Raw genomic sequence first — 56,761 nt, 5'->3', positions numbered from 1 at the left:
TCCAGCAGCGCGCGCAGGACGTCGACGTCCGTGTCGGGCGTGGTCGCGTCGATGTATCCGCGCAGGGCAGCGTCGTACTCGCTCATCTGGCGGGCCGCCAGCGGCATGTCGTTGCCGTCGACCGCGAAGCCGAGTGCATCCAGCTGGTCGTGCAGGTCCTGGGGCATCTCACGGATCACGCAAACGCACCCGCGGCGACCGGCGCGGTGTCGGCGGCGGGGCGTATCGCGGCCCAGGCCGAGTCGATCTCGCCGAGCAGCTCGAGGCACTCGCGCAGCGCGGACGCGTCGTTGTGCAGGTTGGCTTCGGTCAGCCGGCGCAGCACGTAGTCGTACAGCGACGACAGGTTGCCCGCGACCTCGCCGCCGGCCTCGTGGTCGAGCGAGCCGTTGAGGTGGCCGATGATGGCGCAGGCCTCGCCGAGCGCCTTGCCCTTGCGGGCGGGATCGCCGCGTTCCAGGAAGGCTTCGGCCAGGCGCAGGCGTTCGCACGCGCCGGCCAGTAGCAGGGCGACGAGCTTGTGGGGGTCGGCATCCATGACGGCGCCTTCGAGCTGGCTCTGGCGGTACTGCTGGGCGTAATGGCGGGGTGTCATCTCGTGGCTCCTTGCACTTATGTCGTCTGCGCCGACAGCGTCGCCAGCTGCTGGGACAGCGCGCTGCTGGTGCTGGTCATCTGGGCCATCAGCGAATCGAGGGCGACGAACTGGGTCTGGTACCGCTTCGCCGCGGCTTCCATGCGCACGTCCAGCGCTTCGCGCTGGCGGGCGACGTCCTTCAACTGGTCGTTGAGCCCCTTGTCGCGCAGCGTGAACGCGCCATCGGTGCCGACATAGCCCTTGACGACCGTGTTGAGCTTGGCGGCCAGGCCGTTCTCGCCGGTGAACGCCGCGATGACCTTCGAGGAATTGGCCGCCATCGCCTCGTTGAACTTGGTCGCATCGAGCACGAGGGTGCCGTCGGGGTTCGGGAAGCCCTGTGTCTGCAGCCCCAGCGTCTTCGCGTCCAGGCCCTGTTCGGCGAGGCCGCCGAGCAGGTCGTTCATGACGTTGCGCAGCTGCGACGCCGCGCCGCGCATCTGCGCGTCGCCGGTCAGCGACGACGGCGTCTGGGTTTCGGCGTTGTAGGTGGTCGCGGTGCCGATCGCTTTGAGCGCGGCGTTGTAGGCCTTGACGAAACCGTCGACCGCCGCGCGGCTGCCGGCGGGATCCGTGCCGACGTCGACGCGACTCGTGCCCGCCTGCTTCAGCACCAGGCTCAGCCCGGGCACCGCATCGGTGATCGTGTTGCTGGCGGACGTGGTGACCAGACCGTCGATCGTCACCCGCGCATCGGACGCCGGCGACTGTTCGCTCAACCCGGCGACCAGCGTCTGCAGGCCTGCGCCGCCGTCGACGACCTCGATCGAGATCGCATTGGCCGCGCCGGTCTTGGCACTGCCCAGCGACAGGTGCTGGCCTTGATCGGAGGTCAGCAACGCGGCCTGCACGCCGAACTTGCCGGCGGCATCGTTGATCGCGCTGCGCACGTCGGCCAGCGTCGCATCGGCCTTGATCGCGACGTCGACGGTGTCCTCGCCGATCGCGACCCGCAGGGTGCCGGCGGCGAACTTGGTGCCGACCTCGGTGCCGGCGCCGAGCAGCTTGTGCGCGGTGGCCAGCGACTCGACCTCGACCTGGTAGCTGCCGACGGGCGTGTTGCGACCGGCGGTCGGCGTGAGCACCGCGTCGGTGGTTCCGGTGCCCGTCGCGCCCGATGCCAACGACAGCATCGTCGAGCTGACCGTGCGCGCGCCCAGCGCATCGACCTTCTGCAGACTGTCGAGCGACGTCTTCAGCGCGTCGAACGCGGACTTCACTGTGCCGATGCCCGAGAGCTTGAACTTGGTCGCCGACTCCAGCGTGTTGAGTCGCGCGTTCTGCGGCGCGCGGTCGGCCGCGACCAGCTGGTTGACGATCGAGCTGATGTCGAGCCCGGAGCCGATGCCGCCGTAGCCGAACGAATAATCCGCCATGTCTGTCTCCTGACCGGGACTGCCCCGGACGCGCCGCACGTGGCGGCCTACTGCTGTAACGGCCCGATGCCGTGCTTCTTGAGGGCTGCAAGATGCGTGCCCGGCGCGGATCTCCCGTGCCGGGAAGGCCGCATTTTTCTATGTGCACGCTCGCGCGGGCACATGGCCTGGTCGCACTGGCCCATAGGCCGGTCGCGCGCGGGCGCGCCGCGACAGATGGAACGTCACCCGTCGACCGGCAAAAAAAAACCCCCGGCGAACGCCGGAGGTCTTCGAAGGCGGGCGAGGCCGGGATCGACCTCGCCGCCGTCTCGCCAGGACTCAGCGCAGCAGGCTGAGCACGTTCTGCGGCAGCTGGTTGGCCTGGGCCAGCATCGCCGTACCGGCCTGCTGCAGCACCTGGGTGCGCGACAGCTCGGCGGTTTCCTTGGCGAAGTCGGTGTCCATGATGCGGCTGCGCGAGGCCGACAGGTTCTCCGAACCGGTCTGCAGGTTCGCGACGACCGAGCTGAAGCGGTTCTGCACCGCACCCAGGTCGGCGCGCGAGGAGTTGACTGCCTTCAGCGCGGCGTCCATCGCGAGGATCGCGTTGTCGGCGCCTTCGGCGGACGAGATGTCCAGGTCGGCGAAGCCGGTCTGCGCCGCGCCTTCGACACCGTTGTCCTGCGTGCCGACGAACGATGCGGTGGCGAAACCGGCCGCCGCGTCGTCGCTGGTCAGCTCGATGTCGAACGCGCTGCCGTCGGCCTTGCTGAAGGCCAGCGTGCCGGCCGCCGCGGTGCCGCTGACGGTGATGCCGGCCGCGGTCAGGTCGTCACGGACGGCCGTGGACGCCAGCGCGGTGTCGATGTCGGCCGCGGTGACCGCGGTGTCGTCCGCCGCTGCGGTCACGTTCAGGACTTCGACGCCATCGACCGCGAACGTGAATTCTTCGGTATCAGCCAGCGTGGCCGCGGTGAACGCGCCGGACGCGCCGGACGTCGACGGGGTGTCGACCGAGGTCCAGGTGCCGAGCTGCGCGATGTTGGCGTTGGCGATCGACGAGATCTCGATGGTCTGGCCCTGGTTGGCGCCGACCTGGAAGGCCTGGGCGGTGAACGAACCGTCGAGCAGCTTCTTGTCGTTGAACGAGGTCTGGTCCGACACGCGCTGGATTTCCGACTTCAGCTGCGTGACTTCGGCGTTCAGCGCCTGACGGTCGGACTCGGAGTTGGTGGCGTTGCGCGACTGCACGGCCAGCTCACGGATGCGCTGCAGGTTGTTGCCGATCTCGCCCAGCGCGCCTTCGGCGGTCTGCGCCAGCGAGATGCCGTCGTTCGCGTTGCGGGCGGCCTGGTTCATGCCGCGGATCTGGGTGGTGAAACGCTCGGAGATCGCGAGGCCGGCGGCGTCGTCCTTGGCGCTGTTGATGCGCAGGCCCGACGACAGGCGCTGGATCGAGGTCGACAGGCTGGCCGAGTTGGTGGCCAGGTTGCGCTGGGCGTTCAGCGAGATGGTGTTGGTGTTGATGACGGACATGATGCAGGTCTCCTGGGTTGGGAATCCGGCACGGGAACAGGGCCTGGCCGGTGGCGCTGCAGGGAGTTGCCGTTGTGGCCCTGTCCTCTGCTGTAGCCAATAACGGCACCCTGTCGCCGGGCTTTAGGGCCTGTGTCGTTTTTCTGCAGAGCGACCGCCGGGCGCGCGGCGTTTCCCGTGTACGCGGTGATGGCGGACGCTCGGGTCGCTGCGGAAACAGCATGGAAAGCGGGTGTCGCGGATCGGCCGCGCCGCGACGATGGCTCGCCGTGGCGTCTGCGCACGCGCCCAATCGCACGCGGCGCGAATGGTCACGGGCCCATCGCGTCGCAATGATCGGACTGTGTGCGCGCAATGCGCTGGTCGGCTGCGTCATCGGGACGCGAGCGGGCGTCGTCCGCATCCCGACGCGCAAGGCGGCGTCGATGTCCCGGGCACACGTTGCATTGCGAGGGCTTGCGTCGATACGCGTGCACGCTGACGCGACACGCAACGAGCGACAGGGAACGTCATCGGCGCGCTGTCGCATCGCGTGCGACGTCGCATGCGACAGGGAAGAAGACGAAAGCGCAATGCAGGGTGGCGCGCATGGCGCGCATCGATCCCAACAGTGGCGCACGCAGTCGACTGCGTGCGCGATCGAACGATCAGCGCAACAGGTCGAACAGCGACAGGCGCTGGATCTGCATGAAACTCAGCTGCGCGGCTTCGAGTGCGACCTTCTCGAGATTGAAGCGCGAGATGGCTTCCACGTAATCCAGATCGCGCAGTCCCGACAGCGTGGTCTCGATCGTCAGGCCCTGCGCATCGCGCAGGCCGTCGGCGTTGTCGAGCGCGGCGAGCTGGGACCCGCCGCTGGCGCGGGCGTCGATCAGGTGTTCCTGGGCCGTGGCGATGTCGCGCATCGCGCCCTGCAGTGCGTTCTGCTGCGCGGTGCGCTGCGCGTCGGTGGGCGGTTCCTGCGACAGCGCGCCGAGCAGGTTGTCGATCGTGGCGAACATGTCGCGCGTGCCCGCGGGACCGATCTCGAAGCTGTCGCCGTCGGCCGGCGTGCCGTCGAGCACCAGTCGCACCCCGTTGACGACGATCGCATCGCCGGCGGCATGCACGCCGCTGGCGACGACGTCGCCGGCCGCGTCGGTGACCTCGTAGGCGCCGTCCGCGGCGAAGCCGATGCGGTAGCTGCCGCCGTCCCAGGCCGTCGAATCGGCGACGTTGAAGCTGCCGATCCGGCCGGTGCCGGTATTGCCCGCATCGGCGCCTGCATCGATGCGGCCGTCGCCGGTGCGCACGCGCAGGAACACTTCGCTGCCGGGCAGCGTCTCGGTCACGAACAGCTGCGGCGCGACCTCGACCTGGCGCTGGGTCTGGTCGCCGACATAACTGACGCCGCCATTGGCGCGCGCGAACGGTGGGCTGCCGTCCTGGGTGCCGCCGAACAGATAGCGCCCGCTGCCGTCGGGGCTGTTGGCGATATCGAACAGGCTGTCGCGCAGGCTGGTGACCTCGATCGCGATCGCCTGGCGGTCGGCGTCCGACAGCGAGGCGCTGTTGGCGCGCACCGTGAGTTCGGTGATCCGGCCCATGACGTCGCCGGCCTGCGCCAGCGCGTTCTCCTGCATGCCGAGGCGGTGACGGATGGTGTCGCCGTTCTTGCCGAAGCGTTCGAGCTCGGCGAGCGCGCGGTCCAGGCCGACGGCCGAGCCGGCGCCGACCGGATCGTCCTTGGCGGTGATCAGTTTCTGGCCGGTATTGAGCTGCTGCTGGATGCGCGCCAGCGATGTCTGCTTGGTCTGCATCGACGCCAGCGACTGCTGGTAGAGCATCGTGGTGGAGATGCGGTTGCTCATCGGCGCACCGCGCCCAGCACGGACTGGAAGAGGGTGTCGGCGGTGGAGATGATCTGCGCCGCCGCCTGGTAGGCCTGCTGCAGCTGGAGCATGTTCGCGGCTTCCTCGTCGAGATTGACGCCCGAGATGCTGTCGCGCGCCGCCTGGGCGTTGCCGTGCAGCACGGTCTGTGCTTCGACCGCGTAGCTGGCGTGGCGCGCGGCCGAACCGACCGATGTGGTCAGGCCGGCGATCGCGTTGTTGAGGCTGAGGCTGCCGCCATCGAGCGTGGCGAGATCATCGAAGCCGGCCAGGCGCGCGGCATTGCCGTTGTCGCTGGAGCCGGCGCCGGTCGGCCGCACCTCGAAGCGGTCGCCCGCGGCCGGAATGCCGTCGAGCGCGAACGACCAGCCATTGGCTTCGATGCGCTGGCCGGCGGTGTAGGGGAAGGGGCCTTCGCCGTCGAGCATGTACTGGTCGCCGTCGAGGAACTCCAGCGAGGCCGGCGCCAGCAGGTCGGGATTGCCGGCCTGGTCGACGCGCACGCCCGACGGCTTGCCCGTGCCGAGGTTGTCCAGCGCGGCTTCCACCCGCACCGGGGTCGCGGCGGCGATCCGGGACGGGTCCGTGATCGCGACCGACAGGTTGCCTGCGACCTGCGAGGTCGGCTGCAGCAGGAACCGGTCCTGCGCCTGCGGCGTGCCCGACATCACAACGGCCATGCCGCCGACCCGCAGCGGATCGGCCGCGGTGCCGGTGCCCTGCATCGCCACCGCACTGCCGGTCGCCGCGTCGGTCGCCGACCACGCGCCGTCGCGCCACTGCAGGATCACGTTGCGGCCGTCGACCGCGCCGACATCGGCCACGCTGGCCGACAGCTGCGCGTTGCCGCCGTTGCCCGCATGCGGCGAGGCGATCGGCGGGGAGATGCTGAAGAAATCGCCGCCCAGCGCGCCGTACTGGTCGACACCGGCGGCATGGCCGGCGTTGAAGCCGGTTGCCAGGCCGAGCGCGATGCGGCCGAGTTCGGCGCGGGTCGGGTCCAGGACCTGGCTGCGGAATTCCAGCAGGCCGCCGATGCGGCCGCCCATCGCGCGTTCGTCGATGCGGATGGTCTGGCCCGGCGTCTCCAGCGCCATCTGCCGGCGCTCGGGCTGGAAGGGGTCGGCCACCGTGGTCAGCTTCGAGGCCTGGCCACCGACGACCAGCGGCTGGCCGCCCGCCGAATACACGTTGATCGCGCCGCCGTCCTGCTGCACCGCGCTGCCGCCGGTCCAGCCGACCAGTTCGGTGATCAGCTGGTCGCGGCGGTCGAGCATGTCGGGGGACGCGGACGCCGCGCTGCCGATCTGGCCGTTGAGCTTGGCGATTTCCTGGGTCAGCCGGTTGACCTCGCCCGCGCCGGCGATGAGGCCGCTGTCGACCTCGGTGCCGAGCTGATCGAACTGGCCCTGCATCTGGTGGAAACGCGTGGTCAGCGCCTGCGCGTCGCCGAGCATGCTCTGGCGCTGCGCGGCGCCGCTGGCGTTCGACGACAGCGCGCTGACCGAATCGAAGAAGTTGGACCACAGACCGGCGACGCCGGTCGCCTTGTCGGACATCAACCCGTCGACGCGGTCCGACAGCGAGGACAGCTGCTGCAACCGCGCGAGCTCGCCGCCGCTGTCGATCAGCCGCGCATTCGCCAGGTCGTCGGTGACCCGGCGGATGTCGCTGATCTGGGTGCCGGTGCCGATGTAGCCGACGCCGGTGTACATCGGCGTGCGCGTCTCGAAGTCGGCCTGCTGGCGGCTGTAGCCCGGCGTCTTGAGGTTGGCGACGTTGTGGCTGACGGTCGCCAGGGCGCGCTGGAACGCGATCAGGGCGCTGCTGCCGGTGGAGAGGATGCTGGCCATGGGGCGGACCTATCGGAGACGCGCGTGGCCGGCGCCGTCGACGGCATCGGCGAAGCGGTGGGGGGGCGTCGGCGCGCTGTCGGCCGGCACGTTCGCGAAGCGGGAGATCGTCGACAGCGCGCGGCCCATCGTCGGCCCGTTGGCGATCGCGCTGATCTTGTCGGCGTATTTCGGGTCGGTCGCATAACCGGCGCGCTGCAGGGCGCCGGCGAAATGGCGCACGTCGGTGCCGGCATCGAGCGCTTCGCGGTAGCGCGGGCTGCGCTTGAGCAGCTGCACGTAGTCGGCGAAGCTCTCGGCCGGCGACGCGTAGGCGCGGAAGTCGGCGCGCTCGGAATGGCGCACGCCGTTGGTGTATTCGTGGGTGTTGGCGGCGGCGCGCTCGCCTTTCCAGCCGGTCGCCTTGATGCCGAACAGGTTGTGCGCGGTCGCGCCGTCGCCGCGCTGGATCATGCGCCGGCCCCAGCCGGTCTCGAGCGCCGCCTGGGCGACCAGCGCCCGCGCGTCGACGCCGAGTTCGCGCGCGGCGTCCTGCGCGTGCGACCAGATCGAGGCGACGAAACCTTCCGGCGTGCGTGCCCCGAGATGTTCGACGGCGGCGCGCGACGCGGCTTCGACGGCCTCGGGAATCCGGCCGACGGCGGTGCCGATCGACGACGCCGCGCGGCCGACCGTCTCGGCGGTCGCCTGGCCGCGGGCCATCAGCTGTTCGATGAAGCCGTCCATCGGCGACTGCATGGCGGCGTCCGGCGCATCCGAAGGCGCGCGACCCGATCCGCGCGTGTCGATGCCGGCGATCAGGTCGAGCGTGCGCGCGGTCGCGCTGTCGGGCAGCAGGTGGCCAATGCGGCTCGCGCCGGCGGCGGGCGCCAGGGTGGTGTCGAGCACCGGCGCCGGACCTGCGTCGCCACCGAGCTGGCGCGCGATCGATTTCGCCAGGCCCAGGCCGTCGCCCTCGGTCAGCGACTTGGCCAGTTTCTGGTCGTAGAGATCGCGGTAGAGCTGGTTCTCGCCCGGGAACAGCGCGTCGCCGAAGCTCGCGTCGCGCATGCTCTTGATCAGCATCTGCGCGAACACGCCTTCGAACTCGCGCGCCGCCTGGTCGATGCGCGTGGCATCGGGGCGGGTCGCGGGGGCGAGTTCGAGGGGCGCGGGCGCGATGCGCATGTCAGATGACCTCGAGCTCCGCGCGCAGCGCGCCGGCCTGCTTCAGCGCTTCGAGGATCGCGATCAGGTCGCCCGGCGCGGCGCCGACGGCGTTGACCGCGCGCACGATCTCGTCGAGCGAGGTGCCGCCGGCGAACTTGAACATGCGACTGCCGTCGGCGGCGATGTCGATGTCGGACTGTGGCGTCACGACGGTCTCGCCGCGGCCGAACGCCTCGGGCTGGCTGACGTTGAGGCTTTCGGTGATTGTCACGCTGAGCGAGCCGTGGGCGATCGCGGCCGGCAGCACCGAGACGTTCGAACCGATGACGACGGTGCCGGTGCGCGAATTGACGATGACCTTGGCCGGCGCCGTGCCCGGGCGGATCTGCACGTTCTCGACCTGGGCGAGGAAGTTGATCCGCGCGCCCGGATCGTCCGGCGCGCGCACGGCCACAGTGACGCCATCGACCGCACGCGCGGTGCCGGGGCCGAAGCGCGCGTCGAGCGCCGAGACCATGCTGGCCATCGTGCTGAAGTCGGCGCGGTTGAGATTCAGGGTCAGCTCGCCGTAGTCGCCGACGACGCCGGCGAGCGCACGCTCGACCATCGCACCGTTCGGAATCCGACCGACGCTGGGGATATTCACCGACACGCGCGAGCCGTCCCGGCCTTCGGCGCCGAAACCGCCGACCACCAGGCTGCCCTGGGCGATCGCGTAGATCTGCCCATCGGCGCCCTTCAGCGGCGCCATCAGCAGCGTGCCGCCGCGCAGCGACACCGCATTGGCGATCGAGGACACGGTGATGTCGATGGTCTGGCCCGGCTTGGCGAAGGCGGGCAGTTCGGCGTGGATCGCGACCGCGGCGACGTTCTTCAGCTGCGGGTTGACGTTCGTCGGCACCGTGACGCCCAGCTCGTTGAGCATGTTGCGCAGGCTCTGCACGGTGAAGGGCGCCTGGCTCGTGCGGTCGCCGCTGCCGTCGAGGCCGACGACGAGGCCGTAGCCGACCAGCGCATTGCCGCGCACGCCGCCCACGGAGGCGAGGTCCTTGATGCGTTCCTGGGCGGATGCGGGCGCGAGCAGCGTGGCCGCCAGGGCGAGCGCGACGAACAGGCGGAGCAGGGAGGCGGTGCGCATGGCGGGGCTCAGTAGGGGGCCAGACGGGAATTGAAGAACCGGCCGAGCCAGCCCATCGAATTGGACTGCGCGATCGCGCCGCGTCCGCCGTAGGCGATACGGGCGTCGGCGACGCGGCTCGACGGGATGGTGTTGTCGGGGCCGATGTCCGCGGGTCGCACGATGCCCTGCACCTGGACCAGTTCGTTGCCCTGGTTGAGGCGCATCTGCTTGCTGCCCTCGACGACGAGGTTGCCGTTGGGCAGGCGCTGGATGACGGTCACCGTGACGCTGCCCTGCAGGCGGTTGCTCTGGGTGCTGCGGCCGTTGCCGTCGAAATCGCGCGCGCCGGCGGCCGACGCGCTGAGGATGTCGCGCCCATTGAGCGTGACCGGCGCACCGAAGACGTTCGGCGCGCCGATGTCGAGGCTGCTTTCCTTGCCGATCTGGGTCCCGGCTGCGGTCTGCGCGGTGGTGGATTCCACCAGCTGGATCGTCAGCAGGTCGCCGACATCGCGCGCACGCCGGTCGCCGAACAGCGACAGCCCGCCGCCGCCCTGGTAGATGGCGCCCTGGTAGATCGCGCCCTGGGTCGCCTGCCCATATGGCACCACCGCCGGCGGCGTCGCCACCATGGCCGGGAACGGGCGTACGTCGCCGGCCGCCACGCAGGCGGTCAGCAGAACGGGCAGGACCAGCGCCAGCGGGGCGATGGGGAGATGGCGGAACGGGAGACGGGTCATGACGGCACTCAGACGTTGTTGTTGAGGTAGCCCAGCATCGAGTCGGTCGCCGAGATCGCCTTGGCGTTCATCTCGTAGGCGCGCTGGGTCTCGATCATGCTGACCAGCTCCTCGACGACGTTGACGTTGCTGCCTTCCAGCGCGCCCTGTTCGATCAGGCCCAGGCCGTTGAGGCCGGGCGTGCCGTTCTGGGCCGGGCCGGAGGCCGTGGTTTCCAGATACAGGTTCTCGCCGCGGGCCTGCAGGCCCGCGGGATTGATGAAGTCGGTGATGGTGAGCGCGCCGATCTCGATGCCCTGCGCTTCGCCCGCGATCTGCGCGGTGATCGTGCCGTCCTGGCCGATGGTCATCGACTGCGCGCCTTCCGGGATCTGGATGCCGGGCTGGACCGCGAACCCGCTCGAGGTCACCAGCTCGCCCTGCGGGCTGATCTGGAAGCTGCCGTCGCGGGTGTAGGCCGAGGTGCCGTCGGGCAGCATGACCTCGAAGAAGCCGCGGCCGTTGACCATGACGTCGAGCGCGCGGCCGGTCTGCTGCGGGTTGCCCTGGGCGAAGTCCTTGGCGGTCGAGACCACGCGCACGCCGGTGCCGAGCTGCAGGCCCGACGGAAGCTGGGTCTGCGCCGACGTCGCGCCGCCGGGCTGGCGCACCTGCTGGTACAGCAGGTCCTCGAAATTGGCGCGGTCGCGCTTGAAGCCGGTGGTGTTGGTGTTGGCGAGGTTGTTGGACACGACCGACATGCGCGTCTGCTGCGCGTCCAGTCCGGTCTTCGCCACCCACAGAGCCTGGTTCATCGGTCGTTCCTCGGTGCGGGCGCATCGGCGCCGTCGAAAGGACTGTTGCAATCGCCGTGCCAGGACGCGCGGAATCCGGGAATCGAGGCAACGGAGCGACGACGCCTCGCCCTTCGTTCGCAGGCGTGCGCCCGCGCGTGAGGGGCATGAGCTGCCGGACCTCGCCGCGCGCGAAAAGGGGGGCGCGTTCGCGCTCCGGTGAACGCTGGCGCGCCCGGCTCAGCCGCCGAGGCGCAGCAGGCTGTTCGCGGCCTGGGCGTTGTCGTCGCCGCGCTGGATCAGCTTCACCTGCATCTCGAACTGCCGCTGCAGCTGGATCATCTGCACCAGCGCGCCGGTGGTGTCGACGTTGCTGCCTTCCAGCGTGCCCGTCGCCATGACGTCGCCGGGGGCCTGCGCCAACGGCAGCTGCGGGTCGACGTTGCGCATCAGGCCGTCGAGGCCGCGCGCCAGGCGCTCCGGGGTCGCGTCGACCACGCGCAGGCGGCCGAGCACGGCCAGCGTCTGCGGGCCTTCGCCCAGCGGCACGATCGACACGGTGCCGTCCTGGCCGATCTCCATCGCCTGGTGCGGCGGCACGGTGAACGGCATGCCGTTCTCGTCGATCAGCGGATGGCCGCCGGCGGTGACCAGCTGGCCGTTCGGGGTCAGCGACAGATTTCCGGCGCGGGTATAGGCCTCGCCGCCGTCGGGCGACTGCACCGCGAGCCAGCGATCAGGACGCAGCGACACGTCGAGCGCGTTGCCGGTCACGCGCTGGGTGCCCAGGCGGCTGTTGAAACCCTGGTCGATGTGCATCGCGTCGATGCGCGACGCATGCTCGCCGCCCGGGATCCGGTAGGCCTGGGTGTTCGACAGCGCCGCCTTGAAGCCGGCGGTGTCGGCGTTGGCGAGGTTGTGCGCGACCGTGCCCTGCGCCTGCAGGGTCGAGCGGGCACCGCTCATCGCGACGTAGAGGGCTTTGTCCATGGCGGCCGGCGTCCGGGTTCGAAGGAAGAAAAGCCGGTCGCGCGGGCCGGGCGCCTAGGGGACGCCCGACGCCGCGCGCCGGAGACCCGCGGTCATCAGCGGATGTTGATGACCGTCTGGGTGACCTGGTCCTGCGTCGAGATCATCTGGGCGTTGGCCTGGAAGTTGCGCTGGGACACGATCATGCTGACCAGCTGCTCGGTCAGGTCGACCGTCGACGATTCCAGCGCGCCGGACTGGATCTGGCCGAAGTCCGAGCTGTCGGGCACGCCGGTGCGCGGCGCGCCGGATGCGTAGCTCTCGCCCCAGGCGTTGTTGCCTTCTTTCTGCAGGCCCTGCGGGTTGACGAACGTCGTCAACGCGACCTGGCCCAGCGCGGTGTCGGCACCGTTGGAATACCGCGCGAACACCACGCCATCGGCGGAGATGCTGATCTCGTTGAGCTTGCCGGACGCGTAGCCGTCCTGGTTGTTGTTGCGCAGCTGGAAGCCGCTGCCGTACTGGGTGGAGCCGGTGACGTCGAGGGTGAGATCCATCGAGCCGGCGCCGGTCGGCGGCGCGAACGCGCCGAGCGCGATGCGGCCGTCGGCGGGCGTGACCAGCGAGCCGGTGTCGGAGAACTGCAGCGTCGCCGGCGTGCCGACCGGCGCACCGTCGACATAGCTGTGGACGGCCCACTCGTTGGGATTCGCGGTCTTGACGAAGTACGAGGTCTGCACGTGGGCCACGCCCAGCGAATCGAACACGGTCACGCCGCCGCTCGAGGCGTTGTAGCTGTTGGGCTCGGACGGATCGAAGGCGGCGATGGTCGGCGGCTGTGCATTGCCGGGCAGGGTGAACGACAGGTCCACGCCGGTCGTCGCGCGCGGCGGGCTGTCGGTCGTCAGCAGCTGCAGGTCGGTCAGGCGGCCGATGTCGAAGCCGCCCTGGTCGTTCGGCGGATAGACCTGCAGGCGCGCGCCTTCCGGCGTGCCGATGAAGCCCTGGTTGTCGGTCTGGAAGTTGCCGGCGCGGCTGTAGAGGCGGGCGCCGTTCTGGTTGAGGGTGAAGAAGCCCTCGCCGTCGACGGCCATGTCGAGGTTGCGGCCGGTCGGGTTGATGTTGCCCTGCGAGAACTGCTGCGCGACGTTGCTGAGCTTCACGCCCGAACCGATCGCGTTGCGCGACAGGCCGTAGGCGGTGCTGGAGAACAGGTCGGCGAATTCCGCGCGCGACTCCTTGAAGCCGGTCGTGTTGACGTTGGCGATGTTGTTGGCGGTGACGTTGAGATCGGCACTGGCGGCGTTGATCCCGGACAACGAGGTATTGAAGCTCATGACAGACTCCGTGGAAGGCGTGCGCGGTACAGGAAGGAAGGCGTCAGTTGACGCGCAGGACGTAGCCGATCGGCGCCGTGCCGAGGCCGTGCAGATCGAGGTAGAGGCCGTCGGATCCGACCGACACGCTGTCGACCTTGGCCTTGACGTAGGTGCTCAGCGTGGTGGTCTCGCCGGCGCTGCTGGCGTGCTTGGCGGTGATGCCGTAGGTGCCCGCGGGCAGGCGCTCGCCGGCGGTGTTGGTGCCGTCCCAGGCGAAGGCGACTTCGCCCGCGGCGGTCGCCGGCACGCTGAACTGGCGCACCGGCGTGCCGTTGGCGTCGGTGACCTCGAAGGTCACGTTGCCCGGCCCGTTCACCGCGACCAGACCCGTGGTCTCGCCTTCGGCCGGCAGCGCCAGCTTCGCCGACGGCAGCACGACCTCGCGGCCGACCATCGTCGCGCCGCGCAGCAGCTGGTCGCTGGCCATCGCGCCCGAGAAGCCGTTGACGCTGCTGTTGAGGTCCTGGATGCCCTGGACCGTCGAGAACTGCGCCAGCTGGCCGAGGAACGCGCTGTTCTCCATGGGCTTGAGCGGATCCTGGTGCTTGAGCTGCTCGGTCATCAGGCGCAGGAAATCCGCCTGGCCGAGGGACTCGTCCTTCTTCGCGTCGGGCGTGCCGGCGTTGCCGGTCAGGCCGAGGCTGCTGTAGATGTCGCTGCCGATCGTGCTCATGCGTGCTCCGGGCCTCAGCGGCCCATGCTCAGGGTGGCGACCGCCAGTTCCTTGGCGGTGTTCAGCATCTCGACGCCGGCCTGGTAGCTGCGCGAGGCGGAAATCATGTTGACCATCTGCGAGACCGGGTCGACGTCGGGCGAGTAGACGTAGCCCTGTTCGTCGGCCAGCGGATGGCCGGGTTCGTAGCGCTGGATCGGTGGGTTGTCGCGCTCGACGATGCCGGCGACCTGCACGCCGGTCAGGGCGGGGTCGCTGCCGTGCGCGGTCGCGCGGAACACCGGTTCGAGCGGCTTGTAGACCTGGTCGGGCGATCCGGCGACGGAATCGGCGTTGGCGAGGTTGCTGGCCAGCGTGCTCAGGCGCACGGACTGCGCCTGCAGCGCGGAGCCGGCGACGTCGAAGATCGGCAGGTTGCTCATGGCTTACTGTCCCGTGATGGCGGTCAGGAGGGTGCGGACCTTCGACTCGAGGAAGCTCAGCGAGGCGCGGTATTCGAGCGCCGCACGGCCGTAGGCGGCGCGCTCGGCATCGGGGTCGACGCTGTTGCCGTCGAGACTGGCCTGGGCGGCGACGCGGGCGATCGCGAAAGGCTCCATGGCGTCGCTGCCGGGCAAGGGGATGTGGTTGCCGCGCAGGCCGTCCAGCGGCTGCGGGCCGGCTTCGCGGGTGCGGGCGGCATTGGCGAGGGCGGCATTGAAGTCGAGGTCGCGCGCCTGGTAGCCGGGCGTGTCGGCGTTCGCCAGGTTGCTGGCGATCAGCTTCATGCGCTGCTCGCGCAACGGCAGCGCATCGGCCTGGAGCCCGAGGTAGGACGAGATCGGATTGGACATGGACGGACTCCCTGCAACGCCTGCCCGATGCGCTGCAAGCGGCGTGCCACGACGGCGTACGGTAGGGGCGGGAGCGGGTCCGGGCCGCGGGCGATCCCCCGGCGCGGTGGTGTCCGGCGCGTGCCGTGGCGCGGGCCGCCAGGCCTCAGCTGCGCGGGACGTGGGTCCCGCCGGCGGCCTCGGCGACCTCGTGCAGCCGGCGCAGGACCTCGTCGGCGAGATCGTGCGGGCTGTACTTGGCGACGAAGGCGTCGGCGCCGACGCTCTGCACCATCGAGGTGTTGAACACGCCCGACAGCGAGGTGTGCAGCAGCACGTACAGGTCCGCCAGGCCGGGATGGCGACGGATTTCGGTCGTCAGGGTGTAGCCGTCCATCGCCGGCATCTCGATGTCGGACACGATCATCGCGTAGCGCTGAGACGGCGGCTCGCCCGAGGCGTGCAGCTGCAAGAGGTGGTCCAGCGCCTGGCGGCCGTCCGACAGCAGGCTGACGCCGACGCCGAGCTGGTCGAGCACGCTGCGGATCTGCTGGCGCGCGACGCGGGAATCGTCGACCACCAGCACCTGCATCGGCGGGGCGTCGGCGGGCAGGGCGTAGTCGGCCGACAGGTCGGCGTCCATGCGCGCCTGGGAAATGTCGGCCAGCACGCTTTCCACGTCGATGACCTGGATCAGCTCGTTCTGGTAGCGCGTCACCGCGGTCAGGTAACTGCCTTCGCTGCCGAGGTCGGGCGGCGGCAGGATGTCCTCGACGGCGATGTTGACGATCCGCTCGACGCCGCTGACCAGGAAGCCCTGCACCGAGCGGTTGAACTCGGTGACCACCAGATAGGGCGGCAGCTCGTCGCCGTCGCGCTCGGGATGGCCGATCACCCGGCCCAGGTCCAGCACCGGCACGCTGCGGCCGCGCACGTCGGCGACGCCGGCGAACTGCATCGGCAGGCCGGGCACGCGGAACAGCAAGGGCCGGCGCAGCACTTCCTGCACCTTGAAGACGTTGACGCCAAAAATTTGGCGGCCGCCGAGACGGAACAGCAGCAGCGCCAACCGGTTGTGGCCGGCGAGGCGGGTGCGTTGGTCGATGCGGTCGAGAAGATCCTGCGGCATGGTCCCCGTATCGGCCCGATGGACGGGGACTTGAGACGCGGATCCGGCACGCCGCTTGCAACGGGACGGCTGTCCAGTTCCCGGGAAATCGCGGCATGTCGTCCACTCCGAACAGCTCCTTCCACGCCCGCCTCGTCCAGCGTGTCGCCCTGGTGCTGGGCCTGTCCCTGGCCGGCGCGGCGGTGGCGTCGCCGTTCCAGTCGGTCGAGTCGATCCAGGCCGCGGCCGTGGCCGCGGTCGGCGCGGGCGATGCGGAGGCCACGCTCGACGCGGCGCTGCGCATGCCGGCCTGCCCGCAGGCGCTGGAGGCGCGGCGCGCCAGCGCCGGCACCGTCGAGGTCGGCTGCCCGGATGCGTGGCGTCTCTATGTGCCGGTGCGCGTGCGCCGCAGCCAGACCGTGCTGGTGCTCGCGCGGGGCGTGGCCCCCGGTGAGACGATCACCGCCGACCTCTTCATCGCCGAGCAGCGGGACACCAGCCGCATCGCCGGCGCCGCGGTCGCGGATCCGGCCGATGCGGTCGGCCGCGCCGCGCGGCGTATGCTGGCCGCCGGCAGCGTGCTGACCGCGAACGACCTCGTCGCCCCGCGTCTGGTGCGCCGCGGCGACACCATCGCGCTCGTCTCGCGCAATGCCGGCGTCGAAGTCCGCATGGCGGGCCGTGCGCTCGGCGATGCCGGCGCCAGCGAGCGGGTCAGCGTCGAGAACCTGTCGTCGCGCCGCGTGGTGCAGGGCGTCGTCGGCCCGTCGGGCGACGTGGTGGTCGGCCTGTGACCGCCGCGACATCGGCACTAAAGCTTCCCGGGGACCGGCCGATACCGGCAACGTACCCAATCATGGCCCGCGTGCCAGGATGTTTCCCATGACCCAGAAGATCGATGGATTCCAGGCGCCGGCCGTCCGCGGCACCTCGCCGCTGTCGCCCGCGCAGACGCCCCGCGCCGGCGAAGCCCGCGACAAGCCCGTCGAGGCCGCCGCCGCCGGCGACAGCCTGCGCCTGACCGGCGAAGCCGCGAGCCTGCAGGCGCTGCAGCGCGACATGTCGACCGGCCCGGCCGTCGACGAAGCCCGCGTCCAGGCCGTCCGCGACGCGCTGGCCGCCGGCACGTACCGCATCGACCCCGGCGCGATCGCCGCGGGCATGCTCGACCTCGACGCCCAGCTGGGCGGCTGATGTCCGACGCGCAGGCCAGCATCGAGCGGCTTGCCCGTGCCCTCGCGGACGAACGCGAGGCACTGCTCGGCCACGACGTCGAGGCCCTGCTGCGCTCGACCCAGGACAAGATCGTCGCGTTGCGCGCGCTCGAGTTCTGCACGGCCAGCGAACTCGCCGGCCCGCTCGAGGAACTGGCCGAGCTCAACCGCGCCAACGGCGCGCTGCTGGCGCGGCGCCGGCGCGAGGTCAACTGGGCGCTGCGGCACCTGGGCCGGGTCGAAAGCGCGCCCGGCTACGACGCGCTGGGCCGCACCGATGTGGCCTGCCGCAGCCGCGCCCTCGCGGTGGCCTGAGCGCCCCGGCGGCGCGCGGTCTAGAATCGGAGCGCCCCGCGTTCCGGAATCCGCCGCGCCGTGTCCCAGTCCCCAACGGCTTCGACGCCACACGCCGACCCCATGATCACCTCGGTCCTGTCCCGCATCGAGGAAGGCGTTCTCGTCTACGGCGATGACGGCTGCCTGCTGTACGCCAACCCGGTCGGCGAGGCGCTGCAACGGCTGCATCCCGCGTGGTCGGGCGCCGACGCGCTGGGCGACCTGCTGCCGGCCGAGGCGCTGGCGCAGGCCCGCGAGGGCGGCAGCTGGAGCGACCGCATCGCCTTCGGTGACATCGGCCTGGTCACGGTCGGGCTGTACAAGCTCGCCGCGCCGGACGGCCGCTACCTGCTGCTGCTGCAGGACCCGCGCCGCGGCCGCAAGGACGACGACGAACTGCTGCAGCGCCACGAAGAACTCAACCTGCGCTTCAACACCGCGCAGGAGCAGCTGCTGCAGGCCGAGAAGCTCGCGTCGATCGGCCAGCTCGCCGCCGGCGTCGCGCACGAGATCAACAATCCCATCGGCTACGTGCATTCCAACCTCGGCAGCCTGCAGGAATACATCGGCAACCTGTTCGCCCTGGTCGACGTCTACGAGCGGGCGCTGTGCACCGACGATCCGCACGCGATGCGCGAGGAGATCGACGCCACGCGCGAGCGGCTGGACATCGATTTCATCAGCCGCGACCTGCCGCAGCTGCTCAGCGAGTCGCGGCAGGGCATCGAGCGGGTGACGCGGATCGTGCGCGACCTGCGCGATTTCTCGCGGTCCGATCGCGAACACGCCTGGCGCCTGGCGGACCTGCACGCCGGCCTCGATTCGACGATCAACATCGTCTGGAACGAGCTGCGCTACAAGGCCACGCTGGAGAAGGAATACGGCACGCTGCCGATGATCGAATGCCTGCATTCGGAGTTGAACCAGGTCTTCATGAACCTGCTGCTCAACGCCGGCCAGGCGATCCAGGAGCAGGGCACGATCACCGTGCGCACCGGCCACGAAGGCGGCCAGGTGTGGGTGGAGTTCGCCGACACCGGCGGCGGCATTCCGCCCGAGGCGCTGCAGCGCGTGTTCGATCCGTTCTTCACCACCAAGCCGGTCGGCAAGGGCACGGGGCTGGGCCTGTCGATCTCCTACGGCATCGTCGCCAAGCACCACGGCCGCATCGAGGTCGACAGCACGCCGGGCGTCGGCAGCCGCTTCCGCGTGGTGCTGCCGGTGCGCCAGCCGCAGGTCGAAGCCTGAGCCGACGCGCGCCTCAGGCGCGCTGGCTTTCGTAGGTGCGGAACGCCTGCAGGATGTGCTCGCGCAGTGCGTTGTCGTCCCAGGGCTTGGTCAGGAACCGGTAGATCGCGCCGCGGTTGATCGCATCGGTCACCGTCGCGAGGTCGGTATAGCCCGACAGCACCAGGCGGATCGTGTCGGGATAGAGCACCTTCACCCGGCCCAGGAATTCGGTGCCGTCCATCTCCGACATCCGCTGGTCCGACAGGATCACCTGCACGTCGTTGGTCGCCAGCAGGCCGAAGGCGTCGCGGACGTTGCCGGTGGCGAGCACGCGGTAGCCGTCGCGGCGGAACAGGCGCACCAGCGCACGCAGCACGTTCTCCTCGTCGTCGACCAGCAGCAGGGTGCGGTCGGACTGGGTCGCGGTGAACAGCTCGGGCCGCAGGTAGCGTCGCCGCAGCGCCTGGCCCGCGGCATCGGCGCTCATCGGTTCGCCAAACAGATAGCCCTGGAAGTAGTCGCAGTCGGCGCGCCGTAAAAAGCCCAGCTGCGCCTCGGTCTCCACGCCGTTGGCGATGACCTTCATGCCCAGCTGGTGGCCCATCGCGATCAGGGCGCGCACGATCGCGGTCTCGCGGCTGCCGGCCGGCGCCGCATTGATGAAACTGCGGTCGATCTTGAGGATGTCGGCCGGATAGCGGACCAGCGCGCCGAGACTGGCGTCGCCGGTGCCGAAGTTGTCGAGCGTCACGCCGATGCCTTCGTGGCGCAGCACCGACACCGCCCGGTACACGCCTTCGATGTTGGTCGTGAGCGCGCGTTCGTTGAGCTCGAGCACCAGCGACGAGGTCGGCAGGCCGGCCTGCTGCATGCGCGCCAGCAGCCGGTCGACGAACTCGGGATGCAGCAGCTGCTGGGTGGTCACGTTGATGCCGACGAAGAAATCGTCGAAACCCTGTTCGCGCCACGCGCGGATCTGCGCGACCACGCGTTCGCACATCCAGTCGCCGATCTGCAGCATCGCGCCGATGCGCTCGGCGGTCGGCAGGAAACGTTCCGGCAACAGCAGGCCGAGCGTCGGCGACTGCCAGCGCAGCAGCGCCTCCATGCCGATCACGCGGCCGTCGCGCGCACTGATCTTGGGCTGGTAGCGCAGGCGGAACTCGCCGTTGGGCAGCGCGTCGAGGATCTTGCGGGCGATGCCGCTTTCGCCCTGGTGCGGACTGCGCTCCATCGGCGCGCTGGTGTGCATCTGCACGTGCGCGTTCGAGGAATGCGACGCCTGGCGCACGGCGGTCTCGGCCAGATGCAGCAGCCGCGACGCCTCGGTCGCGTGCGCGGGGCAAAGGCTGATGCCGACCTTGGCATCGAGGAACAGCGCGTAGGGCAGCAGTTCCAGCGGCCGCTCGATCTCCTCGACCAGCTCGCGGCCCAGCGCCTCGGCCTCGGCTTCCGCCGCGGCCGCATCGCGGGCGGCCAGCATCGCCGCGGCGATGAACTCGTCGCTGCCGTGCCGCCAGACGGTGCCGCGATCGCCGAGCCGCGCCTGCAGGCGTGCGCCGACGGCATCCAGCGCGGCGTCGCCGATGTCGAAGCCCATGTTCTGGTTCACCGACGCGAAGTGGTCGATGTCCAGATGCAGCAGCACCAGCGACGTGCCCTGCGCCACGGTGTCGTCGAGCATCGCCGTCAGGACGGGGTGCGCGGCGCCCAGGCGGGCGAGGGGAACGGGGCGGTCTGGCATCGCGTGATTCTAGTGGTGTCGCGCGCGGCTGGCGTGGCGCGTCGACGCGGCGACGCGCGAGGGATACGGCAGCCAGGCCTCGATGCGCGTGCCCTGGCGCGGCGCGGACGAGACCGTGAGGTGGCCGCCGACGCCCTGGGCGCGTTCGCGCATGATCACCACGCCCAGGCCGCGCGCGGCATCGGGCTGGAAACCGGCGCCGTCGTCGTCGACGTGCAGGCGCAGGCCGCCGCCGCCATCGACCAGGCGCAGCGCGACGCGCCGCGCGCGCGCATGCCGGACGATGTTGGTCAGCGCTTCCTGGGCGATCCGGAAGCAGGCCTGTTCGACCTCGCGCGCGGGACGCTCGGCCAGTTCGGCGATGTCGAGTTCGACGGCGAGGTCGGCGCCGCGCAGCATCCGTGCCGCATGCCAGCGCAGCGCCGCTTCGAGGCCGAGCGCATCGAGCTGCGGTGGCCGCAGCAGCACCGAGATGTCGCGCAGCTTCTCCAGCGTCGCATCGGCGACCAGCAGGATGTCCTCGAGATCGTCGCGCCGCCGCTCGGGATCGGGTTCGTCGAGCACGTTGCCGGCGGAGAGCTTGATCGCCGTGACCGACTGGCCGATGTCGTCGTGCAACTCGCGCGAGAGGGCGCGGCGCTCGTCCTCCTGCACGGTGAAGATGCGCGCGGCCAGCGCCTGCAGTTCGTCGTTGCGCGCGGCGAGGTCGTCGCGCATGCGTTCCACGTCGCTGAGGTCGCGCACGGCCAGCAACAGGTAGGCTTCGCCGGCATCGCGCATGTGGCTGGCGGTCAGCGCCGCGTGGAACCCGCTGCCGTCCTCGCGGCGCATGCGCCGTGGCGGCGCATCCGGGCCCGGGTGGTCCTGGTCCAGCCAGTCGCGGAAAGCCGCGGCATCGTCGGCGAAGACGAGCGCGTCCAGCGCCAGCCCGACCATCGCCGCATCGCGGTGTCCGAAGGCCGCGACGGCCGCCGGATTCGCATACAGAACCCGCCCGTCGGCGAGCAGCAAGACGCCATCGGGCAGCACGCGCATCAGGTCGCGACGCGCGGCATCGCGCACATCGCCGTCGCGCGGCATCGGCCCGCGGGGCGACGCCTCCGGTCGCGGGCGCGCGTCATCCGCGCCAGACGGCGCCGCAGTGGCTGCAGGCAGCGCCGGCGTGTCGGCAGGCACGGCCAGCAGCCGCTGCGTCGCCCGCCGCCACCACAGGGCCACGCCGAGCGCAGCCAGCGCCATCCAGGCGACCGCGATGAGAGTCTGCCAGCGCGCATCGTCGGCGACGGCGACGATCGCCACGAGCGCCGGCGCCCACAGCACCGGCATCACCAGGAGTCCGCGCCGGTGGAGGCGGTCGATCCGATGCTGCAGCGCACGCGCCTGCTGGCGTGTGGCGGCTGTGGCGTTGTCTCCGCAGCGCATGCGCGCGGTTACTCCTGTCGTCTCCTGCCGATCGAGTCTAACCGCGATGCACGGCGGCGACTCAACTTCCTCCCGGGGGCGCCGTTAACGACCGAGGAACCACGCCGCGGTCGTGGCGGGGCCGCAACGGAGCGCAGCGACAAGATGGATGCCGGCGTCATCTCGAGTCTCTTCGATCATCCGGTGTCGGACGGTCTGCTGCTGCTCGATCACGACGGCCGCTGCCTGCAGGCCAATCCGGCGGCGGCCCGGCGTGGGCTGGACCGGCTGGTCGAGCGCCATTCGCCGTCGCTGGAACTGCTCTACGACCGCCTGCGCAACGGCGAGCGCACCGTCGCCTGCGAACTGCCCGACGCGGCCAGGCCGCTGCGCGGGAGACTGCGTGCGATCTCGCTCGACGGGGACGCGCCGGTCGCGTTCTCGCTGAGCATCCAGCTGACCGACGATGTCGACGACTGGCTGCAGGCGGCCGAGTCCGGCGGCCACGCGCTGTGGGCCTGGGATGTCCGCACCGACGCCTTCGTCGGCACCGGCACCTGGTATGCGCTGATCGGCCAGCCCGAGGGCACGCCGGCGACCTTCGAGGACATGGAGCGCCAGGTCCATCCCGACGACCGGCCGCGCCTGCGCGAGACCATCCGTGCCTATCTCGCCGGGCACACGTCCAGCTACGCCTGCGACTACCGCTGCCGGCACGGTGAGGCCTGGCGCTGGGTGCGTGCCAGCGGACGCATCACCGCCCGCGACGCGCAGCACGCGCCGCTGAAAATGACCGGCTCGCTGACGGTCGTCGACGACCAGAAGCTGCTGGAACAGCGCCTGCGCGAGCAGCGTCGCCTGGTCGAGGACACCCAGCGGCTCGCCGGCATGTCGAGCTGGAGCTGGGACGCCGCCGCCGATCGCGTGCAGTGCGCGCCCGAATTGCGGGCGCGGATCGGACTGGGCGATGCATTGCCCATCCGCGCGTGGCTGCGCAGTTGCCATCGCGACCAGTTCGCGCTGCTGCGGCGCCTGTGGCGCAGCCGGTCGCCGGCGCCTCCGGTGCGCTGCACCTGCAGCTGTGGGCCTCGCCGCAGGGCGGGTCACCGGGCCGTCCGGCACGCATCCTCGCGCAGCTGCAGGACATCACCGTCCAGCGTCAGGCCGATGCCGATGCACGCCGGCGCGCCGAGCTGCTGCGCCGGGTCGCCGAACTGGGGCGCATCGGCGGCTGCGAGATCGATGCCGAAACGCGCGAGCTGCAGTGGACCGGCGAATGCGCGGGCCTGCACGGGCGCGAGGGCCAGTCGCTGTCGCTCGAGGAACTGCTCGGCCACTACACGACCGAATCCTGCGACAGCCTGCAGGAGGCGATGCACCGGGTGGCGAGCGGGGCGCCGGCGGAGACCCTGGAGCTGTGCTTCTACCGCCCCGACGGCCAGCAGGTCTGGACCCAGGCCGTCGTCGATTTCCAGCGCGATGCCGGCACGCGACCACGCTACCTCGTGCTGTTCCGCGACATCTCGCGCGAACGCGCGGCCAGCGCCCGCATCGAACGCCTGGCGCACTACGACACCCTGACCGGCCTGCCCAACCGCACCCGCCTGCGCGAGGACATCGAAACCGTGCTCGCCTGCGAGCCGGCGCGCTACCAGGCGCTGCTGCTGCTCGACATCGCCGGCTTCGGCGGCATCAACGAAGCGCACGGGCATGCAGCCGGCGACGCGCTGCTCAAAAGCGTCGCCGCACGATTGCACATGCTGCTCGACGCCGGCGACCTGTTCGGCCGGGTCGGCGCGGACGAGTTCGCGGTGCTGCTGCGGCAGGGCGACCGCCGCCACGACACCGCGGCTGCGGCGCAGCGGATCGTCGACGACCTGTCGGTGCCGGTGCCGCTGGGCGACGAGCTGCTGCGCTTCGGCATCAATGCCGGCATCGCGCCCATCCCGCAGGACATCGGCTTCGACGAACTGCTGCGCGCCGCCGGCGTCGCCCTGCACGGCGCGCGACACGGCGGCCGCAACCGCATCGAGCTCTACAGTCCCGACGCCTGGCAGCGCACGCGCCGGCGACTGGACGTCGAACACGCGCTGCGCGGCGCGCTGGAGCACGAGGAATTCACGCTCGCCTACCAGCCGCTCATCGACATCACCCGGCGCCGCGTCTCGGGCGTCGAAGCACTGCTGCGCTGGCACCCCGCGGGCCTGGGCCCGTGCGGGCCGGAGGAGTTCATCCCGATCGCGGAAGCGTCGGGCGACATCGGCGCGATCGGCGACTGGGTGCTGCGCGAGGCCTGTCGCCAGGCGTCGGCCTGGGACGCGCTGGGCATCGAGTTCGGCCGCATGTCGGTCAACGTGTCGGTCGTGCAGCTGCGCGATCCCGGCTTCGCCGCGCGCGTACTGGCGATCTGCGCCGATACCGGCCTGGCGCCGGCGCGGTTGGAACTGGAACTCACCGAATCGACCCTGCTGCGCGACAGCGAGGCGATGCGCGACTGCTTCGAGATCCTGGTCGCGGCCGGTGTGGCGTTGGCGATCGACGACTTCGGCACCGGGTTCTCCAGCCTCAGCTATCTGAGCCGCTTCCCGATCAACCGGCTGAAGATCGACCGCAGCTTCATCGCCGATCTCGGCGGGTCGCGCGGCGCGATCGAGGTGACGCGCGCGATCATCCAACTCGGCAAGGCGCTGCGCATGCAGGTGCTGGCCGAGGGCGTGGAATCGATGGACGACGAGCGCACGCTGCTCGATTACGGCTGCGACGAGGTGCAGGGTTTCCTGTACTCGCGGCCGCTGCCCCCGCGCGACATGGCGCGCTGGCTCAAGGCGCAGCCCGACCTGGTCGGCAACCGGCTCTGATCGGCGCAGGACACACCGTGCCGGTAGGCACGGCGTGCGGATCAGAAAGGCATGTCGTCGACGTCAACGCGATCCAGGCGACGCCCGACACGCGACAGGCCGCTTGCGCGGCCTGTCGGTCGATCGGGACCACCGGGCGTCAGTGTGCGCCGCGCAGGTCCCGCAGTTCGCTCGGCTGCGCCGCGAAATAGGCGGCGAGGTCGGCGATCTGCTGGTCGGTCAGGTTCGCGGCCTGCTGCGACATCAGCGCGTGATCGCGCGTGCCGTCGCGGTACTGCTGCAGCGCGTGCGCGAGGTAGTCGCGGAACTGGCCGCCGATCTTGGGATAGGTCGGGTCCAGCGGCACGTTGCCGGCGGCGCCGTGGCAGTCGATGCAGGTCTGGCCGGTCGCTTCGCTCTTGATCAGCGAGGCCTGCTGGCCGGCGTCGACGTTGCCGCGCGGCAGGCCGGCGGACGAGCCCGAGGTCGCGGCGTGTTCGGCCTGTGCTTCGGGATCCGGGCTGCCACCGCAGGCGGCGAGCAGCGCGGCCGCCAGGGCGACGGACAGGGTCTGGGCGATCAGGCGCAGGGGACGGCTCACGGCTTCAGCTCCGACAGGAAGGCGGCGATATCGGCGATGTCCTGGTCCGAGAAACTCTGGGCCTGGGCCTCCATCGTCGGGTGACGGCGGGTGCCGCGCTGGTACTCGTGCAGCGCGTTGACCAGGTATTCGGCGGACTGGCCGCCGATCTTGGGCACGTGGTAGTGCGGATACACGTTGCGGTAGCCGTCGATGCCGTGGCAGCCCTGGCAGGTGTAGGCAAGCGACTTGCCGGTGGCGGCATCGCCCACCGGACGGGCCGCGGTGGCCGTCGTCGCAGCCGGCGCGGTGGCGGTGGAGGGCGATGAATCCTGGGCCGACGCCTGGGCCGAACACACGGCGAGGGCGGCGAAACAGGCGATCGTCAGCGGTCGCGTCATAATGGGTATCCGCAATCCTGAATGGCTGGAACGTGGCTGTCTTGAATGCGTGGCAGGCGGCGGATTCGCGTCGCAGATGAACCGGCGGGCCGTCGCCGGAGTATAGCCTGCGCGTCCCGGTGCAGCCCAACCCCCGGCCGCTCCCACTGTCATCCACGTTCGACACCATGACCAATGGCGGATGAACCCGCTTGTTCTGGTGATGTACCTTGCTACAACACCGTAGGGGTCAGCTCAGTCCATGTCCACACAGCGTTCCATCGCGTCCACCGGACGCCTCGTCACCAGCGCCGTCCTGCTGGGGATCCTCATGACCACGGCCGCCTGCGGCGGCGACAAGGGCGGCGACGCCAAGGCCGCCGACGAGGCCCCGGCCGCGATCCCGGTCGAGACCGTCGCGGTGGCCCGCAGCAGTGTGGCCGCCAGCTACGTCGGCACCGCCGCGCTGGAAGTGCCGCGCGGCGCCGACGTCATCGCCAAGACCTCGGGCATCGCGCTGGAGGTGCTGGTCGAGGAGGGCGATGCGGTCCGCGCCGGGCAACCGCTGCTGCGACTCGATCCCGACCGGCCGCGCCTGACCGTCGAGCAGAGCCGCGCGACGATGGGCAAGCTGGAGAACAGCTACCGCCGCGCGCAGCAGCTGGTCGGCCAGCAGATGATCAGCGAGAACGATCTCGACCAGATCAAGTTCGACCTCGACACCGCCCGTGCCCAGCACCGCATGGCGACGCTGGAACTGTCGTACACCACGGTGACCGCGCCGATCTCCGGCGTGATCTCGCAACGGATGATCCGCACCGGCAACTTCGCCCAGATCAACACGCCGCTCTTCAGCATCGTCGACAACGCGCGCATCGAAGCCACGCTCAACGTGCCCGAGCGCGAACTGCGCGTGCTCAAGCGCGGCCAGCCGGTGCGCCTGCAGGTCGATGCGCTGCCCAACGAGAGCTTCGACGGCGTCGTCGAGCGCATCTCGCCGGTCGTCGATTCGCGCAGCGGCACCTTCCGGGTGATCTGCGCATTCGAAGGCAACGACATGCTGCGCGCCGGCATGTTCGGCCGCATCCGCATCGACTACGACGAACGCGCCGATGCGCTGGTGATTCCGCGCAGCGCGCTGCTCGACGACGACGAGACCACCGCGGTCTACACCGTCCGCGAGGGCAAGGCGGTGCGCGTGCCGGTGACGCTGGGCTATGTCGACGGCACCACGATCGAGGTCCGCGAGGGACTCGCGCTGGGCGACCCCGTGGTCACCGCCGGCAAGGTCGCGCTGCGTGAAGGCAGCCTGGTCCAGGTCATCGGCGAACCCGCCGCGGACACCCCGCCTGCTGCCGACGCGCCCGCGCCTGCCGCGGACGCGGCGGCCGACGCCGGCACGCCGTAATGGCCGGCGCCCCGCAGGACGGCGCCGGCGTGGATCCCCACGCCGCGCCCGCCGGACGCTTCGACCTCGTCGAGTTCTCCACCCGCCGCCGCGTGACCGTCGCGATGGTCGCGATCAGCGTGATGCTGTTCGGCCTGATCGCGCTCGGCAACCTCAAGGTCAACCTGCTGCCGGACCTCAGCTATCCGACGCTGACCGTGCGCACCGAATACACCGGCGCCGCGCCGGCCGAGATCGAGACCCTGGTCAGCGAGCCGGTCGAGGAAGCGGTCGGCGTCGTCAAGGGCGTGCGCAAGCTGCGCTCGATCTCGCGCACCGGCCAGAGCGACGTGGTGCTGGAATTCGCCTGGGGCACCGACATGGACCAGGCCAGCCTGGAGGTGCGCGACAAGCTCGAGGCGCTGCAGTTGCCGCTCGAGGTCACGCCGCCGGTGCTGCTGCGCTTCAATCCCTCGACCGAGCCGATCCTGCGCCTCGCGCTGACAGCGACCGCGGACACGGATGGCGATGCCGTCGGTGCGCTGACGCGCCTGCGCCGGTATTCCGACGACGACCTGAAGAAGAAGATCGAGCCCGTGATCGGCGTCGCCGCGGTCAAGGTCGGCGGCGGTTTCGAAGACGAGGTCCAGGTCGATCTCGACCTGCAGCAGCTCGCCCGCATCGGCCTGCCGATCGAGAACGTCATCCAGCGTCTGCAGCAGGAGAACATCAACCTGTCGGGCGGCCGGCTCGACCAGGGCACGCAGCGCTATCTCGTCCGCACGGTCAACCAGTTCGCCAGCATCGAGCAGATCGGCGACATGCTGGTGTCCGTCCAGTCCGGCGGCGACAGTGCCGCCAGCAGCGCCGCGCAGCAGATGGCGGCGATCGCGGCGGCCAGCGGGTCGGCGGCGACGATGGCCGCCGCGGCCTCGGTGCAGAGCGCGTCGTCGAGCGACAGCGCCAGCGTCGCCGGTGGCCGCGCGATCCGCCTGCGCGACGTCGCCACCGTGCGCCAGGGCTACAAGGAGCGCGAGAGCATCATCCGCCTGGGCGGCAAGGAAGCGGTCGAGCTGGCGATCTACAAGGAAGGCGACGCGAACACCGTGTCGACCGCCGATGCCGTGCAGGCGCAGCTCGAGGCGATCCGCGAGGACCTGCCGCCGGACATGACCCTGACCGTCGTCGACGACCAGTCGAAGTTCATCCGCGCCGCGATCTCGGACGTCAAGTTCGACGCCGTGCTCGGCGGCACGCTGGCGATCCTGATCATCTTCCTGTTCCTGCGCAGCGGCTGGAGCACCTTCGTCGTCAGCCTGTCGCTGCCGATCTCGATCATCACCACGTTCTTCTTCATGGACCGGCTCGGCCTGAGCCTCAACGTGATGTCGCTCAGCGGCCTCGCGCTGGCGACGGGTCTGGTCATCGACGATTCCATCGTCGTGCTGGAAAGCATCGCCAAGGCCCGCGAGCGCGGCCTGGGTATTCTCGAAGCGGCGATCAGCGGCACCCGCGAGGTCGGCATGGCCGTCGTCGCGTCGACGCTGACGATCATCGCGGTGTTCCTGCCGCTGGTGTTCGTCGAAGGCATCGCCGGCCAGCTGTTCCGCGACCAGGCGCTGACGGTCGCGATCGCGGTCGCGGTGTCGATGATCGTCGCGGTCACGCTGATCCCGATGCTGGCCGCACTGAAGGGCCGGCCGCCGATGGCGTTCCCGGAAGAGCCGCCGCATCCGCAGTGGCGTTCCGAGCGCCGCTGGCAGAAGCCGATGGCCGCGACCGGTCGCGGCATCGGCGGCGGCTTCCGCGGCGCCGCCTACGGCGTGACCTGGGTGTTCGTGCGGATCTGGCGCGGCATCTCGCGTGTGGTCGGCGCCGTCATGGGCCGGGCGAGCGATGCGGCGATGGCGCCCTACGACCGCGCCGAGCGCGGCTACCTGCGGATCCTGCCGAACGCGCTCGCGCGTCCCGGCCTGGTGCTGGGCACGGCGACGGCGGTGTTCGTCGCCAGCCTGTTCCTGGTGCCGCTGCTCGGCACGGACCTGATCCCGCAGCTGGCCCAGGACCGCTTCGAGATGACCGCGCGCCTGCCGCCCGGCACGCCGCTGCGCGAGACCGACCGCATCATGCGCGAGGTCCAGCTGGCGCACGACGCGGACGAAGGCGTCGACCTGCTGTTCGGCGTCAGCGGCGCCGGTACCCGGCTCGATGCCAACCCGACCGAGAGCGGTGAGAACATCGGCAAGCTCAGCATCGTCATGACCGGCGGCGGCAGCCGCGAGTTCGAGGCCGAGCAGACCGAACGCCTGCGCACGACGATGGCGCGCTATCCCGGCGTCGCGGTCGATTTCAGCCGCCCGGCGCTCTTCAGCTTCTCCACGCCGCTGGAGATCGAGCTGCGTGGCAACGACCTCGACAGCCTGGCGCAGGCCGGCCAGCGCATGGCCGAACTGCTGCGCGCGAATCCCAACTACGCCGACGTCAAATCGACGGTGGAGCAGGGCTTCCCGGAGATCCAGATCGTGTTCGACCAGGAACGCGCCGGGGCGCTGGGCCTGACCACGCGCGCGATCGCCGATGCAGTGGTGCGCTCGGTCCGCGGCGAAGTGGCCACGCGCTACAACTTCCGCGACCGCAAGATCGACGTGCTGGTGCGCGCGCGGGAGAGCGAACGCGATTCGGTCGACCGCATCCGCAACCTCATCATCAATCCCGGCAGCGGCACCGCGGTGCGCCTGGATTCGGTCGCCGAGGTCATCGCGACGACCGGCCCCAGCGAGATCCACCGCGCCGACCAGGTGCGCGTGGCGGTGGTGTCGGCGAACCTGCGCGGCATCGACCTGGGCACCGCGGTCGACGAGGTGCGCACGATGGTCGCGGAAAATCCGCTCGGCACCGATGTCGGCCTGCACATCGGCGGGCAGGGCGAGGAACTCGGCGAATCGATGCGCTCGCTGCTGCTGGCGTTCACCCTGGCGATCTTCCTCGTCTACCTGGTGATGGCGTCGCAGTTCGAGTCGCTGCTGCACCCCTTCGTGATCCTGTTCACCGTGCCGCTGGTGGTGGCCTTCATCGGCTTGATCCTGATGGTGGGGCTCGTGGTCAAGAACGCGATCATCCTCATCGACAAGGTCAACCAGCTGCGCGAGGCCGGCGTCGCCAAGCACCAGGCGCTGATCGAGGGCGCGCGCTCGCGCCTGCGGCCGATCATCATGACCACGCTGTCGACGCTGTTCGGCTTCCTGCCGCTGGCGCTGGCCTTCGGTGAGGGCGCCGAAGTGCGCTCGCCGATGGCGATCACGGTCATGGGCGGCCTCGCGGTGTCGACGCTGCTGACGCTGCTGGTGATCCCGGTGGTCTACGACCTGCTGGACCGCAAGCCCGACGCGTTCTACACCGAACGCGGCCGGCGCGCGCGCCTGCGCACCGGCGATGCCGACACCACCACGGAGGTCGCCGCGCGATGAGCGTCGCCGAACTCAGCCTGCGGCGCCCGGTCACGACGATCATGCTGTTCGTGTCGATGTTCGTCATCGGCCTGATCGCCGCGGTCCGCCTGCCGCTCGAGGCCCTGCCGGACATCTCCGCGCCGTTCCTGTTCGTGCAGTTGCCCTATGCCGGCTCGACGCCGGCCGAAGCCGAGCAGAACCTGCTGCGGCCGGCAGAGGAAACGCTGGCCACGATGAGCGGGATCAAGCGCATGCGCGGGCAGGCGGGTCCCGACGGCGCCGGCGTGTTCCTGGAGTTCTCCGACTGGGACAAGGACATCTCGATCAGCGCGTCCGAGGCGCGCGAGAAGATCGACGCGATCCGCGGCGACCTGCCCGACGATTTCCGTCGCTACTCGGTGTTCAAGTGGTCGAGCAGCGACGAGCCCGTGCTGCGGATCCGCCTCGCCGGCGACATCGATCTGACCGGCAGTTACGAGCTCATCGATCGCCAGCTCAAGCGCAGGCTCGAACGCGTGCCCGGCGTCGCCCGGGTCGAGATCAACGGCGCGCCGCCGAACGAGGTGGAGGTCGCCGTCGATCCCGATCGCCTGAGCGCGCACGGCATCGAACTCAACGAACTGGCCACGCGCCTGCGTGCGGTCAATTTCTCGGTCTCGGCGGGGCAGATCCTCGACGGCAGCCAGCGCCTGCGGGTGCAGCCGATCGGCGAGATCGACGATCTGCAGCAGCTGCGCGACCTGGTCATCAACCAGACCGGCCTGCGCCTCGGCGACATCGCCGACGTGCGCCTGAAACCGCAACGCATGGACTACGGACGCCGGCTCGACGGCCGCGCCGCCGTCGGCCTGGACATCTTCAAGGAGCGCGACGCGAATCTCGTCGAGGTTTCGCGCACCGCGCTGGCCGAGGTCGAGGCCGCGCGCACCGAGCCCGGGCTCGAGGGCATCGACGTCAAGATCATCCAGAACATGGGCGACGAGGTCACGTCGTCGCTGCTGGAACTGGTCGAGGCCGGCGCGATCGGCCTGCTGCTGTCGATCATCGTGCTGTACTTCTTCCTGCGCCACTGGCCGTCGACGCTGATGGTGACGCTGGCGATCCCGATCTGCTTCGTCATCACGCTCGGCTTCATGTACTTCTTCGGCGTCACGCTCAACGTGCTGTCGCTGATGGGCCTGCTGCTGGCGGTGGGCATGCTGGTCGACAACGCCGTCGTCGTCGTCGAGAGCATCTACCAGGAACGCGAGCGCATGCCCGACCAGCCGTGGCTGGCGTCGATCGTCGGCACCCGCAGCGTCGCGATCGCGCTGTCGGCCGGCACGCTGTGCCATTGCATCGTGTTCCTGCCCAACCTGCTGGGCGAGACCAATCAGATCAGCATCTTCATGTCGCAGCTGGCGATCACCATCTCGGTGTCGCTGCTGGCCTCGTGGCTGGTCGCCGTGAGCCTGACCCCGATGATGTCGGCGCGGATGAAGACGCCGCCGGTGGTCGCGCACGACCGCGGCCTGATCCCGCGGATGCAGCGCCACTATGCGCGCGTGCTGCGCTGGACCCTGGAGCACCGTGGCTGGAGCGTGTTCGGCATCGTGCTGATCGTCGCCCTGAGCCTCGTGCCGGCGACCCAGGTCAAGTTCGACATGTTCGGCGATGGCGGCGGCGGCAAGGAGATCCAGGTCTTCTACCAGTGGAAGGGCAGCTACAACCTGCAGCAGCGCTCGGACGAGGTGCTGCGCATCGAGCAGTTCCTCGACGGGAACCGCGACCGCTTCCGCATCAAGCAGCTCTATTCGTGGTTCGGCGAGGGCAACGACTCGGGCACGATCGTCACCTTCGACGACGACGTCGGCGACACCAAGCCGCTCAGCGAGGCGATCAGCGAAGCCCTGCCGAAGTCGGCGCGTGCCGAGATCGGCGTGCGCGGCAGCAGCGGGCAGGGCGGTGGCGGACAGGCGAGCCCCGGCGTGCAGGTGCAGCTGGTCGGCGATTCGGTGCAGGTGCTGCGCGAGCTGGCCGATGGCGTGGTGCCGGTGCTCGCCGCGAATCCCGCGCTGCGCGACGTGCGCGTGGACGCCGGCGATCTCAACCAGGAGCTGACCATCAGCGTCGACCGCGAACGCGCGGCCGCGTTCGGCTTCAGCGCCGAGCAGGTGTCGAGCTTCCTCGGCCTCGCCCTGCGCGGCAGCCAGCTGCGCGAGTTCCGCCGCGGCGATACCGAGGTCGATGTCTGGGTGCGGTTCGCCGGCGCCGAGCAGTTCAGCGAGGCCGACATCGCCAGCTTCATGGTGCGCTCGCCCGATGGCCGCAGCGTGCCGTTGACGAGTCTCGTCGACATGCGCGTGGAGCCGTCGGCGAGCACCATCACCCGCTTCAACCGCCAGACCTCGGTGACGCTGCAGGCCAACCTGGCCGGCGAGACCACGATGCCGCAGGCGCGCGAGGCGATCGAGGCCACGCTCGACGCGGTCGCGTTCCCGGCGGGCTACGGCTACAGCTTCGCCGGCAGCGGCTTCGAAGAGGACGCCGAGGCGAGCCGGCAGATGCTGTTCAACCTGCTGATCGCGCTGGTGATGATCTACGTGGTGATGGCCGCGGTGTTCGAGTCGCTGCTGTTCCCGGCCGCGATCATGAGCTGCGTGGTGTTCTCGATCTTCGGCGTGTTCTGGCTGTTCTGGATCACGGGCACGTCGTTCACGGTGATGGCCTTCATCGGCATCCTGGTGCTGATGGGCGTCGTGGTGAACAACGGCATCATCATGGTCGAGCACATCAACAATCTCAGGCGCCGCGGCATGGCGCGACTGGAAGCGCTGGTCGAGGGCAGCCGCGAGCGTCTGCGTCCGATCCTCATGACGATGGGCACCGCGATCCTCGCGATGATCCCGATCTCGCTCAGCGACACCGTGGTGCTCGGCGGCCTGGCCTATTCGCCGATGGCACGCGCGGTCGCCGGTGGCCTGGCGTTCTCGACCGTGGTCAGCCTGCTGTTCCTGCCGACGATCTACGCGATCCTCGACGACCTGCGGCATGGCACGGTGCGCATGATCCGGCGCGCACGCGGCACGCGCGGCGATGCACCGGTACCGGTGGCGACGCCCTGAGGCGCAATGCGACGCCCGCCGGGACGCGGTTCCGCGCGGGCGTGACGGCAGACCTCGGGGGCAGCGGACCGCGATGCGCCGAGCGGCGTCGGTGCGGCGCGGCCGTGCGGATCGACGGTGTCAGTGCGCTTCCGCTGGCGTGCGCTCGGCCGCATAGGCCGCCCACAGGGCATCGGCGTCCTGCCCGGTCAGGCGCACCCAGTCGGCCGGCGTGTAACGCTGCGCACGCAGGGCGGCATCGAGACCTCGCACCAGCCCCGGATGCCTCGCCTCGGCCCAGGCCAGGAACGCGGCGGTGACGCGGTAACCGCTGTCGAGTCGGTGCGTGGGGGCGCGCGTCGTCGGCAGCGCCCAGCCGGTCGCCGCGTTGTCGCGGCCGTAGACCGCCCGCGCGTAATCCGCGATGCCTTCGACGAGCCAGCCCGGCGCCTCCCCGGGGCCGTAGGCCTGCACGATGTGCATGGCCTCGTGCGTCACCAGGTCGAGGTCGTGCGGATGGGCGTCGAAGCGGGCCGGATTGATCGTCATCGCAGCACCGTCGACGAAGGCGATGCCGTCATAGCCGGCGTCGATGGTGATGCGGACCGCATCGGGTGCCTGCGGGTTGAAGTCCGCGCGTTGCCGCGGATACGCGTCGAAGAAGGTCTCGATGACCGCGTCCTGCACGGCGGGCGTCAGCGCGTCGCCGGCATCGATGAACCGCAGCGTGACCCCGTCGCGGACGATCGTGCTGTCGCGTGCGACGGCGGGGAGCGCGGTCGCCAGTGCGAGCGCCGCGGCGAGCAGGGGAAATGCGGAACGACGGGTCATCGGGCGGAACTCTGGATGGCAGGAGACGGACGACCGGGTGCGCCGAGCAGTTCGACCTCGGCGAGCTGCAGGCGGCCGCTGCCGGCGAAACGGAGCCGGTAGCGCGCGTGCGGGGCATGCGCGGCGATGCGGAAGGGCCGGGTCTGGCGTGGCCAGCGGAAGAGTTCGCCCTCGCGACGGTCGAGTGCGATCCAGCGGCCGGACGCGTCCAGGCCTTCGAGCACCCAGCCCACGGCGGCGATCGGCGCACTGCCCGAGGTCAGCGTGTAGGCCTGCGGCGCGATCGGGTTCCCGGCGTCGATCAGGATGGCGCGCGCGTCGCCGCTCAATTGCAGCGTGGTCGCTGCATCGTCGTCGAGCAGCGCGGCGGCGGGCGCATTCGTCGCCTCGACCCGGGCCTGCGCGGCACCGGCGGGCACGAGGTCCGTCCATGGCGTCGGCGGCGCATCGCCCGTGGTCAGCGACGCCGGCAACGCGTCCGCCTCGCTGCCCCAGCGCGACGGCGTCTCGCCGAACACGAAGTCGAGCACGGCGCCGTCGGCGATGTCCGCGTGGCGGATCCACGGCCGGCTCCACGGCCGGCCGTCCACCCGCAGCGACTGCACGTAGACGGTGTCCTGTGTGTTGCCCGGCGCGTTGATGACCAGCTGCCTGCCGTTCTCCAGCCGCACCGTCGCGCGTTCGAACAGGGGCGCGCCGATGACGTATTCCGGTGCGCCCATCCGCAGCGGATACAGGCCCAGGGCGGCGAACAGGTGCCAGGCCGACATCTCGCCGTTGTCCTCGTCGCCCGGATATCCCTGGCCGATCTCGCTGCCGAGATAGAGCCGCTGCACGACCTCGCGGGTGATGCGCTGGGTCTTCCACGGCTGCCCCGCGTGCACGTACAGCCACGGGATGTGGTGCGCGGGCTGGTTGCTGTGCGCGTACATGCCCATGCGCACGTCGCGCGCCTCGGTCATTTCATGGATGACGCCGCCGTAGGAGCCGACGAACGCGGGGTCGGCGGTCTCGGGTGTGGCGAAAAAGGTGTCGAGCTTCGCTGCCAGGCCGTCGCGCCCGCCGTAGAGATTCGCCAGGCCCTGGCCGTCGTGCGGCGCGGTGAACGCGAAGGTCCACGCATTGGCCTCGGTGTAGTCGTGGCCCCAGACGCGCGGGTCGAAGCGTGCGGCGTCGAGCCGCCACGCGCCCTCGGGCGTGCGTCCCTGGAAGAACCCGGTCGCAGGATCGAAGACGTGCACGTAGGCACCGGCGCGCTGGCGGAAGTACGCGGCCTCGTCGGCATAGCGGCGCCGCGCATCGGGCGTCGCCGCAGTCTCCGCGAGTCGCGTCGCCATGTTGGCGATGCCGAAATCGTTGAGCGCGCCTTCCAGCGTCCACGACATGCCTTCGTGCACCGAGGTGTCGGCGTGGCCGCGGAAGATCGCGCGCGCCAGGCCCTTGCGCCCGACGTGGTCGCTCGGTGGGGCGACGGTCGCGTTCTTCAGCGCCGCGGCGTAGGCCTCTTCCGGATCGAAGCCGCCGATGCCCTTGAGCCAGGCATCGGCGAAGGCGACGTCGGAACTGGTGCCGACCATCAGATTGGCATAGCCGGGCGAGGACCAGCGCGCCACCCAGCCGCCGGCGCGGGACTGCTCGAGGAACCCGTCGATCAGGGTGCCGGCCATGCCGGGCGTCAGCAGCGCATAGGCCGGCCAGGTCGTGCGGAAGGTGTCCCAGAACCCGTTGTTGACGTAGACCCGGCCGTCGCGGACCGGCGCGAAGCTGCGGTTCGCGTTGCCTTCGGCGTTGTCGTTCGACCAGGAATTCTGGCTCGCATAGCGCCAGTCGGGCGCCTCGGCGGTGCCGGCGTTTTCGTGCCCGGAATTGGGATACAGGAACAACCGGTAGAGATTGGAATACAGCGTGGTGCGCTGGTCGTCGCTCGCGCCTTCGACCTCGACGATGCCGAGTTTCGCGTCCCAGGCGGACTGGGCCCGTTCGCGCACGGCGTCGAAGTCCGGGGTCTCGCCCAGCTCCAGCGCGAGGTTGTGCCAGGCCTGCTCGGTCGAGATCAGCGAGGTCGCGATGCGCATGTGCACGGTGCGGCTGGCGTCGGTGTCGAACTTCACCCAGCCCGTCGGTCGGCCGGTGTCGAGCGCGCCGCTGCGACGCCAGGGGCGGTCGAAGCGGGCGACGACGTACATCCGCGTCGCGCCGGTCGACAGGCCGCTGCGCACATCGGTGTAGCCCTGCAGCGTCTGCGCATCGGCGTCGAGGGTCAGGCCACCGCGCGCGTCGACGTTGTCGAACAGCAGGTTGGCGTCGCCATCGTCCGGAAACCGGAAGCGGAACAGCGCGGCGTGGTCGGTCGGCGCGAGTTCGGCGACGATGCCGCCGTCGAACGCGACCCGGTAGTGATGCGGTCGCGCCAGCTCGTGGTCGCGCGAGAACGGCAGCGCACGCGCCGCGCGATCGGCATCGGGCACGCCGCGGGCCGCCGACGGCATCACCTGGAAGGTCTGCCGGTCGCCCATCCACGGGCTGGTCTGGTGGCTCAGTGCCAGCGCCTGCAGCTGCGGCCGGTTGCGCGCATCGTTGTGCTCGCTCCAGCGGTACAGCCAGTTCAGGGATCCGGCGTCGGTGACCGGCGTCCAGAAGTTGAAGCCGTGCGGTACCGCGGTGGCGGGGAAATTGTTGCCGCGCGAGAACGTGCCGTTGGACTGGGTGCCGCGCGTCGTCGACACCCAGTCCGACGGACGCCGATGATCGGGACGCGCGACATCGGCGATCGCGACATCGTCGATCCAGCCGCGCGCCGGCGTCTGGCCGGGCGGCGCGGCGTCGAGTTCGATCGCGACGATGCGCCGGCCCTGCAGGCCGGCGACATCACCGAGGCGCACGGCCTTGCGTGCCCATTGCTGCGGAGACAGCGTCTTCGATTCGCCCTGCGCGACGGCGCCGAGCCGCACGCCATGGTGGTCGCGCACGTCCAGCGACGACAGGCGCCGGCCGTCTTCGAACACGAGATCCAGCGACACGTGCATCGACGCCGCGATGTCGTCGTCGACGATCTCGGGCAGGACCAGCCACGACAGCGTCGTGTCGGCATCGACCGTGACGTCGACCTCGAACAGACGCGTGCGCGCCGCCGTCGCGGCGTCGTAGTGCAACGCGTGCAGACCGCTGTAGCCGACGTTCGGCTTGGCCGCATACGGCGCCGCGGGGCCGCTGCCGACCGCGACCGCCAACGTCGATCGTGACGCCACCGGCCGCGGCTCACCGGGTTCGAACGAACTCCGGAATCCGGTCGCGCCGGCGAGGCCCGACGCCAGCAGCAGCGTCGACAGCAGTGGCGTGGACAGCAGCGCCACCCGCGATGCGGCGCGCGTCATCGCGACGCGTCCTCGGCCGCCGCGACGCGCAGGCCGTCATCGCCACGCAGCACGTTGAGCACCTCGTGACAGGCGCCCATCGTGTGGTAGTCGGTCTTGCCGGCCGGGCTCTTCTCGTCGCTGTAGCGGCGGTTCTCGCGATCGAGGATGCGATACCAGGCGCCGTGGGTGTGATCGACGAAATGCGTCCACGCGTAGGTCCAGATACGGTCGTACCAGTCCGCGTACACCGCAACGCCGGTGCGCGCATGCAGCAGCGCTGCCGCGGCCAGGCTTTCCGCCTGCACCCAGAAATACTTGTCGTCGTCGCAGACCACGCCGTCGGGATCGAAGCCGTAGACGATGCCGCCGTGGACGTCGTCCCAGGCGCGCGCGAGCGCGGTGTCGAACAGATGGCGCGCCGTGGGCACCAGCCAGTCGGCCTCGACATGCCGGTCCAGCAGCAGCAACAACTTGGCCCACTCGGTCTGGTGGCCGGGCTGGAAGCCCCAGGGCTTGAACAGGTGCTTGGGATCGTCGCGGTGGTAGTCCCAGTCGACGTTCCAGTCGCGGTCGTAATGCTCCCAGACCAGGCCGCCGGCGAGCGCGGCCTGGCGTCGGGTCATGCGGTCGGCGAGCAACAGGGCGCGCTCCAGGTACCGGCGGACGCCGGTCGCTTCCCAGGCCGCGATCATCGCTTCGCACAGATGCATGTTGGCGTTCTGGCCGCGGTAGTCGGCGAACACCCAGTCCGCGGTGGCCTCGTCGCGATAGAGCTGCGCTTCGGGATCCCAGAAGCGCGTTTCCAGCAGGTCCCAGGTCTCGTCGAGCCAGGGCCGCGCTTCGTCGATGCCGGCCTTCAGCGCGCTCGCATACGCCAGCAGCACGAAGCCGATGCCGTAGGCGAACTGGGTGGGGTCTTCCGGCGCGTGATCGCGCAGCGTCCAGGCGTAACCGCCGCTGCGCGGATCGCGATGCACCTCGCGCACGTAGCGCAGTGCGTGCCTGGCCGACGCCAGGGCATCCGGCGACGCGAACTCGCGCGCGGCGAGTGCGAAGTTGAAGACGAAGCGCGTGCTGCTGACCAGGTGCCGGTGCGTGCGGTCGTAGACGCTGCCGTCGTCGCGGAAGTAGTGGAAACAGCCGCCGTCGGGATCGATGACCGTCGGGCGGTAGAACGCCATCGTGTCGGCGATGTGCTGGCGCAGCACCTCGCAGTCGCGGAAGTCGGGGCGTGGGGATGCGGGCAGGCGGGGACGGGTCACGCGGCGGACTCCAGGAACCGGTCGACGGCGGCGCGCGTCGGCATCGCGCCGAATGCGCCGTGCGTCTGGGTGGCGAGGGCGCCGCAGGCCGCGGCGAAGGCGAGCGTCGCGGCGAAGGCGTCGGCCTGGCGCGCGAAGCCGGGCAGTGCGTCGGCCGCGACGCCACGTGCGACCAGCGCGTGCAGCAGCCCGGCGACGAATGCGTCGCCGGCGCCGGTCGTGTCGCGCGCCGCGAGCGCATGCACGGGCTGCGTACCGTGGGCGTCGGCGGTGTACCAGCGCAGCGGCGCCGGTCCGTCGGTCACGACGACCAGACGTGCGCGCGCCGCGAACAGCCGGGCCAACGCAGCCGCCTCATCACCCGCCGAGACCGCCAGCCACGCCAGTTCCGACTGGCTGAGCTTGACCAGATCGGCCTCGGCCAGCGCCGGCCACACACCGGCAGCGACATCGGCAGCGGCGTCCCACAGGGCAGGGCGCAGGTTCAGATCCATGCTGACCAGCGCGCCGCGCGCACGGGCCTGGCGCATGCCGGCCTGCGTCGCCGATGCGGCAGGTTCGGCGGTCAGGCTGTTGGAGCACACGTGGAACGCCGCGCAGCCGTCGAAATCCGCGTCGCGGAAATCGGCCGGCGCGAACAGCAGGTCCGCGGCGGGCGGCCGGTAGAAACTGAAGCTGCGTTCGCCGTCGTCGGCCAGTTCGACGAAGGCCAGTGCGGTCTTCGCGGCCGACGTGCGGCGCACGCCTGCGGTGCCGACGCCGGCGGCCTGCAGTTCGCCGAGGATGAAGTCACCGAACAGCTCCTCGCCCAGCGTGCCGACGAAGCGCGCGTCGCCGCCCAGCCGTGCGGCGGCCACGGCGACATTCGCCGGTGCGCCGCCGGCATGCCGCAGGAACGCGCGGGGTGCCCCCGGTGCGGTGTCGGACGCGCCGAGGAAGTCGATCAGCGCTTCGCCGAAACAGACGATGGCGGTGCTCATCGAAACCTCCCGGCGCGCCCGTCCGGGGCGATCCGATGCGCGCGCGTTGCCGGCGTCGAGCGGCTCGCGCTGCAGAGGGAACACGGGCGCGCGCGTCGGTGCGCCCCGTCGGAATCGGGATCGAACATCAGGGTCATGGCCTCGTCGCCAGGAGGGGCGCCGCGCTGCTGTCGCGCACGGCGAGTTGGACGGGATGCACGACCCGCGACACGGGCGCGTCGGGGGCAGCGCTGCGCGCCAGCACCATCGCCGCCGCCTGACGGCCGCGCGCGCGCGGATCGGTCGCGACGGTCGTCAGTGCCGGCACGCTCGCCGCGGCTTCGGGAATGTCGTCGAAGCCGGTCACGGCGAGGTCGTGTCCGGCGCGCAGGCCGCGGCTGGCGAGGCCGAGCATCAGGCCCAGCGCGACGGCGTCGTTGTAGCAGACCGCGGCGGTCGGAGCCGGATCAACGGCGAGCAGCGCGCCGACCTGGGCCGCCGCCTGCAGGCGCGTCGGCGTGCATTCGACCCGCCAGCGGGGCTCCACGGCCAGCCCGGCCGCCGCCATCGCCCGGGTGTAGCCGTCGCGCCGTTGCCGGCACGAACTGGAACCCGCATGGCCGCCGAAGAAGGCGATGCGTCGATGGCCGCGCGCGACCAGGTGTTCGGTCGCGAGGCGTGCGCCGGCGACGTTGTCGGTGCCGAGGAAATCCCAGTCCGCGCCGTCGACCTGGCGGTTGAACAGCAGCAGCGGCGTGTGCAGGCCGACGGCCTGGCGCAGGTCGTCGCGCGCGGTGCCTTCGGCCGGCGACAGGATCAGCCCGGCCGGTCCGTGTTCGATCAGCGATGCGAGCACGGCGCTCTGCCGGGCCACGGATTCGCCAGTGCTGCCCAGCAGCATTACGCAGCCGGCATCCGCCAGCGCTTCGTCGACGCCCGCGGCGAACTCGGCGAAGAACGGGTTGGAGAGGTCGTTGACGACCAGGGCGACGCTGCTGGAAGTATTGCGGCGCAGGTTCGCGGCGGCGCGGTTGTAGACATAGCCCTGGCGCCGGATCTCGGCTTCCACCCGCGTCCGGGTCGCCGCGCCGACGACCGGACTGCCGCTCAGCACCAGCGAGACCGTCGCGCGCGAGACCGCGCAGGCCGTCGCGATGTCGGCAAGGGTGACGCGACGGGTGGCGGAACGCGACGAGGACATGCGACTTGAATCGATTGAAATCAGGCGGAATCGTGCCCGTTCGGGGGCTCATCGACAATCCTGCGCTGCAGCATGTGCGGCGCCGCGGCTGTGATAGCGTCGCATTTCAATCGATTGAACGGAGCGAGTTCATGCCTGCAGCGTCCCCGCGGATCCGCCGCCCGATGTCCGTGGCGCTGTGCGCACTCGCGCTGGCCTCGGCCTTGCCCTTTACCGGCCAGGCCGCGTCGCCGTCGGCGGCATATGCCGCGGCGGATCCGATGGTCGGCACCGGCGGGGAAGGACATACGTTCCCGGGCGCGACGGTGCCGTTCGGCATGATCCAGCTGAGTCCGGACACGCGCACCGCGCATTTCAAGCAGAGCTACGACTGGGCCGCCGGTTACCGCCATGGCGACCGCAGCATCGTCGGCTTCTCGCACACCCATTTCTCCGGCAGCGGGCACTCCGATCTCGGCGACGTGCTGCTGATGCCGATCGCGGGCGAGGTGCATCTGCGGCCGGGCGAGATCGACGCAAGCGGCCACAAGACCGGGCCGGGATATCGCTCCGCCTTCAGCCACGAGCGCGAGCAAGCGCAGCCGGGCTATTACGCGGTCTCGCTCGACGACTACGACATCCGCGCCGAACTGACGGTCAATCCGCGCGTCGGCCTGCACCGCTACACCTTCCCCAAGGACAAGCCCGCGCACGTGCTGCTGGACCTGCGCCACAGCATCTACGACTACGAGGGCAAGGTGCTGTGGTCGCGCATCCGCGTGCGTCCCGACGGCACCGTCACCGGCTTCCGTGAAACCCGCGGCTGGGCGCCGGGGCGCCAGCTGTTCTTCGCGATGCGTTTCTCGCAGGCACCGACCGCGCATGCGCTGCACGACCGCCAGGATCCGCCGAATGAATACAAGGGCTTCGCGACGCCGGGCAGCGGCGCTCCGGGCGAGCGCGCGCAGATCGAAGGCCGGGACCTGGCCGCCGTGTTCGACTTCGGCGATCTCGACGACGAGGCGCTGCTGGTCAAGGTCGCGATCTCGACGGTCAGCGAAGACGGCGCGATCGGCAATCTCGACGCCGACATGCCGGGCTGGGACTTCGACGCGACCCGCGCGCAGGCGCAGGCGACGTGGAGCGAAGCGCTGGGCGTCGTCGACATCGAGGCATCCGAGGACATGCGCCGCAATCTCTACACGGCGCTCTACCACTCGCTGCAGGCGCCGAGTCTGGCGATGGACGCCGACGGCCGTTACCGCGGCCCCGACAATGCCGTGCACCAGGCCGAAGGGTTCGCGTTCCACTCGACGTTCTCGCTGTGGGACACCTTCCGCGCGCTGCATCCGCTGCTGACCATCATCCAGCCCGAGCAGCGCAACGCGCACTTCGTCAGTTCGCTGCTCGCCGCGCGCGAGCACAGCCCCTACGGCATCCTGCCGGTGTGGTCGTTCCATGGTCTGGAGACGTGGTGCATGATCGGCTACCACGCGGTGCCGGTGATCTCCGACGCCATCGTCAAGGGCATCGGTGGCTTCTCGACCGAGCGCGCGCTCGAGGCGATGACCGCCAGCGCGGAGTACGCGCCCTACGACGGCCTCGGGCACTACATGGCGCTCGGCTACGTGCCGATCGACAAGGAAGGCGAGGGCGCGTCGAAGACGCTCGAATACGCTTACGACGACTGGGCGCTGAGCCGCGCGGCGCGCGTGCTGGGCGAGGACGCGATCGCCGAACGCTACGAGGCGCGCGCGCAGAACTACCGCAACATCTTCGATCCCGACACCGGGTTCTCGCGCGCCAAGAACAGCGACGGCAGCTTCCGTACGCCGTTCGATCCGAACGCATCGGGCTACGGCACCGACTACACCGAGGGCAACGCCTGGCAGTCGTCGTGGTTCGTGCCGCAGGACACCGCCGGCCTGATCGATTTGATGGGCGGCGACCAGGCGATGGTCGACCGGCTCGACGCCATCTTCGAGGCCGAGGTCGATCCGGCGATCTTCGCGCACATGGAGGACATCTCCGGTCTCATCGGCCACTACGCCCACGGCAACGAGCCCAGCCATCACGTCGCCTATCTGTACGCCTACGCCGGCCAGCCCTGGCGCACGCAGGAACGTCTGAAGCAGATCGTCGAGACCCAGTACAAGCCCACGCCCGACGGCCTGGTCGGCAACGACGACCTCGGCCAGATGTCGGCGTGGCTGGTGTTCACCGCGCTCGGGTTCTATCCGGTTGCGCCGGGCAGCAACGAATACGTGATCGGCCGGCCCTTCGTGGAATCGGCGACGCTGCACCTGCCGAACGGCAAGCGGTTCTCGATCGTCGTCGACGATCTCGACGATGCGCATCCCTACATCGGCGCCGTCACCCTCAACGGGGCGCCGCTAACCCGCGGCGTGCTGCAGCACGAGGCGCTGATGGCGGGTGGCGAGCTGCGGTTCCGCATGCAGGCCGAACCGGATCGCGAATGGGCGACCGCGCCGGACGCGCGACCGTTCTCGATGAGCCGCGCGGACAGCGAACGCAGCGACTGACTCGCGTCGGGCACTGGCGACCCGACCAGGTCGTCAGCGCCTGACGGCGGGCGAGCGCCCGCAGGCGAACCCCGGTCCGCGGCAAGGCTGCAGGCGCCGCGGATTCTGGTTCGATCGCCGAGACCCACGCGTCGCGTCACGCGCGTTCGATTTCGGGCACGCCGGGCGGCAACGACCTTGCCGCCATTGCCTCAGCCGAACACGCGTCCCGCGATCCGTAGCCCGGCGACCCACACGCCGACACTCGAACCGACATTGGTCAGCATGAAGTTGAGGATGGTTCGCGACACCCGGTTGCGGTACCAGCCGCGCAGCGTGCCGGCGTCGTCGCGCAGCGCGAGGAAATCGCCGTAGGCGGGCTGGCGGACGTGCGCTTCGACCAGTGCACTGAACAGGCCGGGCGAAATGCCGGGCGGGCGGATCGGCTTCAGCGGCGCCGCGATCGCCGCCGCGAGGATGCCGAGCGGATGGGCCAGCGCGAGCAGCGCACCCAGCGCGGCAAAGCCTGCGGTGATGACCACCCATTCGGTGACCAGCTGGCGTCCGAGTTCCGCGCCGCCCTGGTAATACCCCCACACGATCATCGCCAGGATCGCCAGCGTGATCAGGCTCATGACCCATTTCAGGCTTCTGCCGGCAGGCGCGTGTTCGAGGTCGGTCCGCGTGCGCTCGGGTGCCTGCGTGTCCTCGGCGAGATGCCGGGCGAGCCCGGCGAGATGACCCGCGCCGACCACGGCCAGCACCTCGCGCGCCGCGCCTGAGGTTTCGCGCAGGCGCGCGGCCATGTAGCGGTCGCGCTCGGTGATGACGGTGGCATAGAGCTGCGGGCTGGACTTGGCGAATTCGCCGAAGCTCGACTCCAGCATGTCGCCCTGCTTGAGATTCTCGATCTCGTCCTCGCCGAGCTCGTCGGACGCGAGCAGACCGCCGAGCAGGCTGCCCATCAGTTTCATGCGCCCGAAGAAACCCAGCTGGCGCGACGCGCGCTTGAACGTCAGCCCGACATCGCGGTCGATCAGCGCGACCGGCAGTCCGCGTTCGTTCGCCAGGGTGACCGCGCGCTTGAGTTCGGCGCCCGGCTCGATGCCGAGCTGCTCGGCGAGGCGGCGCTGGTAGGCGGCCAGCGCCAGGTTCGCGGCGAACAGTGCGACCCGGCCCTTGCGGATCACGTCGACCAGGTTGAGCTTGGCGAGCGCATCGGGATCGCTGATGGCCTGCAGCCGCTGCGCATCGAGCTCGACGGCGACGGCGTCGAACGCGCCGCTGTCGATCGCATCCTCGACCGCGTCGACGCTGATCTTCGAGACGTGCGCCGTGCCGAGCAGGGTGTAGCGGACCCCGTCGCGCTCCACGATCACGTGGGGCTGGGTCTGCCACAGGGAGGAAGCGGTCTCGGTCATCAGGTCATTCGTCATCGGGAGAGGTGTCGGCGCCGTGGCCGAGCGGGCGTTGCATCTGCAGCGTGTCCAGCCAGCGGCCGTGCTTGCGGCCGAGTCCGGGAAACACGCCGATGGTGCGGAAGCCGAGGCGCTCGTGCAGGCGCACCGAGGGGCCGTTCGCGGGTTCGCCGATCACCGACACCATCTGCCGGAACCCCAGCCGCGTGCAGTCGTCGATCAGGCGCTCCATGAGCAGGCGACCGATGCCGCGTCCGTGCAGCGGGTGCGCGACGTAGACGGTGCTCTCGACGGTCCAGCGATAGCCGATCCGCGTGCGATAGCCACCGGCATAGGCGTAGCCGCCGAACTGGCCGTCGACCTCGGCGACCAGATACGGATAGCCGGCGTCGCGCAGGGCGCGCCAGCGCCGCTGCATCTCGTCGCGATCGGGCGCGTCGTATTCGTAGGTCGCCACGCCGTCGCGGACCTCGCGGGCGTAGAGCGCGGTGATCGCGTCGAAGTCGCCTTCGACGGCGTCGCGGAGTCGGACGTCCATCGCCTCAGTCGATGTAGCGCTTGAGCAGGTCGCCATAGGCGTCGATGCGGCGGTCGCGCAGGAACGGCCAGATCCGGCGCACCTGTTCGCTCCTGCCAAGGTCGATCTCGCAGCTGAGGATCGTCGGATCCCCCGCGGCTTCGGCCAGGAATTCGCCCTGCGGCCCCAGCACGTGGCTGTTGCCCCAGAAATCGATGCCCGAAGCGCCGACCGGCGACGGTTCGTGGCCGACGCGGTTGCACGAGAGCACCGGCAGGCCGTTGGCGACCGCGTGGCCGCGATGGCTCAGAATCCACGCATCACGCTGGCGCTGCTTTTCCGCGGCGTCGTCGTCGGGATCCCAGCCGATCGCCGTCGGGTACAACAGCACGTCGGCGCCGGCCAGCGCCATCAGGCGCGCGGCTTCCGGATACCACTGGTCCCAGCACACCAGCAGGCCGAGCCGGCCGACCGAGGTATCGATGGGCTTGAAGCCGATGTCGCCCGGCGTGAAGTAGAACTTCTCGTAGAACCCCGGGTCGTCGGGAATGTGCATCTTGCGGTACTTGCCCGCGATGCTGCCGTCGGCATCGAAGACGACGCCGGTGTTGTGGTACAGCCCCGCGGCGCGGCGTTCGAACAGCGAACTGACCACGACGATCCTGTGCTGCTTCGCGAGGGCGGCCAGGCGCTCGGTGCTCGGGCCGGGAATCGGCTCGGCAAGATCGAACTCGTCGACCGATTCGTGCTGGCAGAAGTACGCGCCGTTGTGCAGTTCCTGCAACAGCACCAGCTTCGCGCCGCGTGCCGCGGCCTCGGCGACACGCGATTCGATGATCGACAGGTTGGCATCGGCGTTGCCGGCGCCCTGGTCGATGATGGCGCGCTCCTGGACGAGCGCGACGGGCAAGGTCTTGGTCTTCATGCGGAAAGTCTAATCCACGCAGGATGTATGCCCCGGGACGGGGATGCGGGCCGCGTCACGGTGCAGGGAATCGCGCCTGCGACGCTGCGCGACGCGCCACACGCGTGCCCGCTCTCAGACCAGCAGGCCGTCCGGCAGTTGCATCGTCAGGCAATGCAGGCTGCCGTTCTGCCAGATCAGGGGACGGCAGGGCACCTGCACGATCTCGCGGCCGGGGTGCGCCCGGGCGAGCACGGCCGCGGCCGCGTCGTCGGCCGGGTCGCCATAGGCCGGCATCAGCACGGCGCCGTTGACGATCAGGTAATTCGCGTAGCTCGCGGCGAGACGGCGGCCGTCGTCGAGTATCGGCTGCGGCCAGGGCAGCGGGAACAACCGGTAGGGCTGCCCGTCGCGTGTGCGCAGCGCGGCGATCTCGCCGGCCATCGCCTGCAGTTCGGCGTGGTGCGGATCGCCGGAGTCGTCGCAGGCCTGGAACACGATCGCGTCGTCCGGTGCAAACCGGGCGAGGGTGTCGATATGGGCGTCGGTGTCGTCGCCCTCGAGATAGCCGTGATCGAGCCACAGCACGCGATCCTGCGCCAGCCAGTCCGAGAGCTTCGTCGTCAGCGCGTCGCGGGTGGCTTCCGGGTGCCGCTCGTGCAGGCAGCGCCACGTGGTCAACAGCGTGCCGGCGCCGTCGGTCTCGATCGCGCCACCCTCGAGTGCGAAGTCGATCTCGCGCCGCTCGGCCGAGGCGACGAACAGGCCGTCGCCGTGCAGGCGCCCGACGAGGCGGTCGTCACGGCTCGCGTCGAACTTGCCGCCCCAGCCGGTGAACCGGAAATCGTTGAGCAGGAAGCCGGCGTCGCGGCGCAGCGAGATCGGTCCGGAATCGCGCAGCCAGGTGTCGTCGTACGCCGCCTCGACGAAGCGCACGCGCGCCATGTCGATGCGGTTCGACGCCAGGCGCACGAAGGCATAGCTCTGCACGTCCTCGTCCGGCACGCAGATGACGACCGTCTGGAACCGGGTGATCGCCGCGACGAGCGCGATGTAGGTGTCCTCGACCTCGCCCAGGCGCGCGGCCCAGTCGGTGTCTTCGGTCGGCCACGCGAGCAGGATCGCGGACTGGGGTTCCCATTCCGCGGGGAAGCGCAAAGCGGTATTCGTCATGGACTCAGCGAATGGCGGGCTTGGGTCCGACTTCGGACACGGCAGCCTGGTTGACGACGGTATCGATCACCTTGCTCTTCTCGAAGTACACGGTGAACGTCGGATAGACCCAACGGTGGATCGTCGGCCATTGGCGCTTCTGGCCGCCACGCGGATCCAGGCGCTGGGTCGGCGCGCCGTAGGTCGCCTCCACCTGGGCCATGCTCATGCCACGTGCCGGCGCGGCGACGTGTGCGGTCTGGCGGCTGCGATCGACCAGCAGCGTGTCGGCGGATGCCGGCGCGGCGCAGGCGAGCAGGGCGCCCGTGAGAACGGTGCCGATGAAGGCCGTGGCGAAGGAACGCGGCATGTCGAAGCTCCTGGCAGAGGATAGGGAAAGGCGGCTGCGCGGGCAGCACGCCCGCCGGGCATTATTTAACAGAAAACGCGTGCGTCGACGGCGCACGCCGATCCACCGCACCGGCACCTGCGCCCGGCCAAAGCAAAAGGCCGCATCGCTGCGGCCTTCGCTTCAACACCCGCGCCACGTTGCCGCGGCGGCGGTCCGGCGATGCTCAGCGCTGACGCGCCTTGAAACGCGGATTGGTCTTGCAGATCACGAAGACCTTGCCGCGACGACGCACGACCTTGCAATCGCGGTGGCGGGTCTTCGCCGACTTCAGGGAGGACAGGACCTTCATGACAAACCTCTGGGATGGGATAAAACGATCAAGCCGGCTATTCTAGCGGGTAAATTCTTCTCGATTCAAGCGCTTGGGTTCCGAACCGGAAACCGGCGCGCAACCCGGAGGTTGGGAATGGCGGCCGAAGTGCCCGTTTTGACGATCGACGGCCCGTCCGGGTCCGGCAAAGGCACGATCAGCCGCATGGTCGCCACGCATCTGGGCTGGCACTACCTCGATTCGGGCGCGCTCTACCGCGCGGTCGGCGTGGCCGCGGGCTGGGCGGACCTGGACCTCGACGATCCGGGCGCGCTGGTGCGCTGCACGTTCGACACGACGATCGGGTTCCGGGACAGCGACAGCGGCGAACTGCGGGTACTGGTCAACGGCAACGACGCGACCGACGAGCTGCGGACCGAGACCGCCGGCGCTGCCGCCTCGGCGATCGCCGCGATCCCGGAAGTCCGGGCCGCGCTCAAGGAACGTCAGCGCGCCTTCCGCCAGGCGCCGGGCCTGGTGGCCGACGGACGCGACATGGGTACCGTGATCTTCCCGGATGCCGGGTGGAAGGTGTTCCTGACGGCCAGTGCCGAGGAGCGTGCCGAGAGGCGCTATAAGCAGTTGAAGGACAAGGGGGTTTCGGTCACAATGGACGGTCTGCTGCGCGAGATCCTCGCGCGTGACGCCCGTGATGCCAAATCGATACCACCGGGCTGGGCATCCAGGCCGTCGTGGCGCAGGTGCTGGCATTGCTGCCCGCGCGGGACTGACGCGACCGGCCTTCCGGTCCCGGCGGCCTGCGGGGGTGGGGCGCCACGTTGTGGCAGACGTTGCATGTCGTAGTGCGTCAAGTCGTATCGCTCGTTCTCCATCCCCGTCCGTGGGCGCGCAGGCGTTCCCGTCCGGGTTCATCCACCTCAACACTCACGGCCCATGCAATCCCGCGACGGCCGATCAACGGGTGGACTGCAGGCTTCGCGGACGTTCCGCTGCCGACAGTCTGAGTCAACCAGGTAATCAACCAATGACCGAATCATTTGCAGAGCTGTTCGAAGCCAGTCAGACCAATCTGGCGAAGCTGAAGCCGGGCGCGATCGTCACCGGTGTCGTCGTGCAGGTCCGCACCGACGTCGTCGTGATCAACGCCGGCTTGAAGTCCGAAGGCATCGTGCCGATCGAACAGTTCCGTAACGACGCCGGCGAGATCGACGTCGCGGAAGGCGACACCGTCAAGGTGGCGCTGGACTCGCTCGAGAACGGCTTCGGCGAAACCGTGCTGTCGCGCGAGAAGGCCAAGCGCGCCATGGTGTGGGACGAGCTCGAGGAAGCGCTCGAGAAGAACGAAACGATCACCGGTCGCATCAGCGGCAAGGTCAAGGGCGGCTTCACCGTCGACATCAAGGACGTCCGCGCCTTCCTGCCGGGCTCGCTGGTCGACGTGCGTCCGGTCCGCGACCCGGTGTACCTCGAGGGCAAGGAACTCGAGTTCAAGCTGATCAAGCTGGACCGCAAGCGCAACAACGTCGTCGTCTCGCGCCGCGCAGTCGTCGAGAGCGAGCACTCGGAAGAGCGCGAGCAGCTGATGGAGAAGCTGGTCGAGGGCGCGGTGCTGAAGGGCGTCGTCAAGAACCTGACCGATTACGGCGCGTTCGTGGACCTCGGCGGCATCGACGGCCTGCTGCACATCACCGACATGGCTTGGAAGCGCGTGCGCCATCCGTCCGAAGTCGTGGAAGTGGGCGCAGAGCTCGACGTCCGCGTGCTGAAGTACGACCGCGAGCGCAACCGCGTGTCGCTCGGCCTGAAGCAGCTTGGCGAGGATCCGTGGGACAACATCGCCCGCCGTTACCCGTCCAACACGCGCGTGTTCGGCAAGGTCTCCAACGTCACCGATTACGGCGCGTTCGTCGAAATCGAGCCGGGCGTCGAAGGCCTGGTGCACGTGTCCGAGATGGACTGGACCAACAAGAACGTCAACCCGTCCAAGGTCGTGCAGGTCGGTGCCGACGTCGAAGTGAGGGTGCTGGACGTCGACGAGGAGCGTCGCCGCATCTCGCTCGGCATCAAGCAGGTCACGTCGAATCCGTGGGAAACCTTCGCCGCCATCTACAAGAAGGGCGACAAGGTCGACGGCCAGATCAAGTCGATCACCGACTTCGGCATCTTCATCGGCCTGGACGGCGGTATCGACGGCCTGATCCATCTGTCGGACATCACCTGGAACTCGACCGGCGAAGACGTGGCCCGCAACTTCAAGAAGGGCGACACGCTGGAAGCCATCGTGCTGGCCGTCGATCCGGAGCGCGAGCGCATCTCGCTCGGCGTCAAGCAGCTCGAGCAGGATCCGCTCGGCCAGTTCATGGCCGGCAATCCGCGCGGCTCCAAGGTCAGCGGTACGGTCAAGGAAGTCGATGCCAAGGGCGCCCTGATCGATCTGGGTGACGGCGTGGAAGGCTATGTGCAGGCGCGTGACATCAGCGACGAGCGCATCGACGACGCCAGCCAGCATCTGAAGGTCGGCCAGGAGATCGAGGCCAAGTACTTCGGCATGGACCGCAAGACCCGTTCGCTGCAGTTGTCGATCAAGGCGAAGGACGAGGCCGAGACGGCCGAGAGCCTGGCCGAGTACAACAAGGCGGCGTCGGCGGCTTCGGAAGCGTCGAGCGGCACCACCAAGCTGGGCGCGCTGCTGCGCGAGCAGCTGGGCAACAAGTCCGAGTAATTGCGATCGGCGCCGGCCCGGGACTGTCCCGGGTCGGCGCTTCGCGTCTGCACGATTGACACATGACGAAGTCGGAACTCATCGAACTGCTGACCCAGCGTCAGGCGCACCTCAAAGGCGAGGATGTGGACCTGGCGGTGAAGGCCATGCTCGAAATGATGGGCGGCGCGCTGGCAGGTGGCGACCGCATCGAAGTCCGGGGGTTCGGCAGCTTCTCGCTGCATTTTCGTCCGCCGCGGACCGGCCGCAATCCCAAGACGGGCGATGCCGTCGCGTTGCCGGGCAAGCATGTGCCGCACTTCAAGCCGGGCAAGGAGCTGCGCGATCGCGTCAGCAATGTCCAGCCGCTTCCTGCCGAGGACTGATCCGGCGCATTGCCGGATGAGATCCCACCCTATTCTGTCGTCGCGCCCGAGATCCGGCGCGCCGCAACTCCGAACGGTTTAGGATCGCCCTTGATCCGACAGCTGCCGCGGTCGCCGCTACAAAGGCGCCTGCCGCATGCATCCCCGGGTGCCTGCGAACGTGGCCAGGCCGCTTTCTTGATGGAGCGTGATGCATGGCGTTTGTGACCGAATGGTTCTGGTTCTTCCTGCTGCTTCCCGTCGCGGCCCTGACCGGCTGGGTGATCGGGCGGCGGGGGGGCGAGCGCCACAGCGATACCCAGGTCAGTCGCCTGTCGACGACCTATTTCCGGGGCCTGAACTACCTGCTCAACGAGCAGCCGGACAAGGCGATCGAGCTGTTCCTGCACATCGCCGAACTCGACAAGGACACCTTCGAGACCCAGGTCGCCCTGGGTCATCTGTTCCGTCGCCGCGGTGAGGTGGATCGCGCGATCCGGCTGCACCAGGGGCTGGTGCAGCGCACCGATCTGACCGATCCGCAGAAGGTGCAGGCACTGCTCGCACTCGGCGAGGACTACATGAAGTCCGGACTCCTGGACCGCGCCGAGACGGTGTTCACCGATCTGGCGCAGATCGACCAGCGCGCGCCGCAGGCGCTCCGGCACCTGATCGGCATCTACCAGGCCGAACGGGACTGGCAAAAGGCGATCGAGAACGCGATGCGCTACGAGACCGTGACCGGCGAGCCGATGGGCAAGCTGATCGCGCAGTTCGAATGCGAGCTGGCCGACCGCCTGCGTTCCGCCGGAGACGCCGACGCCGCGCGCGCTGCGGTGACGCGCGCCTACGCGGCCGATTCGGGATCGGTGCGTGCCGGCATCCTCGAAGGCCGCATCGAGATCGATGCCGGCAATGATCCCGCTGCGATCCGGGCGTTCGAACGCGCTGCGCGCCACGATCCCGATTTCCTCCCGGAAATCCTCGGCCCGCTGCTCGCGGCCTACGAGCGGGTCGGCGATACCCCGGGCGCCCGCAACTTCCTGTCGCAAATGACCGAGCACTACGCCGGTGTCGCGCCGGTGCTGGCCCTGACCCGACTCGTCGAACAGGACGAGGGCGTGCGCGCCGCGCGGACCTACCTGGCGCGGCAGCTCAAGGACCGCCCTTCGGTCCGCGGCGAGGCAGCCCTCATCGACCTCACATTGGCCGACGGCGTCGACCACGTCGGCACGCTGCAGGAGCTGCGGCTGATCACCGAGCAGCTGCTGGTGCGCAACCCGAGCTATCGCTGCAAGCAGTGCGGATTCGGTGCCCGCAGCCATCACTGGCAATGCCCAAGCTGCAAGGAGTGGGGCACCATCAAGCCGCTGCTGAACTACGCCGTCGTCTGACGTGGCGCAGGTTCCAATGCCGGCGCTCGTCATCGCCGTGTTCCTGATCGCCTGCAGTGGTACCTGGCTGGCACGTCGCTACGCGTTGCATCGTCAGCTGGTCGACCAGCCCGGCGCGCGGCGCAGCCACGCCGTGGCGACGCCGCGCGGCGGCGGCATCGCGATCGTGGTCGCGATCCTGCTCGCGTTGAGCGCCGCGGCGCTGGGATGGCCGGGTCTCGCACCGCTGCTGTGGCTCGCGGCCATCGGATTGGTCTGCGTCGCGGGCATCGGCTGGATCGACGACCACCGCCCCCTGTCGCCGTGGTCACGCCTCGGCGTCCATGTGCTGGCGGCCGGCTGGCTCGGCGCTGGCGTCGCGCTCGTCGGCGCTCCGATCTGGATCGCTGCGGTCGTCGCGATGCTCGCCCTGGGTCTCGTCAATGTCTGGAATTTCATGGACGGGATCAACGGGCTGGCGACGAGCCACGCCGTATCGTCGGCGACGGCGTTCCTGGCAATCGCCCTGATCGCCGCGTGCCTCGGATTCCTGCCATTCAATGCGCCGCGCGCTCGGATCTTTCTGGGTGACGTCGGCAGCGGGGCGCTCGGCTATCTGATCGCGTTGCTGGCCGCACTCGTGCTGATCGAGGAGGCCCGGACCGGCGTGCTGCTGGCCTTGCCGTTGTCCGCCTTCCTGGTTGACGCCGCGTTGACACTGGCTTCACGCATGCTCCGCGGCGAGCAGTGGTGGAAACCGCATGTCCAGCATGTCTATCAGCAGTGCGTGCAACGGCACCATCCGCATCTGCGGGTGGCGGGTGCGTATCTGGCTTGGACTGTCTCCGCGATCCTGCTGATGACGATGACCTCGGACCAGCCGCCAGCGTTTATCATGGTCACGACAGTCACGTGGTATGCGTTCGCCGTTGCATGCTGGTTCTGGCTGCGTCGCCGGCATCGACGCTGGGTGGCGATAAACGCAAAGGATGATGCCCGATGACCAGTTGGAGTGACCGCCTCAGTGTGGCGGCCCCGCGGACCGCGGTGGTGCTGCACGATCTGGCGATGGTCTGGCTCTGCTGGATCGGCCTGCACCAGTTCCGCCATTCGGTGATGCCCAACTCGCCGGCCCTGCAGGGCTGGTCGATCGAAATCGCGCTGATCCTGATCTCGCAGGGCTTGATCTTCTGGAGGGTCGGGCTCTACCGCGGTGTCTGGCGCTTCGCCAGCGTTCCCGACCTCCTGAACATCGTCAAGGCGGCCGTCCTCGGTCTGTTGGCGATCGTGCTCGTGCTGTTCCTCTACAACCGCCTCGACCAGGTGCCGCGCTCGGTGCTGGTGCTGTACCCGCTGATGCTCGCCGCCATGCTGGGCATGCCGCGGCTGCTGTACCGCACCTGGAAAGATCACGGCAGCGCACGCACCAGCCACACCGCGATCCGCGTGCTGATCCTGGGCGCAGGGCAGGCCGGTGAAACGCTGGTCCGCGACCTGCGCCGGACCGGCGCCTACGATCCGGTCGGCTTCCTCGACGATGCGCCGAAATTGCGCGGCAGCCAGTTGCAGGGCGTGCCGGTGCTCGGTCGCGTCGCCGATGTCGACCGGATCGCGCCCGAGACCGCGGCCAAGCTGCTGGTCATCGCGATGCCCTCCGCCGACGCGTCGCAGATGCGGGATGTGGTCGCCGCATGCGAGCGCACCGGCCTGCCGTTCCGCACGGTCCCCAAGCTCGACGACCTGCTCGAAGGGCGGTCATTGCCCGGTGAGCTGAAGGAGGTCGCGATCGAGGACCTGCTCGGTCGCAAGCCCGTCATGCCCGACTGGAAGGCCATCCGCGCCTGGCTGCGCGAGCGCAGCGTGCTGGTCACGGGGGCGGGCGGTTCCATCGGCTCCGAGCTGTGCCGCCAGTGCGCCCGTCATGGCGCGGCGCGCATCACGCTGGTGGAGGTCGACGAACTCGCGCTGACCCGCATCGAGGCGGAGCTGCAGCGCGATTACCCGCATATCGAGGTCATCCCGGTCCTCGGCGACTGCGGCGATGCGGCGGTCATCCATCATGCGATGACGCTGTCCGCGCCCGACGCCGCATTCCACGCCGCGGCGTACAAGCAGGTCCCGGTACTGGAGCGTCAGCTGCGCGAGGGCGTGCGCAACAACGTGCTGGCGACCCACACCGTCGCGTCCGCCGCGATCGCGCACCGGGTGGGCACCTTCGTGCTGATCTCCACCGACAAGGCGGTCGATCCGGTCAACGTGCTCGGTGCGACGAAACGGCTGGCCGAGATGGTCTGCCAGGATCTCGCGAGCTCGAAGACCACCCACTTCGTCACCGTGCGCTTCGGCAACGTGCTCGATTCCGCCGGCAGCGTGGTACCGCTGTTCCGCGAACAGATCCGTCGGGGCGGGCCGGTCACGGTCACCGATCCCGACGTCACGCGCTACTTCATGACGATCCCCGAGGCCTGCCAGCTGATCATGCAGTCGGTCGCGATCGGCTCGCCGCAGGCGATCTACACGCTCGACATGGGCGAGCCCGTCTCGATCCGGCTGCTCGCCGAACAGATGATCCGTCTGGCCGGCAAACAGCCCGGTCGTGACATTTCGATCATCTATTCGGGCCTGCGCCCGGGCGAAAAGCTGCACGAGACGCTGTTCCACGCGGACGAGCGTTACCGGCCTACCCAGCATCCCAAGATCCTGCAGGCCGAAGCGCGCAGCGTGCATGCCGAGCGTCTGGCGACCGAAATGGTGCGCCTGCGCGAAGGGGTCGCGCGCTACGACCTCGAGCTGCTCGGCCTCACGTTGCGCGACGCCGTTCCCGAGTTCGCCCCGCAGGATTCGCCTGCCGTGCACAGGTCGGGTGCCACGATCGTCGCGTTTCCTCCACGACACGCGAGACAACCATGACGCAACGCATCCGAAAGGCAGTGTTTCCCGTCGCAGGCCTCGGGACACGCTTCCTGCCGGCGACCAAGACCGTTCCCAAGGAAATGCTGCCGATCATCGATCGGCCCCTGATCCAGTACGCCGTCGACGAAGCGATCGAAGCGGGGTGCGACACGCTGATCTTCGTGACCAACCGCTACAAGCACGCGGTGGCGGACTATTTCGACAAGGCCTACGAGCTGGAAGACAGGCTCGAAGCGGCGGGCAAGCTCGAACTGCTCGACAAGGTGCGCAATCCGCTTCCGAAAGGCGTGCGCGCGATCTTCGTCACCCAGCACGAGGCGCTCGGACTCGGCCACGCCGTGCTCTGCGCCAAGCCCATCGTCGGTGACGAACCGTTCGCGGTCATGCTGCCGGACGATCTGATCTGGAACCGCAATGGCGACGGCGCGCTGAAGCAGATGGCGGACGCCGCCCAGGCGACGGGCGCCAGCATGATCGCCGTGCAGGACGTCGCGCCGGAGAGGACGGCGAGCTACGGCATCGTCGCGACGGATGCCTTCGACGGACGACACGGCCGGATCAACCGGATGGTCGAAAAGCCGAAGCCCGAGGACGCACCCAGCAATCTGGCAGTCGTCGGTCGCTACGTGCTCGACGGCAGCATCTTCGACCTGCTCGAGCAGACGACGCCCGGGGCCGGTGGCGAGATCCAGTTGACCGACGCGATCGAGACGCTGCTGGCACGCAAGCCGGTCCATGCGTTCCGCTTCAAGGGCACGCGCTTCGACTGCGGTACGCACATCGGCCTGATCGAAGCCACGATCCGGTACGCACTCGACAACGAAAAGCTCAGCGAGCCTGCGGCGGCGATGATGCAGAGCGCGCTGGACGAGCTGGGCGTGCGCGATCTCGACTGACGACCCGTCCGTGCCACAGGGTCGGGACAGACGAAAAAGGCGGCCGGATGGCCGCCTTTTTCGTTGCACGCAGGTTCACTTACGGCCGCGTCACAGCGCTTCGATAATGC

At 69.7% G+C, this 56,761-nt stretch carries 47 protein-coding genes and 2 pseudogenes (2 of these 49 cut by a window edge); 17 read left to right on the top strand and 32 right to left on the bottom strand.

Features of this window, described 5'->3' with window-relative positions; genetic code table 11:
• The 16 genes from CJ022_RS16560 to CJ022_RS16485 form a co-directional block, all read right to left on the bottom strand.
• On the bottom strand, nucleotides 1-167 hold the 5' portion of the coding sequence (locus CJ022_RS16560) for a hypothetical protein (RefSeq protein WP_101927730.1). Its footprint begins 124 nt before the window's first position; the window shows 167 of its 291 coding nt (coding positions 1-167); the start codon lies at nucleotides 165-167; the stop codon falls past the left edge of the window.
• Between the two features lie 8 nt (nucleotides 168-175).
• The gene (gene fliS, locus CJ022_RS16555) at nucleotides 176-595 is read right to left on the bottom strand and encodes a flagellar export chaperone FliS (RefSeq protein WP_101927729.1); all 420 of its coding nucleotides are present in this window, start codon (nucleotides 593-595) and stop codon (nucleotides 176-178) included.
• 17 nt (nucleotides 596-612) lie between these two features.
• Nucleotides 613-2,013 (bottom strand): flagellar filament capping protein FliD, encoded by a 1,401-nt coding sequence (fliD, locus tag CJ022_RS16550; RefSeq protein ID WP_101927728.1) that lies wholly within the window; start codon nucleotides 2,011-2,013, stop codon nucleotides 613-615.
• Nucleotides 2,014-2,334: 321 nt separating this feature from the next.
• On the bottom strand, nucleotides 2,335-3,534 hold the full coding sequence (locus CJ022_RS16545) for a flagellin (RefSeq protein ID WP_101927727.1): 1,200 nt from the start codon (nucleotides 3,532-3,534) through the stop codon (nucleotides 2,335-2,337).
• A gap of 644 nt (nucleotides 3,535-4,178) precedes the next feature.
• Entirely contained in the window at nucleotides 4,179-5,381 is a 1,203-nt protein-coding gene (gene flgL, locus CJ022_RS16540) for a flagellar hook-associated protein FlgL (protein WP_101927726.1), read from the bottom strand.
• The gene (gene flgK / locus CJ022_RS16535) at nucleotides 5,378-7,255 is read right to left on the bottom strand and encodes a flagellar hook-associated protein FlgK (protein WP_101927725.1); all 1,878 of its coding nucleotides are present in this window, start codon (nucleotides 7,253-7,255) and stop codon (nucleotides 5,378-5,380) included. Before flgK ends, flgL begins: the two co-directional genes overlap by 4 nt.
• A 9-nt stretch (nucleotides 7,256-7,264) precedes the next feature.
• Nucleotides 7,265-8,422 (bottom strand): flagellar assembly peptidoglycan hydrolase FlgJ, encoded by a 1,158-nt coding sequence (gene flgJ / locus CJ022_RS16530; RefSeq protein ID WP_101927724.1) that lies wholly within the window; start codon nucleotides 8,420-8,422, stop codon nucleotides 7,265-7,267.
• Between the two features lies 1 nt (nucleotide 8,423).
• Nucleotides 8,424-9,542 (bottom strand): flagellar basal body P-ring protein FlgI, encoded by a 1,119-nt coding sequence (locus CJ022_RS16525; protein ID WP_101927723.1) that lies wholly within the window; start codon nucleotides 9,540-9,542, stop codon nucleotides 8,424-8,426.
• Nucleotides 9,543-9,550: 8 nt separating this feature from the next.
• On the bottom strand, nucleotides 9,551-10,264 hold the full coding sequence (gene flgH, locus CJ022_RS16520) for a flagellar basal body L-ring protein FlgH (protein WP_101927722.1): 714 nt from the start codon (nucleotides 10,262-10,264) through the stop codon (nucleotides 9,551-9,553).
• Between the two features lie 8 nt (nucleotides 10,265-10,272).
• Nucleotides 10,273-11,058, bottom strand: a complete 786-nt coding sequence (gene flgG / locus CJ022_RS16515; RefSeq protein ID WP_101927721.1) for a flagellar basal-body rod protein FlgG — start codon at nucleotides 11,056-11,058, stop codon at nucleotides 10,273-10,275.
• A gap of 219 nt (nucleotides 11,059-11,277) precedes the next feature.
• Entirely contained in the window at nucleotides 11,278-12,027 is a 750-nt protein-coding gene (locus tag CJ022_RS16510; protein WP_101927720.1) for a flagellar basal body rod protein FlgF, read from the bottom strand.
• A gap of 95 nt (nucleotides 12,028-12,122) precedes the next feature.
• On the bottom strand, nucleotides 12,123-13,343 hold the full coding sequence (gene flgE / locus CJ022_RS16505; protein WP_101927719.1) for a flagellar hook protein FlgE: 1,221 nt from the start codon (nucleotides 13,341-13,343) through the stop codon (nucleotides 12,123-12,125).
• A 43-nt stretch (nucleotides 13,344-13,386) separates the two neighbouring features.
• A complete protein-coding gene (locus tag CJ022_RS16500; RefSeq protein ID WP_101927718.1) occupies nucleotides 13,387-14,058 on the bottom strand; it encodes a flagellar hook capping FlgD N-terminal domain-containing protein in 672 nt (223 codons plus the stop codon).
• 14 nt (nucleotides 14,059-14,072) lie between these two features.
• Nucleotides 14,073-14,480, bottom strand: a complete 408-nt coding sequence (gene flgC / locus CJ022_RS16495) for a flagellar basal body rod protein FlgC (RefSeq protein WP_101927717.1) — start codon at nucleotides 14,478-14,480, stop codon at nucleotides 14,073-14,075.
• A 3-nt stretch (nucleotides 14,481-14,483) separates the two neighbouring features.
• The gene (flgB, locus tag CJ022_RS16490) at nucleotides 14,484-14,891 is read right to left on the bottom strand and encodes a flagellar basal body rod protein FlgB (protein ID WP_101927716.1); all 408 of its coding nucleotides are present in this window, start codon (nucleotides 14,889-14,891) and stop codon (nucleotides 14,484-14,486) included.
• A gap of 145 nt (nucleotides 14,892-15,036) precedes the next feature.
• On the bottom strand, nucleotides 15,037-15,999 hold the full coding sequence (locus CJ022_RS16485; protein WP_101927715.1) for a chemotaxis protein: 963 nt from the start codon (nucleotides 15,997-15,999) through the stop codon (nucleotides 15,037-15,039).
• A 95-nt stretch (nucleotides 16,000-16,094) separates the two neighbouring features.
• On the opposite strand from CJ022_RS16485, the gene flgA reads away from it, so the two are divergent.
• The 4 genes from flgA (at nucleotide 16,095) to CJ022_RS16465 (ending at nucleotide 18,776) form a co-directional block, all read left to right on the top strand.
• On the top strand, nucleotides 16,095-16,772 hold the full coding sequence (gene flgA / locus CJ022_RS16480) for a flagellar basal body P-ring formation chaperone FlgA (RefSeq protein ID WP_101927714.1): 678 nt from the start codon (nucleotides 16,095-16,097) through the stop codon (nucleotides 16,770-16,772).
• 88 nt (nucleotides 16,773-16,860) lie between these two features.
• Nucleotides 16,861-17,172 carry a flagellar biosynthesis anti-sigma factor FlgM gene (flgM, locus tag CJ022_RS16475; RefSeq protein ID WP_101927713.1) on the top strand — a complete coding sequence of 104 codons (312 nt, stop codon included), beginning with the start codon at nucleotides 16,861-16,863 and terminating at the stop codon, nucleotides 17,170-17,172.
• Nucleotides 17,172-17,507, top strand: a complete 336-nt coding sequence (locus tag CJ022_RS16470; RefSeq protein ID WP_101927712.1) for a flagellar protein FlgN — start codon at nucleotides 17,172-17,174, stop codon at nucleotides 17,505-17,507. The genes flgM and CJ022_RS16470 overlap by 1 nt, the downstream gene beginning before the upstream one ends.
• Before the next feature lie 102 nt (nucleotides 17,508-17,609).
• On the top strand, nucleotides 17,610-18,776 hold the full coding sequence (locus CJ022_RS16465; protein ID WP_101927711.1) for an ATP-binding protein: 1,167 nt from the start codon (nucleotides 17,610-17,612) through the stop codon (nucleotides 18,774-18,776).
• Between the two features lie 13 nt (nucleotides 18,777-18,789).
• Here CJ022_RS16465 and CJ022_RS16460 read toward each other — a convergent pair whose 3' ends face one another.
• On the bottom strand, nucleotides 18,790-20,502 hold the full coding sequence (locus CJ022_RS16460) for an EAL domain-containing protein (RefSeq protein ID WP_233198856.1): 1,713 nt from the start codon (nucleotides 20,500-20,502) through the stop codon (nucleotides 18,790-18,792).
• Nucleotides 20,503-20,511: 9 nt separating this feature from the next.
• Nucleotides 20,512-21,924, bottom strand: coding sequence for a sensor histidine kinase (locus CJ022_RS16455; RefSeq protein WP_101927709.1), 1,413 nt, complete (start codon nucleotides 21,922-21,924; stop codon nucleotides 20,512-20,514).
• On the opposite strand from CJ022_RS16455, the pseudogene CJ022_RS17720 reads away from it, so the two are divergent.
• Nucleotides 21,865-22,641 (top strand): annotated as a pseudogene (locus CJ022_RS17720) (PAS domain-containing protein); the annotation flags it as partial. The gene CJ022_RS16455 and the pseudogene CJ022_RS17720 sit on opposite strands and share 60 nt — an antisense overlap.
• A 296-nt stretch (nucleotides 22,642-22,937) precedes the next feature.
• Nucleotides 22,938-24,761 carry a putative bifunctional diguanylate cyclase/phosphodiesterase gene (locus CJ022_RS16450; RefSeq protein WP_233198854.1) on the top strand — a complete coding sequence of 608 codons (1,824 nt, stop codon included), beginning with the start codon at nucleotides 22,938-22,940 and terminating at the stop codon, nucleotides 24,759-24,761.
• A gap of 139 nt (nucleotides 24,762-24,900) precedes the next feature.
• Here CJ022_RS16450 and CJ022_RS16445 read toward each other — a convergent pair whose 3' ends face one another.
• Nucleotides 24,901-25,341: a c-type cytochrome gene (locus CJ022_RS16445; RefSeq protein WP_233198853.1), complete on the bottom strand. Its 441-nt coding sequence runs from the start codon at nucleotides 25,339-25,341 to the stop codon at nucleotides 24,901-24,903.
• On the bottom strand, nucleotides 25,338-25,721 hold the full coding sequence (locus CJ022_RS16440) for a c-type cytochrome (RefSeq protein WP_101927708.1): 384 nt from the start codon (nucleotides 25,719-25,721) through the stop codon (nucleotides 25,338-25,340). Before CJ022_RS16440 ends, CJ022_RS16445 begins: the two co-directional genes overlap by 4 nt.
• Before the next feature lie 241 nt (nucleotides 25,722-25,962).
• Here CJ022_RS16440 and CJ022_RS16435 point away from each other — a divergent pair, with 241 nt between their 5' ends.
• The 3 genes from CJ022_RS16435 to CJ022_RS16425 are packed head-to-tail and all read left to right on the top strand — an operon-like array spanning nucleotide 25,963 to nucleotide 33,640.
• Nucleotides 25,963-27,108, top strand: coding sequence for an efflux RND transporter periplasmic adaptor subunit (locus tag CJ022_RS16435; protein WP_101927707.1), 1,146 nt, complete (start codon nucleotides 25,963-25,965; stop codon nucleotides 27,106-27,108).
• Entirely contained in the window at nucleotides 27,108-30,554 is a 3,447-nt protein-coding gene (locus tag CJ022_RS16430; protein ID WP_101927706.1) for an efflux RND transporter permease subunit, read from the top strand. The genes CJ022_RS16435 and CJ022_RS16430 overlap by 1 nt, the downstream gene beginning before the upstream one ends.
• Nucleotides 30,551-33,640: an efflux RND transporter permease subunit gene (locus CJ022_RS16425; protein ID WP_101927705.1), complete on the top strand. Its 3,090-nt coding sequence runs from the start codon at nucleotides 30,551-30,553 to the stop codon at nucleotides 33,638-33,640. Before CJ022_RS16430 ends, CJ022_RS16425 begins: the two co-directional genes overlap by 4 nt.
• 120 nt (nucleotides 33,641-33,760) lie before the next feature.
• Here CJ022_RS16425 and CJ022_RS16420 read toward each other — a convergent pair whose 3' ends face one another.
• The 5 genes from CJ022_RS16420 to CJ022_RS16400 all read right to left on the bottom strand — a co-directional run bounded on the left by CJ022_RS16420 (nucleotide 33,761) and on the right by CJ022_RS16400 (nucleotide 41,243).
• Entirely contained in the window at nucleotides 33,761-34,450 is a 690-nt protein-coding gene (locus CJ022_RS16420; RefSeq protein WP_101927704.1) for a basic secretory protein-like protein, read from the bottom strand.
• Complete coding sequence (locus tag CJ022_RS16415; protein WP_101927703.1) at nucleotides 34,447-37,824, bottom strand: GH92 family glycosyl hydrolase; 3,378 nt, start codon at nucleotides 37,822-37,824, stop codon at nucleotides 34,447-34,449. The genes CJ022_RS16420 and CJ022_RS16415 overlap by 4 nt, the downstream gene beginning before the upstream one ends.
• Nucleotides 37,821-38,987, bottom strand: coding sequence for an AGE family epimerase/isomerase (locus CJ022_RS16410; protein ID WP_101927747.1), 1,167 nt, complete (start codon nucleotides 38,985-38,987; stop codon nucleotides 37,821-37,823). The genes CJ022_RS16415 and CJ022_RS16410 overlap by 4 nt, the downstream gene beginning before the upstream one ends.
• A 77-nt stretch (nucleotides 38,988-39,064) precedes the next feature.
• Nucleotides 39,065-40,048, bottom strand: a complete 984-nt coding sequence (locus CJ022_RS16405; protein WP_101927746.1) for a carbohydrate kinase family protein — start codon at nucleotides 40,046-40,048, stop codon at nucleotides 39,065-39,067.
• 133 nt (nucleotides 40,049-40,181) lie between these two features.
• Entirely contained in the window at nucleotides 40,182-41,243 is a 1,062-nt protein-coding gene (locus tag CJ022_RS16400) for a LacI family DNA-binding transcriptional regulator (protein WP_101927702.1), read from the bottom strand.
• Between the two features lie 116 nt (nucleotides 41,244-41,359).
• Here CJ022_RS16400 and CJ022_RS16395 point away from each other — a divergent pair, with 116 nt between their 5' ends.
• Nucleotides 41,360-43,750: a GH92 family glycosyl hydrolase gene (locus tag CJ022_RS16395; RefSeq protein WP_233198851.1), complete on the top strand. Its 2,391-nt coding sequence runs from the start codon at nucleotides 41,360-41,362 to the stop codon at nucleotides 43,748-43,750.
• A 191-nt stretch (nucleotides 43,751-43,941) separates the two neighbouring features.
• Here CJ022_RS16395 and CJ022_RS16390 read toward each other — a convergent pair whose 3' ends face one another.
• The 6 genes from CJ022_RS16390 to ykgO all read right to left on the bottom strand — a co-directional run bounded on the left by CJ022_RS16390 (nucleotide 43,942) and on the right by ykgO (nucleotide 48,421).
• Nucleotides 43,942-45,150: a TraB/GumN family protein gene (locus CJ022_RS16390; RefSeq protein ID WP_199171579.1), complete on the bottom strand. Its 1,209-nt coding sequence runs from the start codon at nucleotides 45,148-45,150 to the stop codon at nucleotides 43,942-43,944.
• A gap of 4 nt (nucleotides 45,151-45,154) precedes the next feature.
• A complete protein-coding gene (locus tag CJ022_RS16385) occupies nucleotides 45,155-45,685 on the bottom strand; it encodes a GNAT family N-acetyltransferase (protein WP_101927699.1) in 531 nt (176 codons plus the stop codon).
• Between the two features lie 4 nt (nucleotides 45,686-45,689).
• Nucleotides 45,690-46,589, bottom strand: a complete 900-nt coding sequence (locus CJ022_RS16380) for a carbon-nitrogen hydrolase (RefSeq protein WP_101927698.1) — start codon at nucleotides 46,587-46,589, stop codon at nucleotides 45,690-45,692.
• A gap of 114 nt (nucleotides 46,590-46,703) precedes the next feature.
• Complete coding sequence (locus CJ022_RS16375) at nucleotides 46,704-47,741, bottom strand: agmatine deiminase family protein (protein WP_101927697.1); 1,038 nt, start codon at nucleotides 47,739-47,741, stop codon at nucleotides 46,704-46,706.
• A 4-nt stretch (nucleotides 47,742-47,745) separates the two neighbouring features.
• Nucleotides 47,746-48,090 carry a hypothetical protein gene (locus tag CJ022_RS16370; protein WP_101927696.1) on the bottom strand — a complete coding sequence of 115 codons (345 nt, stop codon included), beginning with the start codon at nucleotides 48,088-48,090 and terminating at the stop codon, nucleotides 47,746-47,748.
• Between the two features lie 205 nt (nucleotides 48,091-48,295).
• Nucleotides 48,296-48,421, bottom strand: coding sequence for a type B 50S ribosomal protein L36 (ykgO, locus tag CJ022_RS16365; RefSeq protein WP_101927695.1), 126 nt, complete (start codon nucleotides 48,419-48,421; stop codon nucleotides 48,296-48,298).
• A 117-nt stretch (nucleotides 48,422-48,538) separates the two neighbouring features.
• Between ykgO and cmk the strand changes: the two are divergent.
• From cmk to galU, 7 genes and pseudogenes are all read left to right on the top strand, one after another.
• Nucleotides 48,539-49,173 (top strand): annotated as a pseudogene (gene cmk, locus CJ022_RS16360) ((d)CMP kinase).
• 254 nt (nucleotides 49,174-49,427) lie between these two features.
• Entirely contained in the window at nucleotides 49,428-51,125 is a 1,698-nt protein-coding gene (gene rpsA / locus CJ022_RS16355; RefSeq protein ID WP_101927694.1) for a 30S ribosomal protein S1, read from the top strand.
• Nucleotides 51,126-51,187: 62 nt separating this feature from the next.
• Nucleotides 51,188-51,490, top strand: a complete 303-nt coding sequence (locus CJ022_RS16350) for an integration host factor subunit beta (RefSeq protein WP_101927693.1) — start codon at nucleotides 51,188-51,190, stop codon at nucleotides 51,488-51,490.
• 194 nt (nucleotides 51,491-51,684) lie between these two features.
• Nucleotides 51,685-52,863 (top strand): lipopolysaccharide assembly protein LapB, encoded by a 1,179-nt coding sequence (gene lapB, locus CJ022_RS16345; protein WP_101927692.1) that lies wholly within the window; start codon nucleotides 51,685-51,687, stop codon nucleotides 52,861-52,863.
• Between the two features lie 16 nt (nucleotides 52,864-52,879).
• Nucleotides 52,880-53,845, top strand: a complete 966-nt coding sequence (locus CJ022_RS16340) for an MraY family glycosyltransferase (RefSeq protein ID WP_101927691.1) — start codon at nucleotides 52,880-52,882, stop codon at nucleotides 53,843-53,845.
• Nucleotides 53,842-55,752, top strand: a complete 1,911-nt coding sequence (locus CJ022_RS16335; RefSeq protein ID WP_101927690.1) for a nucleoside-diphosphate sugar epimerase/dehydratase — start codon at nucleotides 53,842-53,844, stop codon at nucleotides 55,750-55,752. The genes CJ022_RS16340 and CJ022_RS16335 overlap by 4 nt, the downstream gene beginning before the upstream one ends.
• Entirely contained in the window at nucleotides 55,749-56,651 is a 903-nt protein-coding gene (gene galU / locus CJ022_RS16330) for a UTP--glucose-1-phosphate uridylyltransferase GalU (RefSeq protein WP_101927689.1), read from the top strand. The genes CJ022_RS16335 and galU overlap by 4 nt, the downstream gene beginning before the upstream one ends.
• 90 nt (nucleotides 56,652-56,741) lie before the next feature.
• On the opposite strand, the gene CJ022_RS16325 is transcribed toward galU, so the two are convergent.
• Nucleotides 56,742-56,761: the final stretch of an acetyl-CoA C-acyltransferase gene (locus tag CJ022_RS16325; RefSeq protein WP_101927688.1), read on the bottom strand. The gene runs 1,186 nt beyond the window's last position; 20 of the gene's 1,206 nt are visible here — the last part of the coding sequence; the start codon falls outside the window, past its right edge; its stop codon occupies nucleotides 56,742-56,744.

The sequence above is a fragment of the Luteimonas rhizosphaerae genome (assembly GCF_002849595.1).
Taxonomy (GTDB): domain Bacteria; phylum Pseudomonadota; class Gammaproteobacteria; order Xanthomonadales; family Xanthomonadaceae; genus Luteimonas; species Luteimonas cellulosilyticus.
Note: the sequence above shows the minus strand (reverse complement) of the source record. Positions and strands in the feature narration are given on the sequence as shown.

What these genes read in the sequence shown, in the direction of transcription:
- fliS (WP_101927729.1), bottom strand. Translation starts at nt 595, where the DNA reads ATGACACCCCGCCATTACGCCCAGCAGTACCGCCAGAGCCAGCTCGAA.
- fliD (WP_101927728.1), bottom strand. Translation starts at nt 2,013, where the DNA reads ATGGCGGATTATTCGTTCGGCTACGGCGGCATCGGCTCCGGGCTCGAC.
- flgL (WP_101927726.1), bottom strand. Translation starts at nt 5,381, where the DNA reads ATGAGCAACCGCATCTCCACCACGATGCTCTACCAGCAGTCGCTGGCG.
- flgK (WP_101927725.1), bottom strand. Translation starts at nt 7,255, where the DNA reads ATGGCCAGCATCCTCTCCACCGGCAGCAGCGCCCTGATCGCGTTCCAG.
- flgJ (WP_101927724.1), bottom strand. Translation starts at nt 8,422, where the DNA reads ATGCGCATCGCGCCCGCGCCCCTCGAACTCGCCCCCGCGACCCGCCCC.
- CJ022_RS16525 (WP_101927723.1), bottom strand. Translation starts at nt 9,542, where the DNA reads ATGCGCACCGCCTCCCTGCTCCGCCTGTTCGTCGCGCTCGCCCTGGCG.
- flgH (WP_101927722.1), bottom strand. Translation starts at nt 10,264, where the DNA reads ATGACCCGTCTCCCGTTCCGCCATCTCCCCATCGCCCCGCTGGCGCTG.
- flgG (WP_101927721.1), bottom strand. Translation starts at nt 11,058, where the DNA reads ATGAACCAGGCTCTGTGGGTGGCGAAGACCGGACTGGACGCGCAGCAG.
- CJ022_RS16510 (WP_101927720.1), bottom strand. Translation starts at nt 12,027, where the DNA reads ATGGACAAAGCCCTCTACGTCGCGATGAGCGGTGCCCGCTCGACCCTG.
- flgE (WP_101927719.1), bottom strand. Translation starts at nt 13,343, where the DNA reads ATGAGCTTCAATACCTCGTTGTCCGGGATCAACGCCGCCAGTGCCGAT.
- CJ022_RS16500 (WP_101927718.1), bottom strand. Translation starts at nt 14,058, where the DNA reads ATGAGCACGATCGGCAGCGACATCTACAGCAGCCTCGGCCTGACCGGC.
- flgC (WP_101927717.1), bottom strand. Translation starts at nt 14,480, where the DNA reads ATGAGCAACCTGCCGATCTTCGACGTCGCCGGCTCCGCGCTGCAGGCG.
- flgB (WP_101927716.1), bottom strand. Translation starts at nt 14,891, where the DNA reads ATGTCCAATCCGATCTCGTCCTACCTCGGGCTCCAGGCCGATGCGCTG.
- CJ022_RS16485 (WP_101927715.1), bottom strand. Translation starts at nt 15,999, where the DNA reads ATGCCGCAGGATCTTCTCGACCGCATCGACCAACGCACCCGCCTCGCC.
- flgA (WP_101927714.1), top strand. Translation starts at nt 16,095, where the DNA reads ATGTCGTCCACTCCGAACAGCTCCTTCCACGCCCGCCTCGTCCAGCGT.
- flgM (WP_101927713.1), top strand. Translation starts at nt 16,861, where the DNA reads ATGACCCAGAAGATCGATGGATTCCAGGCGCCGGCCGTCCGCGGCACC.
- CJ022_RS16470 (WP_101927712.1), top strand. Translation starts at nt 17,172, where the DNA reads ATGTCCGACGCGCAGGCCAGCATCGAGCGGCTTGCCCGTGCCCTCGCG.
- CJ022_RS16465 (WP_101927711.1), top strand. Translation starts at nt 17,610, where the DNA reads ATGATCACCTCGGTCCTGTCCCGCATCGAGGAAGGCGTTCTCGTCTAC.
- CJ022_RS16460 (WP_233198856.1), bottom strand. Translation starts at nt 20,502, where the DNA reads ATGCCAGACCGCCCCGTTCCCCTCGCCCGCCTGGGCGCCGCGCACCCC.
- CJ022_RS16455 (WP_101927709.1), bottom strand. Translation starts at nt 21,924, where the DNA reads ATGCGCTGCGGAGACAACGCCACAGCCGCCACACGCCAGCAGGCGCGT.
- CJ022_RS16440 (WP_101927708.1), bottom strand. Translation starts at nt 25,721, where the DNA reads ATGACGCGACCGCTGACGATCGCCTGTTTCGCCGCCCTCGCCGTGTGT.
- CJ022_RS16435 (WP_101927707.1), top strand. Translation starts at nt 25,963, where the DNA reads ATGTCCACACAGCGTTCCATCGCGTCCACCGGACGCCTCGTCACCAGC.
- CJ022_RS16430 (WP_101927706.1), top strand. Translation starts at nt 27,108, where the DNA reads ATGGCCGGCGCCCCGCAGGACGGCGCCGGCGTGGATCCCCACGCCGCG.
- CJ022_RS16425 (WP_101927705.1), top strand. Translation starts at nt 30,551, where the DNA reads ATGAGCGTCGCCGAACTCAGCCTGCGGCGCCCGGTCACGACGATCATG.
- CJ022_RS16420 (WP_101927704.1), bottom strand. Translation starts at nt 34,450, where the DNA reads ATGACCCGTCGTTCCGCATTTCCCCTGCTCGCCGCGGCGCTCGCACTG.
- CJ022_RS16415 (WP_101927703.1), bottom strand. Translation starts at nt 37,824, where the DNA reads ATGACGCGCGCCGCATCGCGGGTGGCGCTGCTGTCCACGCCACTGCTG.
- CJ022_RS16410 (WP_101927747.1), bottom strand. Translation starts at nt 38,987, where the DNA reads ATGGCGTTCTACCGCCCGACGGTCATCGATCCCGACGGCGGCTGTTTC.
- CJ022_RS16405 (WP_101927746.1), bottom strand. Translation starts at nt 40,048, where the DNA reads ATGAGCACCGCCATCGTCTGTTTCGGCGAAGCGCTGATCGACTTCCTC.
- CJ022_RS16395 (WP_233198851.1), top strand. Translation starts at nt 41,360, where the DNA reads ATGCCTGCAGCGTCCCCGCGGATCCGCCGCCCGATGTCCGTGGCGCTG.
- CJ022_RS16390 (WP_199171579.1), bottom strand. Translation starts at nt 45,150, where the DNA reads ATGACCGAGACCGCTTCCTCCCTGTGGCAGACCCAGCCCCACGTGATC.
- CJ022_RS16385 (WP_101927699.1), bottom strand. Translation starts at nt 45,685, where the DNA reads ATGGACGTCCGACTCCGCGACGCCGTCGAAGGCGACTTCGACGCGATC.
- CJ022_RS16380 (WP_101927698.1), bottom strand. Translation starts at nt 46,589, where the DNA reads ATGAAGACCAAGACCTTGCCCGTCGCGCTCGTCCAGGAGCGCGCCATC.
- CJ022_RS16375 (WP_101927697.1), bottom strand. Translation starts at nt 47,741, where the DNA reads ATGACGAATACCGCTTTGCGCTTCCCCGCGGAATGGGAACCCCAGTCC.
- CJ022_RS16370 (WP_101927696.1), bottom strand. Translation starts at nt 48,090, where the DNA reads ATGCCGCGTTCCTTCGCCACGGCCTTCATCGGCACCGTTCTCACGGGC.
- ykgO (WP_101927695.1), bottom strand. Translation starts at nt 48,421, where the DNA reads ATGAAGGTCCTGTCCTCCCTGAAGTCGGCGAAGACCCGCCACCGCGAT.
- rpsA (WP_101927694.1), top strand. Translation starts at nt 49,428, where the DNA reads ATGACCGAATCATTTGCAGAGCTGTTCGAAGCCAGTCAGACCAATCTG.
- CJ022_RS16350 (WP_101927693.1), top strand. Translation starts at nt 51,188, where the DNA reads ATGACGAAGTCGGAACTCATCGAACTGCTGACCCAGCGTCAGGCGCAC.
- lapB (WP_101927692.1), top strand. Translation starts at nt 51,685, where the DNA reads ATGGCGTTTGTGACCGAATGGTTCTGGTTCTTCCTGCTGCTTCCCGTC.
- CJ022_RS16340 (WP_101927691.1), top strand. Translation starts at nt 52,880, where the DNA reads ATGCCGGCGCTCGTCATCGCCGTGTTCCTGATCGCCTGCAGTGGTACC.
- CJ022_RS16335 (WP_101927690.1), top strand. Translation starts at nt 53,842, where the DNA reads ATGACCAGTTGGAGTGACCGCCTCAGTGTGGCGGCCCCGCGGACCGCG.
- galU (WP_101927689.1), top strand. Translation starts at nt 55,749, where the DNA reads ATGACGCAACGCATCCGAAAGGCAGTGTTTCCCGTCGCAGGCCTCGGG.